We start from the raw sequence: 44,068 nt of genomic DNA, 5'->3' as shown, positions 1-44,068 counted from the left end.
GTGTGGTTCTCCGAGGCGATCATTTCCAGGCCGCGCTGCTGGCGAGCCAGCTCAGCGTCAATGCGCTGCGCCACCTCCGGGTCGAGATGCGCGAGGTCTGCGGTCAGGGAATCTGCCGCGAGTGTTGAAGCTTGTGCCATTGCCCATTCCTAAATGTATGAATTGCCGACAACTGATATATCAATCTGCGATTCACTGTATGGTGGAACTCACACCCCGGTCAATGGGTAACCGAAAATATTTCAGTACGCAGTAATCATGCCGAACAGAGCAGAGAAATCGGAGTCAGGATGACAATCACCACGCAGCTCCCCCTGGGCGCCGAATCGATGGCTGAGCGCGCCTACCAGGTCTTGCGCGACCGGCTCATCATGATGGACATCGCCCCCGGTGCCCCGATCAACGAAGCCCAGCTGGTCGCCGAGCTCGGCATCGGACGCACTCCCCTGCGCGAAGCGCTCAAGCGCCTGGAGGTCGACCACCTGGTGCAGTCCTACCCGCGCCGCGGCACCTTCGCTAGCCGCGTGGATATCACCGAACTGGCTGATATCACCGAAGTCCGGCAGGCCCTCGAGCCTTTGGCCGCGGCCAAAGCCGCCGTGCTCCAGGGAGGCAGCGCACGAGCTGCCATCCAGGCCACCTTGGCGGCGGTCCAGCAGCTCTCGGGCGAGAACCTGAGACGCACGCTCATGGAGAACGACCTCGAAGTGCACCGGTTGATTTACCAGGCTGCCGGCAACCACCATCTGGAGCAGACGCTGATCCGCCTGGATAATCTGGCCACTCGCATCTGGTGCATGGCACTGGATCGCCTGCCCAGCATCGATGAGCACATCGACGAGCACGTAGCATTGCTCCAGGCGATTCTCGATGGCCACGCGCAACGCGCGCAGGAGCTGGCGCTGGAGCATATCGTGCATTTCGAGAAGTCGGTGCGATCCGTTCTCTAGGTCCCTACACGCGGCGTGCGCACGTGTTGCGGCCTGCCCATGGCCAGCCAGCGGGCCAAATACACCCGCAGCAGCCGGCCGCCTTCATGCAGGTCGCCGCCGAGCAGCGCGAAGATCCTCGCCAGGCGCTTATGAAGACTCTGGCGCTCCAGATAGAGCTGATGGGCTGCATTCGTCGTATTGCATCCGGCATCCAGCCACACCAGCAGCGTGGCCAGCCGCACGTTGCCGCGCTGGTCCTCGTACTACAGCAAGTTCCCCAGCTGCTCTGTAATGAAATGATCCAGATCCTCCCGGTGCCCGAACTTCGCCGCCAGCCTCTCCAGCGCATGGTCCGACGCATCGCGCACCCTGCCCTGGTCCAGGGTGGACTCGGGAAATGATTCCAAGACCAGTGCCTCGGCCAGGGACCACTGCGCGCGCCAGATCCCCTCGGCCGAAGGGCCGGCGCAGCATTCAACCGACAGTCCCGCCAGGCCGCGGTGCAGGCTGGCGATCGCTTCCCGCCGGGCCCCGCGCGGATCACCCGAGGCGAGCGCGAGCAGCGCCTGGAACCGCCCGCTCTCCAGCTAGGTGCGGATTGAGGACAGCGCCAGGTGCAGCTGGCGCGGATCCTGGCCATGTCGTAGCTTTGGAATACCAGCATCATCACCGGCCCGTCGCTGCCGATCTGCGCCTGCCGCGCCAAGTCAGCCGCGAAGAGCCCGTCGGCGCCGATGGCAATGGCCTGCAGCAGCGACGTATTGGCCGCCTGCACCGCACTCGGCCGGTAATGCTGGGCATAGGCCAGGCCGACGATGCTGCCCAACTGTTCGGCCACCAGCTCCAGCCGCTCGGCGGACACCGACTCGGAGCCGAGGAGCACCAGTCGGGCTGCAGTATCGCTGCCGATGAACAGGTCCGTGGCCACTTCCAACGCTTCGGCCTGCGCCACGCCAGCCTCGGCCGCCGGACTGGATTCGGCAATCATCCGGCCGCCCAAATCCTACAGCACCACACACGATCCCAGTGCCTGCTCGATCATTTCCAGCAGCTTCCGCAAGTTGGGTCCAGCCGAGGCCATGTGCCTGGCCAGCAGCTGGGCAATCTCGTCGGCCTGCTGCAGGGGCGAGGCGTGCTCGGAGACGATGCGGCGGTTGGTTCTCTCGGCCAGTTCCACAAAGGGCACGGTGACTTCCAGCCGGAAAACCGGCAGCCCGATCTGCTGGGCATGCTCGATGAACCGCGCCGGAATCCTGGTTTCCGGAACCAGCGCCTCGAGCAACAAGGCCGCCACGCCGCGCCCGGACAGCGAATCCAGATAGGCCAGCTGCGCCTCGGGCTTCAGGTGGAAAACGGCTTCCCCCTGTCGTGAGCGGCAGCTCGTTGCAGTGCAGCAGGCCGGCAATGCCGAACTTCTGCACAACTTCATTGCCTCCATCTCGGCCCGGGTCGCCACCCGGGGCGGCATCATGGCAGTGCCCTACTTCATTTTCGAGCGCAAGCACAAGGACTTCTCCTACCTATTCCTCGATCCGAAGTCCTCGCTCCTGAAGTCGGTCAACTGGTCGGCGTTCATCGCCTTCGCCGCCGGCCTCATGACGATTTGGATGCGCATGTACGGCTCGGTCCCGGCGCTGCAGGGCCCGATCGCCAGCGCCGTGGGAGGCATCGACTTCTCCTGGCTGGGCGGTACGCTCACCAGCGCCGCGGTCTACTTCGCCCTGGGCTACCCGCGCTTCCGCGCCCGGATCAACGCCGGGGTCCCGCTGGGGCTCAAGATGGACCTGTCCGAGGGTGAATTCATCAAGGAGTTCGGCAGCGCCGAGGACTTGCGCAAGGAGCAGCGCGTGGCCGGCGAGCAGCTCCCGGCCAGCAGGCCGGCTGCCCGTCCCGAACCAGATGCCGCGCCGGATAAAGCCCCGGTCGACAGCTAACCTGCTGGAATAGAATAATCGCCTGGCGCCGCTTCCGGAATCCCGGAAGCGGCGCCAGGCACGTTGAAAGAAAGGACGACCCGATGACCCAGGAAATGATTGACAAGGCCGGCTACGAGGCGGCCCTGCAGGCTGCGCGCGCCGGCGCTGCCGAAGGCGGCGTGCCGATCGGCTCCAGCCTGGCCGGAGCGGAAGGAGTCATCGCGGCCGGGCACAACCGGCGGGTGCAGCAGGGCGACCCGACCGCGCATGCCGAGATCGACGCTCTGCGCGCGGCCGGGCGGCGCAGCAGCTACCGCGACCTGACGCTGTACACCACACTGGCCCCCTGCGCCCTATGCTCCGGGGCCATTGCCCTGTTCAAGATCCCGCGGGTAGTGGTTGGCGAGGACCACACCTTCGGCGGGGAGATCGGCTGGCTGCGCGAGCGCGGCGTGCAGGTCGAGGTCCTGCAGGACGAGCGCGCCCAGGCGCTGATGGAGCGCTTCATCTCCGAGCACCCCGAGATCTGGAACGAGGACATTGCCGAGGAGCCGGCTGGCAGCTGAGCGCTTGCCGCGGCCCGCGAAAGGAATTCAGCAGTTATTGGCAATTAACACTCTTGACTGTGAGATGCACCACTGGAATGATTCAGTGCAACAGTGTTGCACTCATCGCAACCAGAATTTTCCAGGATCTCGCAAGGCGATCACCCTTTCCCAACTCCTGCCATTGCCTAGGAGGCAACGATGCCCTCTGTGTTCATCGAAGAACTCGACGCCGAATCTTACGCCACAATGGTGGCCCGCGAAGGCTCGACCATCATCATCCCGACCGGTGCCACCGAGCAGCACGGCCCGCACATGCCACTAGGCGTGGACGCCATGCTGTCCAGGGCCATCGCCGGCATCGTGGCCGAGAAGATCGGAGCCTTGGTAGCACCGGTCTTCTCCTACGGATACAAGTCGCAGCCGCGTTCCGGCGGCGGCAACCACCGGGTCGGCACGACGAGCCTGGGCGCCGCGGCCCTGACTGGCATGGTCGACGACGTGGTCACGTCCTTAATCGCCCAGGGCTTCACGAACGTAGTCGTGCTCAACGGCCATTTCGAGAACTACCAGTTCATCTACGAGGGCCTTGACAACGCCGTCGCCCGCGCCCGCGCCACGGGGTCCGAATCCCGTGCCGTACTGCTGTCCTATTGGGACTTCGTCGACGAGGCAACGTTGGAAAAGGTATTCCCTGACGGCTTCCTGGGATGGGATATCGAGCACGGAGGGGTGCTTGAGACCTCGCTGATGCTCCTGTTGCATCCGCAGAAAGTGGACATGACCCGCGTGGTGGACCACCCGCCGGCCAAATTGACCCCGTACGACATCTTCCCCGAGGATCCCGCGCGCACCCCGCCTACCGGCTGCCTCTCCAGCGCCGCCGGCGCCAGCGCCGAAAAGGGCCAACTGCTGCTGGATGCGGTCACGGCTGCCGTAGCCGATTCGCTCCAGGGCGAGCTGCTCCTGGGATCCATCCAGGTGGAGGTCGAGTAGCATGTCCCTCAACGAAACCGAACGGAAGAACGCCCGGAAGGGCGAGGGCTCAAGCCAGGCGCCCGTCGAAGTGCCCCGTTTCATGGGACGCGTGATCCCGCCCTTGGATCGCCTGCTCATCCGGATTATCCCGCCCGCATTGATCGTCGCGGTGCTGCTCTGGGTACTGCTTTCCCCCGAGCAGGCATCGGCGGCCATCTCCGAGATGCGCACCTTTGTCACCGGGAAATTCACTTGGCTGTTCATCCTGTACTCGGTCTTCACCGTGGTGATGTGCCTCTGGCTGTCGATGAGCAAGGTCGGCAGAATCCGCCTGGGCGGGCCCAAGGCCAAGCCCGAGCACAGCAAGTTCGCCTGGTACTCCATGCTCTTCGCATGCGGCCAGGGCATCGGCCTGATCTTCTGGTCCGTCGCAGAACCGATCATGCTGCGCGACGAGAACCCTGTCATCCCATCCACCACGCCTGCCGGCGCAGCCGAAGGCGGGATCGTGTGGACCTACTTCCACTGGGGACTGACCGCCTGGGCCATGTACTGCGTGGTGGCGGTCTGCCTGGCCTATTCGCACCACAACCTGGGCAAGACGCTGACCTTCCGCGAAGCCACCGTGGACCTCCTGCCCCGCTGGTCGCGACGCGGTGCGGGCGTGGTCATCGAGCTGCTGGCCATCATCGCCACCGTGCTAGGCCTGGCGACCTCGTTCGGATTCGCCGCCTTGCAGTTCACTTCCGGGCTTTCCTCGTTCACCGGCCTGTCGTCCAGTCCTGCACTGTGGCTGGTCGTCATCGCGATCTTCGCCGGCATCACCTGCATCTCCGCCATCGTGGGCATCAGCAAGGGCATGGCGCGCATTTCCAGCCTGAACTCCATTCTGAGCATTGTGCTGGTCGGTGCGGTGCTGGTCTTCGGCCCGACGCTGTATATCGTCTCGATGCTCTCGCAGACCTTTGGCAGCTTCATGGCCAATTTCGTGAATATGAGCCTCTGGACCGATGCCAGCATCACCTCCAGCCCCCTGGCCAGCTGGCAGGACAGCTGGAATGGCTGGTGGACGGTATTCATCTGGTGCTGGGTCATCGCCTTTTCGCCGTTCGTGGCAGGGTTCATCGCGCGGATTTCGCGCGGCCGCACCATCCGCGAATTCGTCATCGGCGTGACCATCATCCCCACGCTCATCGTGATGATCTGGGTCGGAGTCATCGGGGCGAGCGCGATCTACTATGACGATGCGAGCAACCGGAGCATCAGCGATGCCGTGTCCGCGGACACCTCGGCCGGCCTGTTCGCGATGCTCGAGCACCTTCCGCTGGTCGGCACGATCCTGCTGGTGGTCTCCACCATCCTGGTCGCGACCTACTATGTCACCTCGCTGGATTCCGGGATCTATGCGCTCAGCGAGTTCGTCTCGGCGCCAAACAAGTCCGGACCGGTCTTCCGCGTGGTGCTGGTGCTGAGCATCGCCACCGTCGCCACGGTGCTGCTCACCCTGGGCGGCACGGCGGTGGTCGATACGGTCCAGACGGGCACCATCATCGGAGCCTTCCCGTTCTCCTTCGTGATCATCTTGATGATCATCAACCTGATTCGGCGATTGCTCAAGCGCGACAAGGCAATCAAGCAGCTGGAGAAGGACATCAACAATCCCGACCCGAACCTTGTTTTCGTCGCTGACCCCGACGGCGATGGTGCGATCCTCAAGGAGCTCCCAGGACAGGAACGGCACACCTAGGCAGTGGATCCGGCATCGGAACGAAGGCCGCGGAACTCGTCATATTGAGTTCCGCGGCCTTCGCATTTTCCGGTCACTTCCGGGATTCATGCAGATCATTCCAGATTTACCGCTCTGCAGAAAAAGTTTTCACAATCGCCCTTGACAGTGACGCGGGGCACACATAATCTAAATGCAACGGCGTTGCAGTGAGCGCAACACGTACTTCTTCTCCGGCGATTCCCATGAATCCTCGCAATCCATCTGATTGGGCCGGCCTCCCTTGACAGTTGATTTCCCACAAGGAGCCAAAACCATGACTACCGCCAATATCGCCACCAATGTTTCCGAACTGGCCCGACTGAAGACCCTGCACAACGGCGCCAAGGAGCAGCTGACCTTCTCGGATGCCGAGTTCGAGCGCCGCCTGGCCGGCCTGCGCCAGATCATGGCCGCGAAGTCGCTGGACGCGGTCATCCTGACCAGCTACCACGGCATCAAGTACTACTCGGACTTCCTGTACACCACCTTCGGCCGCAACTACGCGCTGGTGGTCACCGCCAGCAACTCCACCACCGTCACCGCGAACATCGATGCCGGCATGCCATGGCGCACCAGCTACGGCGACAACATCGTGTACACCGACTGGAAGCGCGACAACTTCTTCTACGGCCTGCAGGAAGCACTTAAGCGCGACGGCGTGAAGGCAACCCGGATCGGCGTGGAAGACGACTTCCTGCCGGGCCGCACCCGCCAGCAGATCGCCGACACCTTCGACGGCGCAACCCTGGTGGATGTCTCGCAGGACGCCATGCGACAGCGCATGATCAAGTCCGCCGAGGAAATCGAGGTCATCAAGCACGGTGCACGCATCGGCGACCTGGGCGGCGAAGCCATCAAGGCAGCGATCCGCGAAGGCATCAGCGAATACGAGGTCGCACTGATCGGCACCGAGGCCATGGTGCACGAGATCGCCAAGACCTTCCCGCACCGCGAAGTGCGCGACACCTGGGTCTGGTTCCAGTCCGGCATCAACACCGACGGCGCCCACAACTGGGCCACCACCCGCAAGCTTCAGCGCGGCGACATCCTGTCGCTGAACTGCTTCCCGATGACTTCCGGCTACTACACCGCACTGGAGCGCACCCTGTTCCTGGGCGAGCCGGATGCCCGCAGCCTGGAACTGTGGAACATCAACGTCGAGGTGCACAAGCGCGGCCTGGAGCTGATCAAGCCAGGTGCCGTCTGCAAGGACATCGCCGCCGAGCTGAACGAGATCTACATCGCCCACGGCCTGCTGCCGAACCGCACCTTCGGCTACGGCCACTCCTTCGGCGTGCTCTCGCACTACTACGGACGCGAAGCCGGTCTGGAGCTGCGCGAGGACATTGAGACTGTCCTGGAGCCAGGCATGGTTGTCTCGATGGAACCGATGATCACCGTCATGGACGGCGAGCCAGGTGCCGGCGGCTACCGCGAGCACGACATCCTGGTCATCGGCGAGGATAACACCGTTGAGAACATCACCAAGTTCGGTTTCGGTCCGGAGAACAACATCATCGACGCCTAAAGGCGAGCGATAACCGTGGGGCGGGGCCCGAACCCCGCCCCACGGTTGCCTTAACCAACTGATGCGCGGCATGCACGGGGGCTGCGCCAAGAACCGAGGACCACCTACCTGGTCCATAGGAACACTTCATCATTCCAGCGGCAAAGAAGCCAGGACTGGCCCAAGCCGCTACCCTCCAGAGGCGGTTTCACACCATGAACCATTCCAGCAACTCCCCACTGCAAGCCACTGACGCAACCGCGGCCGCGCCGGCCACCGGCACAGCTACGTCCCGTACCATTGATTCGAAGACGCGCCGCAAGGTGATCGCTGCCAGCTTCATTGGCAACTTCGTGGAATGGTTCGATTACGCGGCCTACGGCTATCTGGCTGTCACCATCGCCGCTGTATTCTTCCCCAGCGACGATCCGCAGGCAGGTCTGCTGATGACCTTCGGAGTCTTCGCCCTTTCCTTTCTGGTCCGCCCCGTGGGCGGGTTCATCTGGGGGCATCTGGGCGACAAGATCGGTCGGCGCGAGGCCCTGTCGTGGTCGATTCTGCTGATGACCGGCGCCACCTTCTGTATCGCGCTGCTTCCCGGGTACGCGTCCATCGGCTTCGGAGCACCGCTGCTGCTCCTGGCCTTGCGGCTGGTCCAGGGCTTCTCCGCCGCCGGTGAGTATGCCGGCGCCTCCGCTTTCCTGGTCGAGTATGCGCCCGCCAACCGGCGCGGCCTGTATGCCGCAGTCGTTCCGGCGAGCACCGCCACCGGCCTGCTCTTCGGTTCGCTGATGGCCGCCGGGCTAACCGGGTTGCTGTCGAGCGGGGACCTGGAGTCCTGGGGCTGGCGCATCCCGTTCCTGCTGGCGGCTCCCCTGGGGCTGATCGGCCGCTATATCCGCACCAAGCTGGAAGACTCGCCGGCCTTCGTTGAAGCATCCGAGTCCGGTGCACCCGAGAGCTCCCCCGTCGGGTCTTTGCTGAAGAACCATTGGCGCCAGCTGGTCCAGGCTGCTGGTGCGGTCTTGCTGAACGCCGTCGGCTTCTACGTCATCCTGTCCTACATGCCGACCTACCTGTCCGAGGAACTCGGACTGGACGCCACTCGTTCCTACCTGGCCACCACCGTTGCACTGCTGACCTATGTTGGTTTCATCTTCCTCACCGGCATGCTTTCGGATCGCTTCGGCCGCAGGCGGGTATTGATCAGCGCATCAGTCCTGTTCGTCCTCTTCACCGTGCCAGCCTTCATGGCCTTGGAATCGGGAAACTTCCTGGTCATCGTGCTGGTCCAGATTCTGCTCGGCGCAATGCTCACGCTGAACGATGGCACCCTTCCGAGCTACCTTGCCGAAATGTTCCCCACCAAGGTCCGCTACTCGGGCTTCGCGGTCTCGTTCAATCTCTCGAATGCGCTCTTTGGCGGAACCGCGCCATTCGTCGCAACCTTGCTGATTGCCACCAGCGGCAATGTCCTGGCTCCAGGTTGGTACTTGATGGCTGCAGCCGTTGTTTCGCTCGTGGCGGTAGCCTGCTCAGTGGAAACCAGCCGCAAACCGTTGGCATGAGCCGTAGGATAGTAGCAACTCAGGAGGGAAAATGACTGAAACCCGTAGCGAGACACGAGGTGCCTCGGTAATCGTCAACGTGCTCGATGTGCTTCGATGCTTCACCGTTGAGCATCCGGTAGTCGGCGTCACCGAAATCGCTGAACAGGTAGGCCTTCACAAGTCAAGCGTCTCGCGGATCCTTAACACGCTCGAGCAGGAACGCGTGGTGGATAGGGAAGAGGAAACCCGCAAGTACCGTTTGGGAGTAGGACTGATTGCCATCGCTGGCCCATTGCTGGCCAATCTGGACGTGCGGCAGGTGGCCTACCCGCTACTGGAAGACCTGCGCGAAGCGACCGGCGAGACCGCAGTGCTGAATATCTGGGACGGCAGCGAGTCGATTTCCGTGGAACAGCTGTCATCCACCCATCCGGTCAAGCACACCTCGGTCATGGGATCCCGGTACCGTTCGGGGCTGAGCGCCACCGTTCAGGTATTCCTCGCCAACGAGGAACCAACGCGCCGCGCGGAGCTGATCTCCAGCGGCGAGATCGATCTGGCCGGCATCCCCCCCGTTGAATACGAGGCACGCCTGGATCTGGTGTGCGAACGCGGCTATGCGGTCAACTACGGAGAGACCTCCGCAGAAGAAGTCGGGGTGGCCGCTGGAATTCTCGATCACCGGGGTGAGCTTGTCGCCTGCGCCATGACCGCCGCCCCGTACTACCGCATCGGCGCCGACGAACTGGAGCAGCTGTGCTCCAATACCCGGATCGCGGCACGGCGCATCAGCACGAGGCTCGGATACCACACGGAAGGATAGCCATGGACCCGTTCGAAGCACGTGATGCCTACGCCTTCGACTATCGGATGCACGAAGGCTCAGCCATGAAAGTCAGCCACCATTTCGCCGGGCACACCGGGATGCCGGTGGCCATCCAGACCTGGGTGATTGAACCAGGCGGCTTCGAGGGCTTCCACCGCCACGAGGGACAGGCGGCGTTGCAGGAGTTCTACCAGGTGCTCGAGGGCCAGGCGACGATGCGGGTGGGCGAGCGCGAATACGAGTTGGGCCCAGGCGACAGCATCTTGGCCGATGCAGGGGTGGACCACGACCTGCGCAATACCGGCACGGATGCCCTGCGAGTCCTAGTCGTTTGGGGGCCTCCGGGCGATGCCGACTTCTCGGCCTTCGGTTCGCACCAGCTAGCGCAACGGGCCCGGGCCGGCGGCGTGGCTTAGCTGGGAGTATGCCCAAGGCTCTTTTGCCGGGTGCATGCCCGGTGCTGAAGTGGTTCCATGAGTTACAACATCGGCTATTTCGTTGGTTCGCTCGCCTCGAACTCCATCAACCGCGTCGTGTCCAAGGCGTTGATTGCCTTGGCACCCGAAAACCTCAGCTTCACGGAAATCCAGATCGGCAACCTGCCCTTGTACAGTGCTGACTACGATGCCGACTACCCGGAAGCAGGGACCGCTCTGAAAAAGGCCATTGAAGCCTCGGACGGGCTGCTGTTCATCAGCCCGGAGTTCAACCGGTCGATTCCCGGTGCACTGAAGAATGCCATCGACTGGGGTTCCCGGCCCTGGGGCACCAATTCCTTCGCCCGCAAACCCACCGGCCTGCTCGGCGCCTCGCCCGGAGCCATCGGCACAGCGGTCATGCAGTCCAGCATGCGCAGCGTGCTCAGTTTCCTGGATGCCCCGCAGCTGAACTCCCCCGAGGTCTATCTGCAATACCGCCCCGAGGATTTCGGCGAGGACGGGAGCATCAGCAACCCTGACACGGAAAAGTTCCTTGCGCACTACATAGGCGAGTATGCGGCGTTCGTAGAGCGCGTGCTCGACTCAACCGCAGCGGGCCACATCGGCGACGAAGGTATGTAGTCGCCGCTAACGGCCGCTATGCCCGCGAATACTCGGCAAGGGAAACACCAGAGGCAAAGGACTGCATGCTTTCCAGCTTCCAGCTCTCCGGGGCATATCCGGTGTCCCCGAAGAGCCTGACTCCCGACCCAAACATCACCGGCTGGATTTTCAACGCCAGCCGGTCGATGTCTGTGCGCAGCCTGGCCGCCAGTTGCCCGCCGCCGCATAGCCAGATGCCCTCCCCTGGCTGGGCCTTGAGATCGCGGATGACCTCCCTCGGATCCGCGTTGGTGAACTGCACCGCTTCGCTCCCCTCGGGTGACGAGTGCTCTCTCGTGAAGACTATCTGCTTCAGATGCGCATAGGGGTTGGGCAGTGCCGGCAAGCCGACGGCGTAGGTATTCCAACCCATCAGCACCGTGTCGAAGGGGCACCCGTCGATGGGCAGTCCGGCTGCCTCCGCCAGTTGGGTCGGCGCCGTGCCGCGATAGCGCTCCCAGATGGGCGCTGCGTGCTCGCCCTCCACTGCAAAAGCATCGAATTCGCCGTTCGGACCGGCAATATATCCGTCCAGGCTCATTGCAACGAAGTAGGTCAGTTCCCGCATTCTTCTCCCTTGGCTCATGGCCGGAGGCCAGGTGAATTCTGGGCTAACCCTACAGCACTGGCGAGCGCGAGCTGGGGAGAATGCAAAAAACCGGGAAGCATCTTTTGGATGCTTCCCGGTTTTTTCATTTGGTGGAGGTAAGGGGATTCGAACCCCTGACCTTCTGCATGCCATGCAGACGCGCTACCAACTGCGCCATACCCCCAAATGAGGCGGTTTCAGCAGCTTGAACAACTCCTGAACCGAGATAAAACTCTACCGGAGCATTATCGAAAACACCAAATCGGGAACTCGAGACGCTGATCACATTCGGCTATTCACACGATGGCCTGGCAATGGAAGAATGTGGGCGGGACCTACCGGCCCCGCCACTTCCTTCGAAAGGCGCAATCCCATGACCATCGGACTGACCCCATACCTGCGTTTCGCCGGAGACGCCAAAGAAGCAATGGAGTTCTACCACCAGGTGCTAGGTGGCGAGCTTTCCATGATGACCTTCCGGGAAGGCGCGAATGAAGGCAATCCCGCCTTCGCCGACCTGATCATGCACTCCTCGCTATTCGTCGAGCGTGGCCTGCACCTCATGGCCTCGGACACCCCGCCTGGCATGGATGTCCGGGGCAACGGCGTGATGGCGCTTAGCAGCGACGGTACTTCAGGAGCCGACGCGGAAACCCTCACCAAGTGGTGGGAAGGGTTGGCCGAGGGGGGCCAGATCAATATGCCATTGGAGCAGGCTCCGTGGGGCGACTCCTTCGGCGAGCTGCGCGACAAGTTCGGCGTGATCTGGATGTTCAACATCACCGCGGTAGCGAGCTAGCCAAAGCAGCTAGTGGGTGCGTGCCTGCTCGCGGGCTTCCAAGGCTTCGCGGCCCACGAGCAGGCCCACCTTCTTGGCGCGGATCTGGGTGATCCACGCAATCAGCAAGCCCAATGCAGCGAGGCCGGCGCCGACCACCGACGGGGCGCGGAAGCCAAAGCCGGCAGCGATCACCGCGGCACCCAGCGCGGCGCCCAGCGCGTTGGCGACGTTCAGCGCCGAGTGGTTCAGCGAGGCGGCCAGCGACTGCGCATGCGGGGCCGAATCCATCAGCAGGGTCTGCAAGGCAGGGATCAGCAGGGAACCCACCGCGCCCATCACGAAGACCATGATCATCATCGGCACCACCCAGCTGGTCACGGCAGCGAAAATCAGCATGGTCGCGATCATGAAGACCGATGACAGCTTGATCGCGCCGAAGATCGACCAGTCGGCCAGCCTGCCACCGGCCAGCGAGCCGACAACCATGCCCACGCCATAGAGCGCCAAGGCCAGCGGTACCAGCTCGATCGGCAGGCCGGCCTCTTCGGTCAGCGTCGGCGAAATGTACGAGTACACCGCGAAGAAGCCACCGAACCCGACGATTCCGGTGAGCATCGCCAACCAGACCTGGGCGCTGCGCAAGGCGGTCAGCTCGCGGCGGATACTTGCCCCGGCATCGGTCTTGCGCCATGGCACGAACACGCTGATCAGCACGGCGGTCAACACGCCAATCACGGTGACGACCAGGAACATCGAACGCCAGCCGTATTCCTGGCCCAGGCGGGTCACCAGCGGGACACCGGCAACATTGGCCACCGAGAGCCCGAGCATCACCCAGGCGATGGCGCGTCCGCGCATTGTGGCAGGAACCAGGCTGCCGGCGAGCACACCAGCCAACCCGAAGTAGGCCCCGTGCGGCAGGCCCGCGAGGAAACGGGTCGCCAGCATGGTGTTGTAGTCAGGGGCGAAGAACGAGGAGAGATTGGCGAGCGTGAAGAAGAGCATCAGCAGCTGCACCGCACGCTTGCGCGGAATCTTGGCGGCCAGCGCGGTGAGCACCGGGGCGCCCACCACCACGCCAATTGCGTAGGCGCTGATCATCAGGCCCATCTGCGCATAGCTCACCTCAAGATCGGCAGCGCCTTCTTGGAGCAGGCCCATCATGGCGAACTCCGTAACGCCGATGCCGACGCCGCCCATGGCCAAGGCGAGGATTGCCAGCAGCAGTTTTCCGCCAGATAAGTAGGCAGTCATTCAAGTTCTCAATTCGTGGCAGGGTCTTGGGACGCGGCTCCCTCGGCGCTCTTACCCATCGTAGTGACTGCATCGGGCGAGACCGGCAATCCCCAAGCCGAAAATTACGATTCCCACAGTATTTTGTGCCACTCTATTAAGTCCTATGGCTCATTCATCGCATCAACGCCTGTCTGCCTCGCGAATTATCGCGAGGTTCTTCTTTGCCCTGCTCTGCCTCGCGCTGGCCGGGCTGATGGTGTTCCACCAGCAGATCCCCGATGTCATGGGCCTTGGATTGATCGTCGACAATCTGGCCCCGTGGATGGGACTCGGTATTCCAGTGCTCCTGCTGATGGCCTTGGTTGTGCGCGGGCGCATCAGCTTCATCGCGCTGCTCGTGCCCATGGTCGTCTGGGCGGTCCTCTTCGGACCGGCGTTCCTGCCCTCGGATCAGCGCGTCCCGGAAGCTTCGCTGCAGGTCGGCACGCAAAATGTCCACGAGTCCGCCGGTGTGCAAGCCGCCCGCGAGCTGGCCGCGCACGGAGCGCAGGTCATCACCCTGCAGGAAATCGGCGAGGGCCAAGAACCTGAGATCACCGCCGAGCTGGCCGAAACCCACCCCTACCGCTACATGGTCAGCACCGTCGGGGTGTGGAGCGCCTATCCGCTGAAAAACCCGGAACCCCTGGACCTGGGCCTGGGCTGGGACCGCGCGTTGCGGGTTGACGTGGCCAGCGGCAGCGGGGATGTGCGGTTATATGCGGTGCATGCGGCGTCGGCCAGGCCCACAGGGCACCACGAGCGGGACATGATGCTCAGTTCGCTGGCCGGCTACTTGGCCGAAGACGATTCTTCGAAGATCGTAGCGGCCGGCGATTTCAACGCCACCAGTTCCGACCGCCACTTCGCACCGGTCGCCAACCAGCTGGAGGAAGCCCACTACAGCGACTGGGGACTGGCCCTGACCTGGCCGCGGACGCTGTTCCCGATGCTCGGCATAGACCATGTGATGCTGCGCGGAGTCGAATCAGCCAGCTTGGAGCGGCTGGAGATCGCCGATTCCGACCACTACGCGCTAGCGGCCACCATCGATCTGGGAAACTAGACCGCTTCCAGCCCGGTCTGGCGCAGCGTGATGTTGATCCGCCCGCCGCCAAGGCCGAGGCCTGCCGGCGCGGTCCCGGCGTGGATCTTCGTCACCCCGTGATAGGCGAAGCGTGACGGTCCGTCGAAGACAAACAGGTCTCCCGAGGCCAGCCGGATCTCTTGCCATGGCCGGTTGCGGTTCTCCGTATTGCCCAAGCGGAACGTGGCCGAATCGCCAATGGACAATGAAACCACCGGTGCGTTGATCCGCTCTTCGGCGTCCTGGTGCATGCCCATCACCGCGTGCGCATCGTAGTAGTTCACGATGGCGGCATCAGGCTGGTATTCCTGCGCGCGCTGCGGATCCCCGGTAGCCTCGGCTACCGCCTGCTTGCCCAAGCGGACCAGCCACTCTTCCATGGGCGCCACGGTTTGGCCACCCAGGTCGCCAGCGGTCCTTGAATAGCTGCCCGGGCTCCAATGCCAGCCCAGGCACAGGCTTTGCACGCTCATCGGATGCCCGTTGATGCGTGTACGGTGCGGCGGAACCGGCCCGCTGCCCCACTCGAAGAAACGCCGCACGATCCACTGCTGCGCAGCCGCGTCCAGCCATCCCGGCAAGTGCCAGGCGCCTGGGCGCACCGCTCCCCCGGTGCGCGGCAATGCACTGTCATCGAAAAGCGACTCCATGCTTCCAGCGTGCCCGTTGCGGGCAGGGCTCGGCAAGTCTCCTGCGTATTCGCTCACTGAACTTTGCAGGATAAGCCGGCACGGTGCCTTGCAACAATATTGACGATAGTGACTTTGTGTTTCGTCTTGCCCCCGCAAAGATTTCGAAAAGGTTAACCTTTATTCGATTTATTGCGCTTGAAACAATTGCGATACCTCTGGGAAAACCTGGGCACCTAAGCTGAGTGCATCCACTAGTTCAAGGAGAACCCCATGTCACCCCGAGCAACTCAAGCAGAATCAAGGACACCATGATTGGCATCGACCTCGAACTGCGCGGATGCACGGTACTGATCGCTGGAAGTAGATCCGGGAGCAAGAATACCGCGAAACGCTTCGAAGCAGAGGGCGCCACGGTGCTCGCCGCCGAGGAGCCCTTCGAGGCAATACAGCTGCTGGAACAGGCAGGAATGCTGGTGATCTGCGATGCCGACCCGCTGCGCTTCACCTCCCTGGTGCAAGCAGCGTGCATCCCAGTGATCCGCCTGCGCCCCACACCCGAATCCGGAGCCATCACGCTGCTCGGCGGCGGGCCAGGAGCACTGGATCTGCTGACCCTGCGCGGGGTCCGGGCGCTCGCCGAAGCCGAGATTGTCTTCGCCGACCGGCTCGGCCCCGCAGCGCACCTGCCGGAGCTCGCGCCCCAAGCTGACATCATCGACGTCGGCAAACGCCCCGGGCACCACAAGCTCACCCAGCGCGACATCGAAGCCAAGATGATCGATGCCGCCCGCGGCGGATCACGAGTCGTGAGGCTCAAGGGCGGAGATCCCTTCGTCTTCGGCCGCGGCTTCGAGGAAGTCGCCGCCGCGACCGCAGCCGGCATCCCGGTCAGCGTCATCCCCGGGCTGAGCTCCTGCATCACCGTTCCGGCAGCGGCCGGCATCCCGGTGACCGCCCGCGGCGTGAACACCATGTTCACGGTCGTCTCGGCCCACGACCCGCTCAGCGATGCGCAGCTGGAGCACCTGTCCAAGCTAGGCGGCAGCATCGTGATCCTCATGGGCATGGGCACCGTCGAGCAGACCGCCGCTGGCTTGCGCCGGGTCGGCATGGACCCGCGCATGCCCTGCGCCATCATCGAATCCGGCACCACCGACATCCAGCGCACCAGCTGCACCCGGCTGGCCGAACTGGCCGACACCGCCCGCGGCCATGCAAACCCTGCGGTCATCGTCATCGGCGAGGTTGCCGGGCTGCCGGCCAGCCTGCTGGCACAGCAATTGGAGGTGGCCTGATGGGCACCCCCAAGCCCCTGGCCGGCTTCCGGCTGGCAGTGACCAGCGACCGGCGTTCGGCCGAACTCATCGAGGCCTTCGAGCGCCGCGGCGCAGAAGTCACCCATACCCCGCTGCTGCAGCTGGCACCGCTGGACGATGAGCAGCAGCTGATCGCGCAAACCCGCAAGCTGATCGAGCTGCGTCCGCAGGCAGTGGTCGTCACCACCGCCTACGGCTTGCGCCGCTGGGTCGAAACCTCCGAAGCCGCCGGCGTCGGCGACGAGCTGCTGGCCGTGCTCGGCCAGGCGCAGCTCTACGTCCGCGGCGCCAAGGCCCACGGCGCCGTCAAGGCACTGGGCCTGGAACCGGCGGCCGTCGCCGCGGACGGGCGCAGCGCCTCCATGCTCCAGCTGCTTGAAGGCAAGCTCGACGGGGCCACCGTCGCCTTGCAGCTGCATGCCGATTCCGATCACGGCCTGCCGCAAAGCCTGCGCGAGCTCGGCGCTCGCCGGGTGCTGGCGGTGGAGCCCTACCGCTGGCAGGACACCAGCAGCGACAGCGGGATCTCCGCCCTGGTCGAAGGGCTGTGCACTGCCCGCTTCGACGCGGTGACCTTCACCAGCGCGCCGAGCGTGCACGCGCTGTTCGCTGCCGCCAAGGCCCGCAACCGCCTGCCCGCGCTGCTGCGCTCCCTGGCCGATCGCGTCGTGGTGGCCACCGTTGGACCGGTGACCGCAGCCCCGCTGATCGATGCTGGCATCAGCCCGCTCGTGCCCGAGCGCTATCGCATGGGTGCCATGATCGGGCAGCTCGTGGAGCATCTGGATTCGCTGGGCACCTTGCAGGCGCAGACAATCCACGGCCAGGTGCAGCTGCGCGGTCGCACCCTGACGGTCCACGACGAGGACTGCGAACTGACTCCCGGGCAAGCCGAGCTGGTGCGGGCGCTGATCGAGGCTGGCGGCAGCGTGCTCTCCCGCGAGGAGCTGGGGGCGGCCCTGCCCGAAGCCAGTTCCAAGCATGCACTGGACATGACCCTGAGCCGCCTGCGCAAGGCGCTGCCGCAGCCGGAAATCATCGCCACGGTCATCAAACGCGGGTACCGGCTGAATGTTTGATCGCCCGAATGGGCTTTTTCCCGTCGGGTTACGTAGGATCGGAGTCATGGTTACTATTCAGGTTGCCGGTGAAGCTCTGGTCGACATTGTCGATGGCGTGGCGCATCCCGGCGGTTCTCCGATGAATGTTGCTGTTGGACTGGGCCGGCTGGGCCACGACGTCCTGCTCCAAACGGACATTGGCGATGACGAGCATGGCCGGCTGATCGCCGAGCATGTGGCGGCCTCTGGCGTTCAGCTCGCAGCCGGATCGCACACCGATGCGCAGACATCCAGCGCCACCGTGGTGCTCGACGAGTCCGGAGACGCCAACTACGAGTTCCAACTCAACTGCACCTTGCAGAGCATGGCATCAACCCAGGCCGCATTGTTCCACTCAGGCTCCGTGGCAGCGTTCCAGGGCCCCAGCGCCGCCCGGATCCATGAGGCATTCGAGGCGTCGCCTGCGGGCCAGATCCTGAGCTTCGATCCGAATCTGCGACCGGAACTGGTTGAGGACCGGGCGGAATCGGTCAAGCAGATCGAGAAGCTGGCCGGACTGGCCGATATCGTCAAGCTCAGCGACGAGGACGCCCTCTGGCTCTACCCGGGCTGGGATACCGACCGCATCCTGGCACACTTCCTGGATCGCGGGGCATCCCTGGCGGTCATCACCTTCGGTGCCCGCGGCGCGGAGGCCCGGACCAAGCACACCGAAGTCATGGTCCCCTCGATCTCGGTGCGCACCGAAGATACGGTTGGCGCGGGCGATGCGTTCATGGCCGGGCTGCTGCACGCCATCTTGGACAGCTCGCTGGCCCAGTCGCTGCGCGATGGCACGGAATTGGACAGCGTGGAGCTGGAGAAGATCATGCAGATCGCTTCGGTGTGCGCGGGAATCACCGTTTCGCGTGCCGGCGCCAACCCGCCAACGCTAGACGAGCTCAACCAGTTCCTCAGCACCACGACGCGCTAGCACCTTCCGGTTCTGGCAAATCACCGCTGGGATCTGCACCTGGAAAAGGCGCTGATCCCAGCGGCTTTTTATTTCATTCGTTGTGGATGAAGGTGTTTCGCTGGCGCATTCTCCCAGAGCGACTTGAATGCAGGGCGAAAACTGCAGATCAGGTTGCTAGAGTTCCCTAGCAGAGCATTGTGCCCAATTCACCGAGGAGGCCCCATGGGGAGCAAGGTTCCAGCCGCCGACAATACCTTGCGGATCCTCAGGCTGCTGGCCAGCCGGAAGACCCCTACCCCGGCGGCGATGATCGCCACACTGCTGGAGCTTCCCCGCTCCAGCGTCTACCAGCTGCTGAACGTAATGCTGGAACACGGATTCATCAGCCACTATCCAGAGGACAAGTCCTACGGTTTGGGGGTGTCCGCGTTCGAGCTGTCCAGCGCCTACACCCGCCAGGAGCCGCTGGCCCGGCTGGGTGCTCCGCTGATTGCCCAGCTGGTCGACAAGGTCGGCGAAAGCGCGCACCTGGCAGTGCTGCACGGTTCGGATGTGCTCTACATCGTCGAGGAACGCGCCAAGGGCCGCCCATCGCTGGTCACCGATGTGGGTGTCCGCCTGCCGTCGCATCTGACCGCCTCAGGCAGGGCCATTCTCGCAGCGCTGCCCAAATCGCAGGTGCGTGCGCTCTACCCCAGCGCCGCCACCTTCTCTGAGCGCGTGGCCGAATCATCAATCTCCAGCTACTCGCAATTGCGCCGCGAACTGGAGCAGAGCACGCAGCGCGGCTACGCAGTGGAGCGCGGGGATGTCACCCCGGATTTCCACTCGCTGGCGGTGGCAATCCGGGACTCCAATGATTGGCCGGTGGCTGCTGTGGCCGTCACCTTCCTGGCTGACCGGGTCCCCGAAGAGCAGCGGGAGGCCCTGCTCGTGCAGATCCGCGCCACCGCGGCGGCGATCACCTCGCGGGTGCAGGGCAAGCGTCCTGCCTAGTCCTGTGCTACTGGTTTGAGAATGCCGCGTCGAAGGACGATTCGGGGCGCTGGTACAGCAGGTTGCGGATGTAGACCACGGCCTGGCCCGCTCCATGCAAGCGGTCCATGCCCGCATCTTCCCACTCGATGGAGATTGGGCCGGTGTACCCATGGAAATCCAGGGCGCGGAACGCATCGTCCCAGTTGATGTCTCCATGGCCGGTGGAGACGAAATCCCAACGCCGGCGGGGATCGCCCCACGGCAGATGGGAGCCCAGGATGCCGTTGCGCCCGTTGGGCCGATGCATCCGGGTGTCCTTGCAATCCACATGGTAGATGCGATCGGCGAAGTCGGTGATGAATGCGACCGGATCGATGCCCTGCCAGAACATGTGGCTCGGGTCCCAGTTCAGCCCGAACGCCTCGCGTCGGCCGATGGCTTCCAACGTGCGCACGGTGGTCCAGTGGTCGTAGGCGATCTCGGACGGGTGCACCTCCAGCGCGAATTTCACGCCCTGCTCATCGAATTCGTCCATGATCGGATGCCAGCGCTTGGCGAAGTCCTCGTAGCCTGCGTCGATGACTTCGCCCGGAACCGGCGGGAACATCGCGACGTACTGCCAGATTTTCGAGCCGGTGAAGCCGACCACCACGTCGGCACCGAGTTTGCGTGCGACGCGTGCCGAGCGCTTCATGTCCTCGGCTGCCCGTTGGCGCACGCCTTCCCCCTCGCCGTCGCCCCAGACATAGTCGCGCAGGATTCCCCGGTGGCGGAAGTCTATGGGGTCATCGCAGACGGCCTGGCCGGCCAGGTGATTGGAGATCGCCCAGGCTTTCAGCCCGTACCTGTCCAGGATCTCCAGCCGTGATTGGAGGTAGGCCGGGTCCTCGTCGGCCCGCTTGAGATCCAGGTGGTCGCCGCTGGCCGCGATTTCCAAACCGTCATAGCCCCATTCGGCGGCGAGCCGGGCAACATCCTCGAAGGGCATATCGGCCCACTGCCCGGTGAAGAGCGTAACTGGATGCGCAGTGTTCATGGTTGGTTCTCCTCTAGTCATTGGTGGCGATCCATTCGCCGGTTGCCGCTGATTCCAGCACGGCTTCAGTCAGCCGGCAGGCTCGGGCGCCATCGGCAAAGGTCGGCAGCCCTTCGGGCGCTTCGCCGCGGATCGCTGCATAGGTGTCGGCCACGAACGCGGCGAAAGCGTCGAGGTAGCCCATCGGATGCCCGGCTGGCACCACCGACAAGCGTGCCGCATCGGGGCTCAGGCCGTCCGCCTGGCGCGAGAGCGTCGAGGACATGCCGGTGCCGCCGATCCACAGTTCGTCCGGCTTCTCCTGCTGGAATTCCACCGCCGACCGGTCTCCGGACAGCTCGATGGCCAGGGCGTTCTTCCGGCCGGCGTTGACCTGCGAAACCAGCAGCGTGCCGATGGCACCCGATGCCATCTGCACGACCAGGGCGGCGGCATCTTCGGTAGCGACTTCCACAGTGCCTCGCCGCTGGTGGGCCACCGAGGTGGCAGCGTTCAGCCGGACGATCCGCTCCCCGGCAATGAATTCCAGCAAATCCACCAGATGCGAACCGATATCCGCAAAGGCCCGAGAAGGACCGCCGGAGGCTGGGTCGACCCGCCAGCTCTTGTGGCTGGCAGCATGCATCCAATCCTGCAGGTACTGGCCCCGCACGGTCAGCAGCCTTCCCAGCTTGCCTTCGCGCACATGGGCGCGGGCCTGGCGCACCATCGGGTGGTAGCGGTAGACGAACGGCACCGACGCCACGGCGTCGGAACGGGAAGCCAGCAAGGCCAGCTGGCCGGCGTCCCGGGCGCTGGTGGCCAGCGGCTTCTCGCAGACCACGGACAGTCCAGCTGCCAGTGCGGCGGCTGCCTGTCCGGCGTGCAGGGCATTGGGCGAGGTGACATGGACGGCGTCGCACTGCTCGAGCAGCTCTTCCACGCTGCCGAACCCGGGAACGTCCAGGACCGCCGCTGCCCGTGCGGTGGACTGCTCGCCGTTGGACCGCACCCCGATGAGCTGGGCTCCTGCCCTGCGGATCGCGTCGGCGTGGGTCCGGGCCATGAACCCGCCGCCGATGACGCCGACTTTCAGTTCCTGCATGGCCGGTGCGGCCTGTTGGCTGATCAATTGAGGCATGTATTTCCTTGTCTGTTCTTACTTGACCGCGCCGGAAGACAGGCCCGCGACCAGGTGCCGTTGCGCAAAGAGGAATCCGGCAAGCACCGGGATCGAAACAACCACCGAAGCGGCCATCATCTGGTTCCAGTACACATCGGTCTGCGATGCGTAGGCTTGCAAACCGATGGACAGCGTCCTGGTGTCCTTGTTGGTGAGCACGCTTGCAAAGAGCACTTCGCTCCAGGAAGTGATGAAGCAGTACACCGACACCGCGATGATGCCGGGGCGCGCCACGGGGAGAACCACCTTGACCAGTGCACCGAGCCGGCCCAGTCCGTCAACCATGGCGGCTTCTTCCAATTCCTTGGGCATGGAGGCAAAGAACCCGGTGAGCATCCAGATGGAGAATGGCAGGGAGAACGTCATATAGGTGACGATCAGCCCCAGGTAGCTTCCGTTGAGCTGCAATCCCACGGCACGCTCAAGTTGGGTGAAGATCAGGAACAGCGGCAGAAGGAATAGGATTCCGGGGAACATCTGGGTGGAGAGCACGATCAGCCGGAAGGACCGCGCGCCACGGAAGTCGAAGCGCGAGAGCGCATAGGCGGCCAGGATAGCGATGGACACCGAGAGGATGGTCGCACTGATGGTGACGATCATCGAGTTGGCGAAGTACTTGCCCAGCGGGACCGTGGTCCAGATATCCAGGTACGGGGCCAGGGTGAATTCCGACGGGATCCATTCGAAAGCGCCGCGGACATCCTTGAGCGGCTTGATGGAGGTCGTGATCACCACGTAGAGCGGCAAGACGATAATCAGGGTGATGAAGGCCAATCCGAATACTCGCAGGATGCGGAAGCCGCGGGTCTCAATCATCGATGCTCTTTTCCTTCGGCATGACAAGTCGGATGTAGAACGCTGAGACGATCAGCAGCGCGATCAGCAGAACGACGCTCAAGGCGCCGCCCACCCCGAAGTTCCAGTTGTTGAAGGACTGCTGGTAGATCAACGGGGAAATCAGGGTTGCTTCTTCCGGCGACACCGGACCGAAAAGCAGGTAAGGGATATCGAACTGGTTGAAGACCCACAGTCCGAGCATCAGCAACAGCACCACGTTGGCGTGCTTGATCATCGGCAAGGTGATGCTGGTGAACTGCTTCCACAGGCTGGCCCCATCCAGGGATGCCGCCTCATAGACTTCGTTCGGGATGGATTGCACGGCGGCAAGCAGCATCAGGAAGGCGAAAGGCCAGAATTGCCAGACGGCGACAACCACCATCACGAAAAAGGAATTCCCGCCCAGCAGCCAGAACGGACCTTCGTCCAGGATCCCGAGGTCTTCGACGAGGAAGCGGTTGACCATGCCATCACGCTGGTTGAACATGAACGCCCAAGCGATAGTGGTGACATAGCTTGGCAGTGCGTAAGGCACGAGGAAGAGGGTGCGGAAGAATCCGTTGGCGCGGAATTTGGAGGCCAGCAGCACCGCTGCGAAAATGCCCAGGCTCCAGGCGATCGCCACGACCAGGACGGTGAAGAGGAAGGTCCGGCCCAGCGCATCGAAGAATTGCGAACCGATGGGACCGTTGGGGTCCAGCGCGGTGATGAAGTTCTGCAAGCCCACAAATGGGGCCTTGACCCAGTTGGCGATGGAGAACTGGGTTAGCGAGAGGAAAGCAATCCATACGCCGAGCAGCATCGGAACGATATGGATCAGCAGTTCCAGGAATGCCGCAGGAGCTGAGAGCGCATAGGGGAAGAACCGGTCGCGCTTGATTGAACTGCGCTTGATTGCCTTTGACGCGTCGCGGGGCTTGAGCGGTTCGCTGGTTTCAGGCGGTGCCTGGGTGATCGTCGGCATTTGGCCTCCTTTCATGTAAACGAATGCGAGTGTTGCAGCTGGCCGCGAGGGGCACGAAAAAGTCCGATCCCGCAGCCAGCGCAACGTGTCGGCCCGCTAGCTGGCTGGCATCTGCTGCTGCGCGTCTTCCAACGCCTTGCGGACATCCGCCTCGGTGATTTCCTCGCCCTGGGCGATGCGGGCGAACTGCTTGGCGATGGCCTCGCCGACAAGCGATTCCATCTGGCCCTCGGTGGGGAACAGCGGCATCGGGGCCGCGTTATTGGCCAGGATTTCCTTCTTGGCCTGCTGCTCATCAGTGCCGAAGGCCGGGTCGTCAAAGGCTTCCGTGACCGATGGCAGGGAGGTGTACTTGGCATTCAGCGTCTTCTGCTCATCGACGCTGAGCAAGTGGTTCACGAATTCGAGAGCGGCGTCCTTGTTATCCGAGTTCTCAAAGACGCTGACATTAATGCCTGCAACCAGCGACTGGGTGGCTTCCGGCCCGGTTGCCCCGGAATCCTTCAGCGGGATGGGCGCCATGGCATAGTCCTCGAAGCCAGCGGCCTTGAACGACTTCCCGGGGGCCTGGTCGAAGAACATGGCGGCGTTGCCGTCCATGATTTCCCCTGGGAGCACCGAACCGTCATTGATCTCGGCGTTGGACTTGGAGACCACGCCGTTCTCGCCCATCAGCTGGATCCAGTCGTTGACGCCACTGACGATGCCATCATTGGTGAAGTCCGGCTTGCCGTCTTTCGTATACAGCTCGCCCCCGTTCTGCATGCCCAGGATGAATGCAGCGTGGGCATTGTTGGCGGTACGTTGTCCGGCCAAGGCGAAGCCGTACTGGTCGATCTTGCCGTCGTCGTCGGTATCCTTGGTCAGCTTCTTGGCGGTGGCCAGGAATTCATCCCAGGTCTTCGGCGCCTGCTTAATGCCGGCCTCCTCGAACATCTTGGTGTTGTAGTACAAGCCGTAGGCCATGGAGTACAACGGCAACGAGGTGGGGGCCTGCCCCTCGGCGCCACCGGTAGCCAGGGCCGCGGGCACGAACTTTTCTGCGCCTCCCACGGCTTCAAGCGCCTCGCCTTCAAAGGGGACGAAGGCACCGCTGGCCTGCAAGGTGGTAGCCCAGGTGTTCCCGATGTTCAGCACATCAGGGCCTTCGCCGCTGGAGACGGCGGTGAGGGTGCGGTTGTACAGGTCTGCCCAGGGGACGACCTCCAGCTCGACCTCGATGCCGGTTTCCTCGGTGAACCGCTTGATGGATTCACCCAGGATCTCTTCATCCTGGGTGACGGAGCTTCCCTGGTTCGAAGCCCAGTAGGTGATGGTTCCGCCGGCTTCCGCCGACCCGGAGCCGGAAGCCGCGCCGGAGCAGCCGGCCAGGCCGCTGAGCGAGAGCGCAGCGATGGAGGTGATCGCGACGATGCGCCCTAGATTATTCGTGAAATGGGGTGAAGGCATGGTGGTTCCTTTTCAGATGCGGGTGGTGTTGCGAAGGGCAGGATTCAGGCAAGGATGCTGGGGGCCGAAGGGTCCCAGGCCGGGTCCAGCAACTCGATGGGCTCGACGGTCGAGGCCACCTCGACGAATGCTCCCGACTCGATGGCTTCTGCGACACTGACCATGATGTCCAGGACATGGAACGCCAATTCGCCTGGCACGCGTTCCTTGCGGCCCTCGCGGATGGCTTGGGCCAGTTCGGCAACGCCCGTGCCGCGCCCGTATCGGGATCCTTGGGCTACGACAACACTCGGTTCCTGGTCCGCCAAATGGAGGATGGTGTCCCCGGTGAATTCGTTGGGATCCGGAAGCTGCGCGGTGCCTTCTGTTCCCGAGATCTCCACGAATCCTGCACGCTTCAGCTTTGAGTCGAAGCTGAAGATGCACTGGGCACTGGCCCCGGATTCAAAGGAGAGCAACGCTGAGACGTGGGTTGGAACTTGGACCGGGAAACTGGTTCCAGCCTTCGGACCGGCACCGATGACGCGTTGCGCCCTGGCCTGGGAACCCAAGGCGGCGACCTTGGCGACCGGGCCGAAAACCCGCACCAGGGTGGTCAGGTAGTAGGGGCCGAGATCGAAGAGCGGTCCAGCGCCGTGGGCGAAGAGGAATTCGGGGCTGTGGTGCCAGGATTCTGGTCCCGGGCCTTGGAAGATAGCCAGTCCCGTGAGCGGGGTGCCGATGGCGCCGCTTTCGATCTGCCGCAGGCCGCTCTGGACGCCCGCACCCAAGATGGTGTCTGGAGCCACGGCAACCCGGACGCCTGCCGCCTTGGCTGCTGAAGCCAGCTGCCGCCCGGATTCGCGGTCCAGCGCGTAGGGCTTCTCGCCCCATACGTGCTTGCCGGCGGCTACCGCCTGCAACGCCACCTCGACATGGACCGCCGGGATGGTCAGGTTCACGACGATCTGGATGTCGTCGCGGGCCAGCAATTCCGCATAGGTTCCCGAGGCTTCAACAGACCATTTGCGCGCTTGGCTTGCTGCGCGTTGGGTATCGAGGTCGGCGATGAATCGTACCGCGAGATCCGGGAATGCGGTGAGATTCTCCAGATACTGGTCGCTGATCGTGCCGGCGCCGACAATGCCCACGCCCATAGGCTGGTTCTGGGATTCCATCTGCACTAGTTCCTTTCGGTTACCAGGTAGTCTCGGCTTTGGGTCACGGCCTGGAAGATATCACCGGCGAAGTCATCGAGTTCCACCACATGCAGCAGGCCGCTGGTGGCACCGATGATCTGGTCGATCGGCATGGAGCCACTCCCGACTGCGACCTGTTCCTTGTGATTCTTCGACTTCGGCCCGTCCTTGATATGCAGGGCCACGACGCGGGGAGCGAGTGATTCAAGCAGCTGGAGCACATCGGCGCCGCCCACGGCAGCCCAGTAGGTGTCCACTTCCAGCGCGACGTCCGGGTCCAGCAGGCTGGCGAGGTATTCCAGTGCTGTTGCGCCATTGATCTTGCTGGAGATTTCCCAGTCGTGGTTGTGGTACCCGACCTTGATGCCGTATTCGCCACCCAGCCTGGCGGCTGCGTTGAGCTTGTCCGCGATGGCGCGAATGGATTTGGCATCCTGCCACTGCTCGGCCGGGATGAACGGATCGATAACGGTGGTGATGCCGAGTTTTCCTGCGGCCACGAAGACCTCGTCGTAGTCCGAAGAGAGCAATGGCGCGTGGGCAGTGGGTGCGCTGAGCTGATTCTCGGCCAGCGCCTGGGCATACTCGTCGGAGCGAGCCACGAAGTTGTAGGGCTCAACCTGCGTGTAGCCGATGCCGGCTACCCGTTGAAGGGTCGCTTTAAGGTCATCTGCGATGTGCTCGCGCAGCGTGTACAGCTGGATTGATAGGTCGTGGGCAGGCAAAGGCGTCTCCTGGATGAAGTGGTGGGTGCGATCCGGATGATCATGACGTGCGTCACACACTGAGACTAGTTTTACTTATGTCGATAGTCAATAGAAGTATGTCGACATTCTTTTAAAGTGTTTCTCTGTCTCGTCCACTGCTGTGTTTTACTGGGTTCATGGCCAATCCTTCGAGCCCCCAAAGCCTGCAGTTCGCCCGTGGCGCCAGTGGTGCCGGCGAGGTCCTGCAACTGTTCATGGACGGCGCCCCGCACAGCCGCACCGACCTTGCCGCACTGACCGGCATGGCTCGTTCCACCCTTCAAGAACGTCTGGATGTGCTCATCCACCTCGGCCTGATCGGCGCGATCGCCGATGGCGCCTCCACCGGCGGTCGCCCTCCCCAACGGCTCTCATTGCTCCCCGACGCCCGATTGGTGCTGGCCATCGATTTGGGAGCCAGCCACCTGCGCGTTGCGCTTTCCGACCTTGCCTGCACTCCCCTGGTGCAATCCCAGACACCCATTTCCTTCGCCGATGGACCTGAAGAGATCTTGCAAACTGCCATGGATCTGGCCAAGGAATTACTGGTTTCCTTGGACCGCGACCGCGAAGACGTCATTGCCGTCGGCATGGGCGTGCCGGGACCGGTGAATTTCGAGACCGGCCGGCCGGCCAATCCGCCGATCATGCCCGGATGGGACGATTTCGACATCCCTGCCTGGTTCCAGCAGTATCTGGATGCCCTGGTTGTCGTGGATAATGACGTGAACCTGATGGCCATTGGCGAGAAAGATCAGCTGGAGTCCGGCAGCGAGGACTTCATCTTCGTCAAGCTGGCCACCGGCATCGGCTCCGGCATCATCTCCGGAGGACTGCTGCAGCGCGGGGCGCAAGGCACCGCCGGCGATATCGGGCACGTGCGCATTCGCCGCGGCGACGGCATCTTCTGCCACTGCGGCAATGAAGGCTGCCTGGAAGCCCTGGCCTCCGGGCCCATGATTGCCGCCGCGCTGCGCTCAGAAGGCATCGAGGCCAACAGCAACATGGATGTGGTTGGCCTGGTGAATTCGGGGAACATCCAGGCGATCCGCGCGGTACGCCAGGCCGGGCGCGATTTGGGCGAAGTTTTGGCTGCTAGCGTGAGCCTGCTGAACCCATCGCTGATCGTGGTGGGCGGACGGATCTCTGCCGCCGGAGAGCACCTGCTGGCAGGCATCCGCGAAGTGGTTTACCAGCGCGGAGCCCCGCTATCGACCCAGCATCTGCAGATCCGCACATCGCGCAGCTGGGAGGCTGGTGCCCTGCGTGGAGCCAGCATGATCGCCGTCAGCCAGGCGCTGAGTCCGCAGGAAATCGAGCGTAGCGCGCTGGCGCTGATCTGAGCCAGCTAGCAGCTGGACGCACCCGTAAATTCCTATGAATCTGAAATACCGGACAGCTCTGCCGATTCTCCGGTGTCCAACCCATGGCTCATGGCCAATGATGGAATCAGTTAGCTACGTTACATCGTAAGGAATTGCCATGAGCCACGAACCACGTGTCGTCCGCGCCCCGCGCGGCACCGAACTGACCGCCAAATCCTGGGCCACCGAGGCCCCACTGCGCATGCTGATGAACAACTTGGATCCGGAAGTCGCCGAACGACCCGAGGATCTCGTGGTCTACGGCGGAACCGGCAAGGCGGCCCGTTCCTGGGAAGCATTCGACGCCATTGTCGAGACGCTCAAGGACCTGGAAGAGAACGAAACGCTGCTGGTGCAGTCCGGCAAGCCCGTGGGCGTCTTCAAGACCAACAAGTGGGCGCCGCGGGTGCTGATTGCCAACTCCAACCTCGTGGGCGACTGGGCCGACTGGGAGCACTTCCGCAAGCTCGAAGCAGAAGGCCTGATGATGTATGGCCAGATGACCGCCGGCTCCTGGATCTACATTGGCACCCAGGGCATCTTGCAGGGCACCTACGAGACCTTCGCCGCGATCGCCAAGAAGCGCTTCAACGGCACGCTGGCCGGTACCTTGACCCTGACCGGCGGTTGCGGCGGAATGGGCGGCGCCCAGCCGCTTGCGGTAACCCTCAATGGCGGTGCCGTGCTGATTGTCGACGTCGATGAAACCCGCCTGCGCCGCCGTGCATCCAAGCGCTACCTCGACGAAGTCGAGCTGGATCTGGACAAGGCGCTGGAGAAGGTGCTGGCGGCCAAGTCCGAGGGACGTCCGCTGTCCGTTGGCTACGTCGGCAACGCCGCGGAGGTTTTCCCGGCACTGCTCAAGCGCCACGAAGCCGGTGAATTCGCCTTCGACATCGTCACCGACCAGACCAGCGCCCACGATCCGCTGAGCTACCTGCCGGTGGAATTCACCATGGAGCAGTGGCACGCCGAGGCCGAAGCGGATCCGGTGGGCTTCACCAAGAAGTCGCAGGCCGCAATGGCCGCGCATGTCGAGGCCATGGTCGGGTTCCAGGAGGCAGGCGCCGAGGTCTTCGACTACGGCAACTCGATCCGCGACGAGGCTCGCAAGGGCGGCTTCACCCGCGCCTTCGAATTCCCGGGCTTCGTCCCGGCCTACATCCGCCCGCTGTTCTGCGAGGGGCTGGGCCCATTCCGCTGGGTGGCGCTGTCCGGAGATCCGGAAGACATCAAGGTCACCGACCAGGCGCTGAAGGAATTGTTCCCGGAGAACGAGCACCTGCACCGCTGGCTTGATGCCGCCGAGAAGCATGTGGAATTCGAAGGCCTGCCGGCACGAATCTGCTGGCTGGGCTACGGCGAGCGCCACAAGGCGGGCTTGCTGTTCAATCAGCTGGTGGCCGAAGGCAAGGTGTCCGCACCGATCGTGATCGGACGCGACCACCTGGATTCAGGTTCGGTAGCATCGCCATACCGCGAAACCGAGGCCATGAAGGACGGCAGCGATGCCGTGGCCGACTGGCCGCTGCTGAACGCGCTGACCGCCACCAGCTCCGGTGCCTCGTGGGTATCGATCCATCATGGCGGCGGCGTCGGCATGGGCCGTTCCATCCACGCCGGCCAGGTTTCCTTGGCTGATGGCAGCGAACTGGCTGCCGCGAAGCTCGAAGCGCTGCTCACCAATGATCCGGGCATGGGCGTCATCCGCCACGTGGATGCCGGATACGAACGTGCCGCCGAGGTCGCCGCCGAGCGCGGAGTGCGCATTCCGATGGCAGCGCAGGAGAAGTAGCACCCTTTTGAATCAGCTTGAGGCGCCACCGAGGTGGCGCCTCAAGCTATTGTCATCTAATTGCTGGTCATCACTTCCGGCACTATGGCTTGCGGGTTTCGGCACTGATGAACCATGCCTGCTGCTCCAGATCCGCAATGTACTGGTGCAGGATGTCGGCCGTAGTTGGATCCGCCTCGTCTACCGGATCATGGACCTCGCGCATGACGCCCACGGTTGTCTGCAACGCCTTGACAACCATGTCCACTGCATTAGTCGTCAGGATTTCGGTGTTCACCGGTTGTTCCAACTTGGTGTACTTTGTGACCGTTGCCGCCAGTCCATCGGGAGTGGCATGCAATGCGCGCATCCGCTCGGCGATTTCGTCGGAACCGCGACGTGCGATATCAACGATTTCGTCAAGGTTCTGATGCAGGTCGCGGAAGTTGGGACCGACAACATTCCAGTGGATCTGCTTGCCTACCAACTGCAGATCCAGCAGCTGGACCAGCACGGTCTGCAAGGAATCGCGCAGCACCTCCGGTGCCACGAAGCCATTCTCTGCGTTCTCGCGATCGGTTTTCTTCGCTGGAGTATTCTTCGAATTAGCCAATGCTTCTCCTTACGTTGTCATGGACGCTTGGGGCAAGACCTTTCTCGGTGTCCCGCTTTTGACACTATCGACTTGGCACCCCGATTCCGAACGAGTGGATCTTTCTTTCGGGCAACGTCCAGCTTTCTCTTCTCTCGTGCCGAGATTCTCCTGCAATCCCAGCGCGAGCCATGCTGCCTGCCATTCGGATTCACGGAGTCTCTGCAAGTTGCATGGGGATTGCATTAACTGCAGGTTGCCAGCTGCTCAGAGCTTCCCGGAAAGCTTGAGCAGGCACCTTCAGGCACCTAGCCCTAGGCACGTCAGGAATCACCGATCCACGGAGGACGACATGTCTGAGCAGGATGCAAACGAGCAGTTCGGGAACTTCGACAACAACGAATCTGAAGGCTACGAGAGCCAGTCCAATTCAGATTTCGATTCAGGAAGCAATGGCGGATTTGAAAGACAGCCGTCAGAACAGCAGTCCTTTGGAAGCGGAAACGAATCCGGCCAGGAATCATACGGCGGCGAAAGCCAAGGAGAATCCTACGGTCACGGTGAAGAGTCCGGCCAAGAATCATTCGGAAAGGACGAGGGCCAGCCTTACGGCAGCGACCCGGGGCAGGAATCCCTGGGCGACAGCCGGTCTGGCCAGGCGTACGGCAACAATGAAAGCCAGTTTGGTTCCCAAGAACAGGAAAAGGGGTTCTAGGGAGCTTGCAGCTTGGCAGACACTCCTGCCACGCGGAATTGTGGCCCATTCTCCAGTTGGGCACTTGTAATCGCTTCACCGCTTGCACCGGGCAAGTGGTGAAGCGATTATTCTTTTTGCGACGCAGAATCGCCAGCAGATCTTCTCGCGTTTGGTCTCGGACCTGCCAATAACCATTAGAGAATATTCGTTCGTTCCTCTGCCACTCCCGTTGGTTATTAATTGCTGTTCGACGCAGAATGGATATAGGCACCGTGTATCCGAATGTGCTGGCCCGTTCGACTGACAGGATGTAAATGTTCTCGAAAATTGCCAATCGCTTCGCTGGCCCGCTGGCGGTTGGATTCCTTGCCGTAGCGCTGTCAGGTTGCGTGAGCATTGAATCCTCCAGCGAAGAGACCAAGGCTCCGGAGAATGCTGGTCCCATTGAAGGTACCGTCACCCCGAGCGCCAAGGCCTCGGAAGGCGCGGCTACCGGCACGCCTAATGTTCCGAAATCACCTGCGGACAGCACGTTCCAGTCCGTCTATGATTTCCTCGATGCGCAAGCGACCGAAGTCAGATGCACGGGCAGCATGGATATCGCCGACATGGGCCAAATGCTCAAGCTCGTCGGTGATTGTGAAAACGTCACCGTCTCTGGAGACGGAAACATGATCGTCGCTCCGCACATCACGAACCTCGAGCTAAGCGGCAACGGAAATATCGCAGCGGTCAAGAACATCAAGCAGGTAGCTTTTAGCGGCATCGGCAATTCGGCCGCATCCCTCAACGAGAACGCCAAGTTCACTGACAACGGTTCGTCGAACAAGTTCGGCGAGGACGCCTTCGAAGGCATCACCTTCTAGAACCCGGAATTTTCAACGGACCGCGATTGGCATGCCAATTGCGGTCCGTTCCCTTCTGCCTCCGTGGCACTGTCTGGCATTTCGGACAGATGACCCGATTATCGATGCCGTGCCATCCCGATCTGCCGAACAATGGAAATTAGAGACCTCATTGCAGCGCAAAGAACGGATTGAACATCATGACTGCTTCCCCACTCGTCACCCTGGACCTTACTGGAGCAACCGCCGATGACGTGATTGCGGTAGCCCGGCACAACGCGCAGATCCGCATCGCGCCCCAGGTCCTCGAAGAACTGGCCACGGTTCGCGCCCACATCGATGCCCTCGCCTCGGCCGACACCCCGGTCTATGGCATTTCCACCGGTTTCGGCGCCTTGGCTACCCGCCATATCGCGCCCGAGGACCGCGCGAAGCTGCAGCGTTCGCTGATCCGCTCGCACGCAGCCGGCATGGGGGAACCGGTGGAGCGCGAAGTGGTGCGTGCGCTGATGTTCCTGCGCGCCAAGACCCTGGCATCCGGCCGCACCGGCGTACGCCCGGTCGTGCTGGAGACCATGGTTGGACTGCTCAACGCTGGCATCACCCCGGTAGTGCGTGAATACGGTTCGCTGGGCTGCTCGGGCGACCTTGCCCCGCTCTCCCACTGTGCCCTGGTGCTGATGGGCGAAGGCGAAGCCACCGACCGCGAGGGCGTACAGCGCCCCGTGCCGGAACTCCTCGCAGAGGCAGGACTGGAACCTGTGGAACTGGCGGAGAAGGAAGGCCTGGCGCTGGTCAACGGCACGGACGGCATGCTCGGCCAGCTGCTGATGGCGTTGGCGGATCTCGAAGAGCTCGCAGACATTGCCGATGCCACCGCCGCCATGAGCGTCGAAGCCCAGATGGGCACCGACCAGGTCTTCCGCGCCGAACTGCACGAGCCGCTGCGCCCGCACCCGGGACAGGGCCGCAGCGCGGCGAACATGTACAACTTCCTTTCCGGTTCCCCCATTGTCGCCTCGCACCGCGAAGGCGATGGCCGGGTGCAGGATGCCTACTCGCTGCGCTGCTCCCCGCAGGTGACCGGCGCAGTGCGCGACACCATCGCCCACGCACGCCTGGTTGCCACCCGCGAACTGGCGGCGGCCATCGACAACCCAGTCGTGCTGCCTTCGGGCGAGGTCACCTCCAACGGCAACTTCCATGGCGCTCCGGTCGCCTATGTCCTGGACTTCTTGGCCATCGCGGTTGCCGATCTGGGCTCCATCGCCGAACGCCGAACCGACCGCATGCTCGACCCTGCCCGGTCCCGCGACCTGCCGGCTTTCCTTGCCGATGACCCGGGCGTGGACTCGGGCATGATGATCGCCCAGTACACCCAGGCGGGATTGGTTGCCGAGAATAAGCGCTTGGCCGTACCGGCGAGCGTGGATTCCATCCCGTCATCGGCAATGCAGGAGGACCATGTTTCCCTGGGCTGGCATGCGGCCCGCAAATTGCGCACCGCGGTAGGCAACCTGCGCCGCATCCTCGCCATTGAAATGCTGATTGCCGGCCGTGCGCTGGACCTGCGCAAGCCATTGCAGCCGGGGCCGGCCACCGGTGCCGTGCTGGAGCTGCTGCGCACCAAGGTCGCAGGTCCAGGCGAAGACCGTTTCCTCTCTGCCGAGCTGGAAGCGGCCTGCGAATTGCTGGCCACCGGCGAAGTGCATCGCGTGCTGGAAACCCATCTGGCGAAGTAGCTGTTCGAGGACAACTGTGTGGGGTGCCGGACATTGCTGGGGCTTCTGCGGGCAAGGGGCGTAAACTTGGATACCGGGAAACCACTTACCTCGCGTGAAAGAATCATCTAATGCAACGCACCATGTTCAAGTCCAAGATCCACCGGGCGACTGTCACCCAGGCTGACCTGCACTACGTAGGCTCGGTCACCGTTGACTCCGAGCTGCTCGAAGCCTCGGATATCCTGCCCGGTGAACTGGTCAGCATCGTCGACATCACCAACGGCGCACGTCTGGAAACCTACACCATTGCCGGCGAGCCTGGCAGCGGGGTTATCGGCATCAACGGCGCGGCCGCGCACCTGGTGCACCCAGGGGATCTGGTCATCCTGATCAGCTACGCGCAGATGGAAGATGCCGAGGCGCGCAGCTACGTGCCCAGCGTGGTGCATGTGGATGCCGATAACCGGATCATCCACCTGGGTGATGACCCTGCCGCGGCAGTGGCCGACGGGGTGCAGACCCCGCCGCACGCACTGCTGAACAGCAAGTAATCCAGCTTCACAAGGCCAGCCGGCGCGCAAGATATTGCGCAGTCCGGCTGGCCTTGTTGTGCGCCACCTGCGTCGGGGTCCCCTCGGCAACAATGCGCCCGCCGCCATCTCCGCCGGCAGGTCCCATGTCAATCACCCAGTCGCTGGCGGCCACCACATCCATCTGGTGCTCCACCACGATAACGGTGTTGCCTTGGTCGACGAGCTGCTGCAGCTGCGATACCAGCAGCTGCACGTCGGCAGGGTGCAAACCGGTGGTCGGTTCATCGAGCAGGTAGAGCGTGTGCCCACGGCGCTGCCGCTGCAGCTCAGTGGCCAGCTTGATGCGCTGGGCCTCGCCACCTGACATTTCGGTAGCTGGCTGGCCTAGCTGCAGGTAGCCGAGGCCGACTTCGCGCAGGGTAGCCAGCGCCCGCGCCGCCGCAGGAATCCCGGAGAGGAATTCCTCGGCTTCGCTCACATCCAGCTCAAGGATCTGGGCAATGTTCTTGCCCCGGTACTCGACCTCAAGGGTCTGCTCGTTGTACCGGGCTCCGTGGCATTCGGGGCATGGCCCATAGGTCCCGGGCAGGAAGAGCAACTCGATTTCCAGATAGCCTTCGCCTTGGCAGGTTTCGCAGCGTCCGCCGGCGACATTGAAGGAGAACCGGCCAGCACTGTAGCCGCGTTCCCTGGACAGCGGCAGTTCGGAAAACGCCTTGCGGACCGCATCGAACAGGCCCGTGTAGGTGGCGACATTGGATCTCGGGGTGCGTCCGATGGGTTTCTGGTCCATCAGCACCACCCGGCTGAGCTGCTGTGCCCCGGTCACCTCGGCGATCACCGCGCGTTCCGTTGCCACCTCAAGCTCTTCCGCTTCGGCCACTGGGCCGCCCGCAGCCTGGGCCAGGGCCCCGCAGACCAGGCTGGACTTTCCGGAGCCGGACACACCGGTGACCGAACAGAAGACTCCCAGCGGGAACGCCGCATCCACTCCCGCAAGGTTGTGCAGTTCCACTCCGCGAAGGCGCACCCATCCACCGGGTTCACGCTGCTCGCGCCGCGGCGCCGGCCCCGGATCCAGGAAACGCCGGGTCACGGATGCTTCGATTTCGGACAGGCCGGCGACTTCTCCGCTGTAGAGCACCTGCCCGCCGTTGCTGCCCGCACCCGGCCCGACGTCGACAATCCACTGCGCACGGCTGACCACATCCATGTTGTGCTCCACCACGAACACCGAGTTGCCTTCGGCCTTGAGCGCATCGAGCACCTCGATCAGCGGCTGCACATCGGCCGGGTGCAGCCCTGCGGATGGCTCATCGAGCACGTAGATGACGCCGAACAAGCCTGCGCGCAGCTGGGTGGCAATACGCAAGCGCTGCATCTCCCCCGGCGACAGCGTCGGCGTGCCACGGTCCAGGCTCAGGTAGCCCAGCCCGAGCTCCACCAGCACTTCGACCCTGCCCAGCAGGTCGGCGCTGATGGTGCTCACTACTTCGGCCTGCGCTTCAGTCCCGGCCTCGGCTGCGAAGGGGCGCAAGAGCCCCGCCAGCGAACTGAGCGGCTTGCGGTTGAATTGCGCAATATCCAGGCCGCCAAAGGTGACCTGCAGGGCGTCGGGGCGGAAGCCCGTCCCCGAGCATTCCGGGCAATCCTGCGAATGCATGAACGCCAGCGCCTTGGTGCGCAAGTTTTCGCTTTTAGATGTTGCGACCGTGTGCCGGACATAGCGTTCGGCGCTCCAGAACCGTCCCTTGTAGGGTTTGGCCACGCGGTCGCGTTCCGGGGTCACTTCCACTACGGGCTGTTCCTCGGTGAACAGCAGCCACTGCCGTGCCTCAGCGGGCAGCTGCTGGAACGGGACGTCGATGTCGTAGCCAAGGTGCGTGGTGATGTCCCGCAAGTTCTTTCCCTGCCAGGCCCCCGGCCAGGCGGCAATTGCCCCGTCCCTGATGCTCAGTGAGGGATCTGGAACCAGCGAGGCCTCGCTGACCGAATGCACCGTCCCCGCACCGTGGCAGTGCGTGCAGGCACCCGCTGCGGTGTTGGTGGAAAAGGCGTCCGAATCCAGGCGTGCTGCCCCGTCGGGGTAGTCGCCGGCGCGCGAGAACAGCATGCGCACCGAGTTGGACAGCGTGGTCAGGGTTCCGACCGTGGACCGCGAACTGGCGGAGCCACGCCGTTGCTGCAGGGCCACGGCCGGTGGAAGTCCGGAGATGAATTCCACCTTGGGCGTGTGCCCCTGGGCGATGAGCCTTCGGGCGTAGGGCGCCACGGACTCCAGGAACCGGCGCTGGGATTCGGCGAAGATCGTGCCGAAGGCCAGGGAGGATTTCCCGGAACCGGAAACCCCGGTGAAGGCGACAATGGCATCGCGCGGGATACGCACCTCGACATTGTCCAGGTTGTTCTCATTGGCGCCCCGCACATGGATGAATCCGTCGTGCTCGGCAGGGGCCCGGGAGGATGCAAAGCTGTTCATCTTCCCCACACTATGCGCCCGTGCACGCTCGGCTCAATTCGCCGGCCGCTGGCTCACCCTTCGGCCTGGCAGGCCGCATCCGGGCAGCCTTGCCAGATTTTCGAGAATAACCCAACGATGTCGATGCTGTGATCCAGCGGGTAGTACGCATCGACTTTGCCATGGATGCGCGTTGCCGCCTGCTCGACTGCCAAGTGGAAGAACCGGCAGACTTCCGAGTAGTGCCACACCTGGGCAATCAGGTCGACCAGCTGCTCGTGCGTCAGCGGCCTGCTTGGTTCGTATCCGGCTTCACCGAAGGCCCGGTACACGATGCTTTCCGTGAGTTCATGGCCTTTGCCGCAATCGCACCAGGCCAAGCCGCGGCTGGGCATCGACCACACGTCGAAACTGCTCCCAGCGGAGCTCTCGATTTCCATCTTGTCCTCCAATGTTCAAGTCTGGCTGGGCTCCCCAATGTACTGGCCGCGGCCTACAGTTTGGCTCGGTGGATTAAAAGCCTCTTGCCCGCAACGGCTTTGCTTGGCATAGTCATTTTGGGTCGGCAGGTTCAGCCAGCCGACGGATTGAGGCCAAGGAGAACAGTTATGACCGGGCGTTCCCACCCCGATACCAGCGATGGCGCACCGCACCGGCAATGGAATGAGCTGCTGCAGGAGATGCGCGTAATGCAAACCGGTGTGCAGATCCTTGCAGCTTTCCTCGTGGTGCTGCCGTTCCAGGCACGATTCGAGATGCTCAGCCGCACCGACGAAATCGTCTACATCATCCTGCTGGTCGCTGCCACCTTGCTGATTCTGCTGCTGATCACGCCCGTGGCAGTGCACCGCTATTTCTTCGGCCAGCGGCTGAAGCAGCAGACGGTCAACCTGGGACATGTCATCGTCAAGATCGTGGGCATTGGCGTGGGACTGCTGGTCTCGGGCTGCGTCTGGTTTGTGCTGCAAGTTCTTTTCGGCTGGCAGATCGGGGCGTGGGTCGGCGGGCCGCTGATCCTGGTGGCCTTGTTCCTGCTCTTGGCGCTGCCACGAATCCTGATCCCGGACCATGCACAGGACAAGTCAGGGACGTGAGTTTCCGCCGGCACGGGCCATTTTCTCGACCCGTCGCAAGACCAGGCGCATCGGGGCATGCCGGATGAACCGCGGCAGAATCCGCGTGGCCACCCTGGCAACAGCGATCACCCGGGCGTTGCGCTTCGCGGCCGTACCGGTGAGGCGATAGCCGAAGTCCTCGCGCACCGAGGCCGGCAGCTGCGCGATGGTCACATCCCGCATCAGCGGCATGCCCATCCGGATCCACCACGGAGCGTTGAGGGCTTCGAAAAGCTCGCGGGCCAGCGCCCGGGTCTGCTCGGTGACGTGCAGCGTGGCGAGGTTCTGCGCAAAGTATTCATCGAATCGGCTCAGGTTCCTGGGCCAGTAATCTCCCGGCATCTGCAAGGCATCGCCGAGCCGCGCGTACTGCGAGTAGAGCTCTTCCTGCTCGTTCTTGCTTTCTTCCAGGATCTGGCCGGCAATGGTCCGTGCCGAATCATAGAGCGTGGCCGCTACCCACAATTGCAGCTTGGGATCCAGCGCTGAATAGGCGGGCATGCCGTTCGAGCGCGTTCCGCGCACGGGCCGATGCGCCGCGTTGACGTAATCGATGATGGTTCGCTGCTGTGCTGCCGTGCCGTTGCTCAGCGCATAGATGTACCCGAGGGTATGGACCAGCCGGCTCAGCGGGTTGGCCGCGAAGCCCGAGTGCTCGGCAATAGCCCGTCCGATCTGCGGGTGGGCCAACTGGAGCAGAATGGCGCGGCCGGCTCCGAGCAGCAGCCCGGCTTCCGGCGCGATCCGGGAAAACAGCTCGCCATTTTCTCCGGACTGGTTCCTGTGCTCCATAATCCCATTCTAGGCAGCCGCTGGGACGCGAAAGCCGGCGCCCGCACTTGCGGCGGGCACCGGCTCACGGCTGGCTGATCAGAAAGCTACACCGCAGTGCAGGATCACGTTGGCGTACGGGGTCGCCTCGCCGGTGCGCACGATGACCTTGGCCTGGGGCAGCTGTGCCTTGAGCTCTTCATGGGAGATGAACTGGGGATCCAGGCCCTTGGTGCGGCACAGTTCCTGCACGGGGCCATTCTCTGCTTCAGATGCCAAGGTGCTGTTCTCGATCACCAGGTTGCGGGACAGGACATCGAGCACCTGCTCGAAGCTGAGCACCCCCTGGACCAGGGCCAGGTCGATGACCTGCGGGCCGTGTGGAAGCGGCAGTCCGCAGTCAGCGATCACCACGGTGTCAGTGTGCCCGCAGGTGGCCAAGGCGGCCAGCAGCGGAGCGTTGAGAATTTCGGATTTCAGCACAGAGGCTTCCTTAAGGTCTTGCTCGAATAAGGGGGCTTAGAGGTTCTGCAGGGAACGCGGGTAGGAAGCCTGGGCTCCGTGGGCCTGCACCGTCAGGGCCGCGAACTTGCCGGCGAATTCCGCTGCCTGCGCCAAGTCGTCCCCATTGGCCAGGCGGGCGGCCAGCGCACCGGTGAACGCGTCGCCGGCACCGGTGGTGTCCACGGCCTTGACCTTTACCGCGGGCAGCGCGCGAACCTGCGCTCCGCCGTTTTCCAAGGGGGCGCGGTCGGCGACCAGGCAGCCGTTGGCGCCGAGGGTGATCACCACGCTGTCGATGCCTTCGTCCACCAGCATCCCGGCGAGGCGCTCATAATGGTTTTCGAACTTCATCTTCCGGTTCGGGTTCAGCTGCTGCAGCACGGCCTCTGCCTCATGCTCGTTGACCACCAGCGGGTTGGCCTTGAGCAGGTACTCGCGGTCCAATTCGATCACCGGCGCCAGGTTGAGCACGATGCGGTCGGTGGCGGCATCCATGGCTGCCTTGATGCCCGAGGCAGGGATTTCCCCCTGCAGCACCAGGATGCCCTCGATGCTCCCGGCGGCCTGCACTGCCTCACCGGTGACCGTCGAGTTGGCTCCGGAGACCACGGCGATGGAGTTCTCCGCAGCGGAGTCCACCTGGATGATGGCGACGCCGGTCGGCTCGCTGGCGCGGGTGACGCGATCCAGCTTGACGCCGGCTTCCTCAAGCTGTCCCAAAGCGATGCCGGCGTGCGAGTCGTTGCCGACCGCGCCGATGAATTCGGTGGTGGCGCCGGCCAGGGCCGCGGCCAGCGCCTGGTTGGCACCCTTGCCGCCGGGCGAGAGCTGGTAGGAATCTGCCAGCACGGTTTCTCCCGGTCCGGGCAGGCGGGCCATCAACGCGGTGATGTCCACGTTGCTTGAGCCCACAATGGTGACCTGGATGTGCTGCTGCATGGTTATTCCCCTGGTTCTCGTTGCCCGGCGGCCGATGGGTGCCGGTGTCCTGCTTGATTCCTGCTATGAAAGCAGATTACTCGCCTGCGTACTCGGCGATGTTCTTCTCGTCGACGGTGTCAACGGCAACCTGCACGTTGGCTTCGACTTCCTCGCCCTTGATGGCCTTGGCCAGGATCTGCACCGACTGCTTGCCCAGCTCGGCAGGGTTCTGCGCGATGGTGGCAACCAGGGTGCCGTCCTCGACGGCCTTGAAGCCATCTTCGGTGCCGTCGAAGCCGACTACCTTGACGTCCTTGCCGGCCTTGTCGCCCAGCGCCTGGATGGCGCCCAAAGCCATTTCGTCGTTCATCGCCAGGATGCCGGTGGCATCCGGGTTGGCCTGCATCAGGTTGGTGACCACGTCCAATGCCTCGGCACGGTCGAAGTTGGCGGTCTGCGAGGAGACGACCTCGATGTCCTTGTACTCGGCCAGGCCCTTGTCGAAGCCTTCGCCGCGCTCGTTGGTTGCCGAAGCGCCGGGAACGCCTTCGAGCACGATGATCTTGCCCTGGCCGTCCAGCGACTCGGCCAGCGCCTTGGCTGCCTGCTCGCCGCCGGCCACGTTGTCCGACGCCACGAAGGAAGCGATCTTGGTGTCGCCTACGGCGCGGTCCACGGCAACGATTGGCAGGCCGGCCTCGACAACCGGGGCCAGGCCGGCTTCGGCGGTTTCGGTGTCCACGGCGTTGATGATCAGGCCGGCGGAACCGTTGGTTGCGGCGGTGGCCAGCTGGTTGGCCTGGGTTGCGGAGTCGTTCTGCGCGTCGACCACCGACAGGTCGATGCCCTGGGCTTCGGCCTCGGCTTCGGCGCCATCGCGCAGGTCGACGAAGAACGGGTTGTTCAGGGTGGACACTGCCAAGGTGGCCGAGCCGGCTTCGGCTTCGGTGCCGCGGTTGCAGGCGGCGGTGCCCAGCACCAGGGCCAGGCCGACGGTGACGGCTGCGGTCTTGCGCACGATGTTCTTCATGGGGGTTCTCCTTTGAACTGCTGTTGGATTATTGGGTTCGGGGTGGAAAATCTAGTGCTTGACGTTCTTGCGGCGCAGCACGTCGAAGCCGACGGCGATCGCGATCACGGCGCCGATGACTACCTGCTGCCAGAACGCGGAGACCGAGAGCAGGTTCAGGCCGTTGCGGATCACTGCCAGCACCAGCGCACCGATCAGCGTGCCGGAGATGCGGCCGACGCCGCCGGAGAGCGAGGCGCCGCCAATCACCACTGCGGCGATGGCATCCAGCTCGTAGCCAGAGGCCAGGGTCGGCTGGGCCGAGTCCAGGCGTCCGGCCAGGATCATGCCCGACAGCGCGGCGAACACGCCGGAAATCACGAATACGGTGACCAGCACGCGCTTGACCGGGATGCCGGAGAGCCGCGCGGCTTCGGTGTTGCCGCCCACTGCGAAGGCGTTCTTGCCGATGACGGTGCGGTTGAGCACGAAGGCTGCAAGCAGGCCGGAGACCACGAGGATCACGATCGGCATCGGGATCGGGCCGAGGTCATCGCCCAACCAGGATACCGAGGAGCTGGTGGAGATCGGACGGCCGTCGGAGATCACCAGGGTCAGCCCGCGCACCACGGTGAGCATCGCCAGCGAGGCGATGAAGGTGGGCAGCTTGCCGTAGGCGCTCATCGCGCCGGTGACCCAGCCGCACAGCGCGCCCACGGCCAGGCCGATCGGGATGGACAGCCCGTCGGGCAGCCCGGCGGTGGTGATCGCGTAGGAGGAGCCCATCGCCGAGAGCGCGGCCACAGAGCCGACGGACAGGTCGATGCCGGCAGCGACGATCACGAAGGTCATGCCGAAGGCCATCACTGCGATGGTGGAGACCTGGATGCCGATGTTCAGCAGGTTCGGCCCGGTCAAGAAGCGCGGGGTGGCGATGAACAGGGCCAGGCACAGGATGACCAGGCCCACCAAGGCTCCGTTATTGGCAAGGAATGCCTTGAAGTCGAACCCCTTCTTCGGGGCTGTAGCTACGCTGCTCATTACTTGGTTCCCATTTCTTCTTCGCGGTGCACATTGCTGACGGCCAGGGACATGATGGCGTCCTGGGTGGCTTCTTCGGTAGCCAGTTCCCCGGCGATGCGTCCCTGGCTCATGACCAGGACGCGGTCGGACATGCCCAGCACTTCGGGCAGTTCGCTGGAGGCCATCAAGACGCAGCCTCCGGAGGCGGTGATCTCATTGATCAGTTCATAGATTTCGACCTTCGCGCCCACGTCCACGCCGCGGGTCGGCTCGTCGAGCAGCAGCACCTTGGCTCCTGCGGTGAACCAGCGGCCGAAGACCGCCTTCTGCTGGTTGCCGCCCGAGAGCGAGCGGATGGGCTGGTCGATGCTGCCCATGCGGATGCGCAGGCGTTCGGCGACCTGCTGCGCGCGGGCTTTCTGGCCCTTGCGGTCGACCAAGCCGCTCTTGGCGGTGGAAGCCATCGTGGCGTAGCCGATGTTCTCGGCCACCGAGGCATCCAGCACCAGGCCCTGGGTCTTGCGGTCCTCGGGCACATGGCCGATGCCGGCGCGGGTGGCTGCCGCGACGTCGAAGCTGGCCAGCTTCTTGCCGTTCACCGCCACGCTGCCGCTGGAGTACTTGTCCGCTCCGGCGATCGCGCGGATCAGCTCGGTGCGCCCGGCACCCATCAGGCCGGCCAGGGCCACTACTTCGCCGGGGCGGACCTCCAGCGAGATGTCCTTGAGCATGCCGTCGGACAGGTTCTTCACGCTCAGCAGCGGCTGCTCTCCCGGCTCGGTGGCCACGCGCGGGAACTGGGCGTCGATGTCGCGGCCGACCATGAGCCTGACCAGTTCGTTCTCCTCGGTGCCGGCCGGGACGGTGGCGATGAACTTGCCATCGCGCAAAACGTTCACGAAGTCGCCGATTTCGGCGATCTCATCGAGGTGGTGGCTGATGAACACCATGCCGACTCCCTGCGCCTTCAACGTGTTGACCACCGAGAACAGGTGCGCAATTTCAGATTTGGTCAAGGCCGCGGTGGGCTCGTCGAGGATCAGCACGCGGGCGTCCAGGCTCAGGGCCTTGGCGATTTCCACCAGCTGCTGCTGGGCCAGGCCCAGCTCGCCCACCGGCGTATCCACATCCAGCTTCAGCCCGAGCTTGTCCATCGCGTCGCGGGCGATCTGGCGCATGGCGCGGCGGTTGATGATGCCGAACTTGCGCGGCACGCGGCCCAGGGTGATGTTCTCGGCAATGGTCATCGACGGCACCAGGTTCAGTTCCTGGTGGATGGTAGCGATGCCCAGGGCTTCGGAGGCCTTGGTGTTGGGGATCTTCACGGCCTTGCCGTCCATCAGGATCCGGCCGGCATCCGGCTCGTGCACGCCGGCGATCATCTTGATCAGCGTGGACTTGCCTGCGCCGTTCTCGCCGAGCAGCACGGAGACCTTGCCCGCGTGCACCTCGACGGTGACCTCGTCGATCACCTGTACCGGGCCGAAGGACTTGCAGACCTTGTCCAGGACCAGCAGAGCGTCATTACCCATTCTCGTTCCTTCCATCCTCACCTATGCGCCGGTGGCTGCTTGCGTTGGGGCCAGCG

46 protein-coding genes, 1 tRNA gene and 1 pseudogene (1 of these 48 running past the window's edge) are annotated in these 44,068 nt (G+C 63.5%); 23 read left to right on the top strand and 25 right to left on the bottom strand.

Annotated elements, in window-relative coordinates:
* Positions 1–140 (bottom strand): annotated as a pseudogene (locus BKX98_RS16905) (serine hydroxymethyltransferase); the annotation flags it as partial.
* 150 nt (positions 141–290) lie between these two features.
* Here BKX98_RS16905 and BKX98_RS15115 point away from each other — a divergent pair.
* A complete protein-coding gene (locus tag BKX98_RS15115; RefSeq protein WP_073707867.1) occupies positions 291–950 on the top strand; it encodes a GntR family transcriptional regulator in 660 nt (219 codons plus the stop codon).
* Here BKX98_RS15115 and BKX98_RS15110 read toward each other — a convergent pair.
* The 3 genes from BKX98_RS15110 to BKX98_RS17425 form a co-directional block, all read right to left on the bottom strand.
* Positions 947–1,174, bottom strand: a complete 228-nt coding sequence (locus BKX98_RS15110) for a helix-turn-helix domain-containing protein (RefSeq protein WP_073707866.1) — start codon at positions 1,172–1,174, stop codon at positions 947–949. The two genes, BKX98_RS15115 and BKX98_RS15110, sit on opposite strands and share 4 nt — an antisense overlap.
* A 21-nt stretch (positions 1,175–1,195) precedes the next feature.
* Positions 1,196–1,339, bottom strand: a complete 144-nt coding sequence (locus tag BKX98_RS17080) for a hypothetical protein (protein WP_158024710.1) — start codon at positions 1,337–1,339, stop codon at positions 1,196–1,198.
* Between the two features lie 596 nt (positions 1,340–1,935).
* Positions 1,936–2,361, bottom strand: a complete 426-nt coding sequence (locus tag BKX98_RS17425; protein ID WP_158024709.1) for a PucR family transcriptional regulator ligand-binding domain-containing protein — start codon at positions 2,359–2,361, stop codon at positions 1,936–1,938.
* Here BKX98_RS17425 and BKX98_RS15100 point away from each other — a divergent pair.
* The 9 genes from BKX98_RS15100 to BKX98_RS15060 all read left to right on the top strand — a co-directional run bounded on the left by BKX98_RS15100 (position 2,321) and on the right by BKX98_RS15060 (position 11,083).
* Complete coding sequence (locus BKX98_RS15100) at positions 2,321–2,866, top strand: hypothetical protein (RefSeq protein WP_073707864.1); 546 nt, start codon at positions 2,321–2,323, stop codon at positions 2,864–2,866. The two genes, BKX98_RS17425 and BKX98_RS15100, sit on opposite strands and share 41 nt — an antisense overlap.
* 83 nt (positions 2,867–2,949) lie before the next feature.
* Complete coding sequence (locus tag BKX98_RS15095; RefSeq protein WP_073707863.1) at positions 2,950–3,414, top strand: nucleoside deaminase; 465 nt, start codon at positions 2,950–2,952, stop codon at positions 3,412–3,414.
* A gap of 180 nt (positions 3,415–3,594) precedes the next feature.
* On the top strand, positions 3,595–4,389 hold the full coding sequence (locus BKX98_RS15090) for a creatininase (RefSeq protein WP_066141492.1): 795 nt from the start codon (positions 3,595–3,597) through the stop codon (positions 4,387–4,389).
* Between the two features lies 1 nt (position 4,390).
* Positions 4,391–6,118: a BCCT family transporter gene (locus BKX98_RS15085; RefSeq protein ID WP_073707862.1), complete on the top strand. Its 1,728-nt coding sequence runs from the start codon at positions 4,391–4,393 to the stop codon at positions 6,116–6,118.
* Between the two features lie 295 nt (positions 6,119–6,413).
* A complete protein-coding gene (locus BKX98_RS15080; protein ID WP_038991777.1) occupies positions 6,414–7,667 on the top strand; it encodes an aminopeptidase P family protein in 1,254 nt (417 codons plus the stop codon).
* Between the two features lie 194 nt (positions 7,668–7,861).
* Positions 7,862–9,214, top strand: a complete 1,353-nt coding sequence (locus BKX98_RS15075) for an MFS transporter (RefSeq protein ID WP_073707861.1) — start codon at positions 7,862–7,864, stop codon at positions 9,212–9,214.
* 31 nt (positions 9,215–9,245) lie between these two features.
* Positions 9,246–10,019: an IclR family transcriptional regulator gene (locus tag BKX98_RS15070; RefSeq protein WP_073707860.1), complete on the top strand. Its 774-nt coding sequence runs from the start codon at positions 9,246–9,248 to the stop codon at positions 10,017–10,019.
* A 2-nt stretch (positions 10,020–10,021) separates the two neighbouring features.
* Positions 10,022–10,438: a cupin domain-containing protein gene (locus BKX98_RS15065; RefSeq protein WP_073707859.1), complete on the top strand. Its 417-nt coding sequence runs from the start codon at positions 10,022–10,024 to the stop codon at positions 10,436–10,438.
* A 57-nt stretch (positions 10,439–10,495) separates the two neighbouring features.
* The gene (locus BKX98_RS15060; protein ID WP_073707858.1) at positions 10,496–11,083 is read left to right on the top strand and encodes an NADPH-dependent FMN reductase; all 588 of its coding nucleotides are present in this window, start codon (positions 10,496–10,498) and stop codon (positions 11,081–11,083) included.
* A gap of 16 nt (positions 11,084–11,099) precedes the next feature.
* On the opposite strand, the gene BKX98_RS15055 is transcribed toward BKX98_RS15060, so the two are convergent.
* Entirely contained in the window at positions 11,100–11,672 is a 573-nt protein-coding gene (locus tag BKX98_RS15055; RefSeq protein WP_073707857.1) for a dihydrofolate reductase family protein, read from the bottom strand.
* Positions 11,673–11,801: 129 nt separating this feature from the next.
* Positions 11,802–11,877, bottom strand: a tRNA-Ala gene (locus BKX98_RS15050).
* Positions 11,878–12,066: 189 nt separating this feature from the next.
* Between BKX98_RS15050 and BKX98_RS15045 the strand changes: the two genes are divergently transcribed.
* Positions 12,067–12,492, top strand: coding sequence for a VOC family protein (locus BKX98_RS15045; RefSeq protein ID WP_073707876.1), 426 nt, complete (start codon positions 12,067–12,069; stop codon positions 12,490–12,492).
* 9 nt (positions 12,493–12,501) lie between these two features.
* Here BKX98_RS15045 and BKX98_RS15040 read toward each other — a convergent pair whose 3' ends face one another.
* Positions 12,502–13,728: an MFS transporter gene (locus BKX98_RS15040; protein WP_073707856.1), complete on the bottom strand. Its 1,227-nt coding sequence runs from the start codon at positions 13,726–13,728 to the stop codon at positions 12,502–12,504.
* A gap of 145 nt (positions 13,729–13,873) precedes the next feature.
* On the opposite strand from BKX98_RS15040, the gene BKX98_RS15035 reads away from it, so the two are divergent.
* On the top strand, positions 13,874–14,815 hold the full coding sequence (locus BKX98_RS15035; protein ID WP_038993717.1) for an endonuclease/exonuclease/phosphatase family protein: 942 nt from the start codon (positions 13,874–13,876) through the stop codon (positions 14,813–14,815).
* Here the strand turns inward: BKX98_RS15035 and BKX98_RS15030 are convergent.
* Positions 14,812–15,486 carry an alpha-ketoglutarate-dependent dioxygenase AlkB gene (locus tag BKX98_RS15030; protein WP_073707855.1) on the bottom strand — a complete coding sequence of 225 codons (675 nt, stop codon included), beginning with the start codon at positions 15,484–15,486 and terminating at the stop codon, positions 14,812–14,814. The two genes, BKX98_RS15035 and BKX98_RS15030, sit on opposite strands and share 4 nt — an antisense overlap.
* Positions 15,487–15,776: 290 nt before the next feature.
* On the opposite strand from BKX98_RS15030, the gene cobA reads away from it, so the two are divergent.
* The 4 genes from cobA to BKX98_RS15010 all read left to right on the top strand — a co-directional run bounded on the left by cobA (position 15,777) and on the right by BKX98_RS15010 (position 19,796).
* Positions 15,777–16,763, top strand: coding sequence for a uroporphyrinogen-III C-methyltransferase (cobA, locus tag BKX98_RS15025; RefSeq protein WP_143181151.1), 987 nt, complete (start codon positions 15,777–15,779; stop codon positions 16,761–16,763).
* On the top strand, positions 16,763–17,863 hold the full coding sequence (locus BKX98_RS15020; protein WP_073707854.1) for a uroporphyrinogen-III synthase: 1,101 nt from the start codon (positions 16,763–16,765) through the stop codon (positions 17,861–17,863). The genes cobA and BKX98_RS15020 overlap by 1 nt, the downstream gene beginning before the upstream one ends.
* A gap of 46 nt (positions 17,864–17,909) precedes the next feature.
* Positions 17,910–18,818 (top strand): carbohydrate kinase, encoded by a 909-nt coding sequence (locus BKX98_RS15015; RefSeq protein WP_073707853.1) that lies wholly within the window; start codon positions 17,910–17,912, stop codon positions 18,816–18,818.
* Positions 18,819–19,022: 204 nt separating this feature from the next.
* Entirely contained in the window at positions 19,023–19,796 is a 774-nt protein-coding gene (locus BKX98_RS15010; RefSeq protein WP_073707852.1) for an IclR family transcriptional regulator, read from the top strand.
* Between the two features lie 7 nt (positions 19,797–19,803).
* Here the strand turns inward: BKX98_RS15010 and BKX98_RS15005 are convergent, their stop codons facing one another.
* From BKX98_RS15005 to BKX98_RS14975, 7 genes are all read right to left on the bottom strand, one after another.
* Positions 19,804–20,814 carry a sugar phosphate isomerase/epimerase gene (locus BKX98_RS15005; protein ID WP_143181150.1) on the bottom strand — a complete coding sequence of 337 codons (1,011 nt, stop codon included), beginning with the start codon at positions 20,812–20,814 and terminating at the stop codon, positions 19,804–19,806.
* A gap of 13 nt (positions 20,815–20,827) precedes the next feature.
* On the bottom strand, positions 20,828–21,934 hold the full coding sequence (locus BKX98_RS15000; protein WP_073707850.1) for a Gfo/Idh/MocA family protein: 1,107 nt from the start codon (positions 21,932–21,934) through the stop codon (positions 20,828–20,830).
* Positions 21,935–21,952: 18 nt separating this feature from the next.
* On the bottom strand, positions 21,953–22,792 hold the full coding sequence (locus BKX98_RS14995) for a carbohydrate ABC transporter permease (RefSeq protein ID WP_073707849.1): 840 nt from the start codon (positions 22,790–22,792) through the stop codon (positions 21,953–21,955).
* Positions 22,785–23,777: a carbohydrate ABC transporter permease gene (locus BKX98_RS14990; RefSeq protein ID WP_083586960.1), complete on the bottom strand. Its 993-nt coding sequence runs from the start codon at positions 23,775–23,777 to the stop codon at positions 22,785–22,787. The genes BKX98_RS14995 and BKX98_RS14990 overlap by 8 nt, the downstream gene beginning before the upstream one ends.
* A 96-nt stretch (positions 23,778–23,873) precedes the next feature.
* Positions 23,874–25,226, bottom strand: coding sequence for a sugar ABC transporter substrate-binding protein (locus tag BKX98_RS14985; protein ID WP_073707848.1), 1,353 nt, complete (start codon positions 25,224–25,226; stop codon positions 23,874–23,876).
* Positions 25,227–25,270: 44 nt separating this feature from the next.
* On the bottom strand, positions 25,271–26,383 hold the full coding sequence (locus BKX98_RS14980) for a Gfo/Idh/MocA family protein (RefSeq protein ID WP_073707873.1): 1,113 nt from the start codon (positions 26,381–26,383) through the stop codon (positions 25,271–25,273).
* Between the two features lie 5 nt (positions 26,384–26,388).
* The gene (locus BKX98_RS14975; protein ID WP_073707847.1) at positions 26,389–27,129 is read right to left on the bottom strand and encodes a sugar phosphate isomerase/epimerase; all 741 of its coding nucleotides are present in this window, start codon (positions 27,127–27,129) and stop codon (positions 26,389–26,391) included.
* 158 nt (positions 27,130–27,287) lie between these two features.
* Here BKX98_RS14975 and BKX98_RS14970 point away from each other — a divergent pair, with 158 nt between their 5' ends.
* Both BKX98_RS14970 and hutU read left to right on the top strand, forming a co-directional pair.
* Complete coding sequence (locus tag BKX98_RS14970; protein WP_073707846.1) at positions 27,288–28,493, top strand: ROK family transcriptional regulator; 1,206 nt, start codon at positions 27,288–27,290, stop codon at positions 28,491–28,493.
* Positions 28,494–28,632: 139 nt separating this feature from the next.
* Positions 28,633–30,309, top strand: coding sequence for a urocanate hydratase (gene hutU / locus BKX98_RS14965; RefSeq protein WP_038990917.1), 1,677 nt, complete (start codon positions 28,633–28,635; stop codon positions 30,307–30,309).
* Between the two features lie 82 nt (positions 30,310–30,391).
* Here the strand turns inward: hutU and BKX98_RS14960 are convergent, their stop codons facing one another.
* Entirely contained in the window at positions 30,392–30,901 is a 510-nt protein-coding gene (locus BKX98_RS14960) for a Dps family protein (protein ID WP_038990915.1), read from the bottom strand.
* A 331-nt stretch (positions 30,902–31,232) separates the two neighbouring features.
* On the opposite strand from BKX98_RS14960, the gene BKX98_RS14955 reads away from it, so the two are divergent.
* The 4 genes from BKX98_RS14955 to panD all read left to right on the top strand — a co-directional run bounded on the left by BKX98_RS14955 (position 31,233) and on the right by panD (position 34,697).
* Positions 31,233–31,595: a hypothetical protein gene (locus BKX98_RS14955; protein ID WP_073707845.1), complete on the top strand. Its 363-nt coding sequence runs from the start codon at positions 31,233–31,235 to the stop codon at positions 31,593–31,595.
* A gap of 296 nt (positions 31,596–31,891) precedes the next feature.
* Entirely contained in the window at positions 31,892–32,443 is a 552-nt protein-coding gene (locus BKX98_RS14950) for a DUF3060 domain-containing protein (protein WP_038990911.1), read from the top strand.
* A gap of 179 nt (positions 32,444–32,622) precedes the next feature.
* A complete protein-coding gene (gene hutH / locus BKX98_RS14945; protein WP_073707844.1) occupies positions 32,623–34,164 on the top strand; it encodes a histidine ammonia-lyase in 1,542 nt (513 codons plus the stop codon).
* A 110-nt stretch (positions 34,165–34,274) separates the two neighbouring features.
* A complete protein-coding gene (gene panD / locus BKX98_RS14940; RefSeq protein WP_073707843.1) occupies positions 34,275–34,697 on the top strand; it encodes an aspartate 1-decarboxylase in 423 nt (140 codons plus the stop codon).
* A 7-nt stretch (positions 34,698–34,704) separates the two neighbouring features.
* Here panD and BKX98_RS14935 read toward each other — a convergent pair whose 3' ends face one another.
* Together BKX98_RS14935 and BKX98_RS14930 are read right to left on the bottom strand one after the other, a co-directional pair.
* Positions 34,705–37,158, bottom strand: a complete 2,454-nt coding sequence (locus BKX98_RS14935) for an excinuclease ABC subunit UvrA (RefSeq protein ID WP_073707842.1) — start codon at positions 37,156–37,158, stop codon at positions 34,705–34,707.
* A gap of 53 nt (positions 37,159–37,211) precedes the next feature.
* Positions 37,212–37,577: a hypothetical protein gene (locus BKX98_RS14930; RefSeq protein WP_143181149.1), complete on the bottom strand. Its 366-nt coding sequence runs from the start codon at positions 37,575–37,577 to the stop codon at positions 37,212–37,214.
* A 168-nt stretch (positions 37,578–37,745) separates the two neighbouring features.
* On the opposite strand from BKX98_RS14930, the gene BKX98_RS14925 reads away from it, so the two are divergent.
* A complete protein-coding gene (locus BKX98_RS14925; RefSeq protein ID WP_038990906.1) occupies positions 37,746–38,231 on the top strand; it encodes a DUF6328 family protein in 486 nt (161 codons plus the stop codon).
* Here the strand turns inward: BKX98_RS14925 and BKX98_RS14920 are convergent.
* From BKX98_RS14920 to BKX98_RS14890, 7 genes are all read right to left on the bottom strand, one after another.
* Positions 38,220–39,044, bottom strand: a complete 825-nt coding sequence (locus BKX98_RS14920; RefSeq protein WP_073707840.1) for an oxygenase MpaB family protein — start codon at positions 39,042–39,044, stop codon at positions 38,220–38,222. The two genes, BKX98_RS14925 and BKX98_RS14920, sit on opposite strands and share 12 nt — an antisense overlap.
* A gap of 78 nt (positions 39,045–39,122) precedes the next feature.
* Positions 39,123–39,506, bottom strand: coding sequence for a D-ribose pyranase (gene rbsD, locus BKX98_RS14915; RefSeq protein WP_038990905.1), 384 nt, complete (start codon positions 39,504–39,506; stop codon positions 39,123–39,125).
* A gap of 36 nt (positions 39,507–39,542) precedes the next feature.
* Positions 39,543–40,466, bottom strand: coding sequence for a ribokinase (locus tag BKX98_RS14910; protein ID WP_073707839.1), 924 nt, complete (start codon positions 40,464–40,466; stop codon positions 39,543–39,545).
* A 76-nt stretch (positions 40,467–40,542) separates the two neighbouring features.
* The gene (locus BKX98_RS14905) at positions 40,543–41,478 is read right to left on the bottom strand and encodes a substrate-binding domain-containing protein (protein ID WP_073707838.1); all 936 of its coding nucleotides are present in this window, start codon (positions 41,476–41,478) and stop codon (positions 40,543–40,545) included.
* A gap of 51 nt (positions 41,479–41,529) precedes the next feature.
* Positions 41,530–42,498: an ABC transporter permease gene (locus tag BKX98_RS14900; RefSeq protein WP_038990903.1), complete on the bottom strand. Its 969-nt coding sequence runs from the start codon at positions 42,496–42,498 to the stop codon at positions 41,530–41,532.
* Complete coding sequence (locus BKX98_RS14895; RefSeq protein WP_083586958.1) at positions 42,498–44,012, bottom strand: sugar ABC transporter ATP-binding protein; 1,515 nt, start codon at positions 44,010–44,012, stop codon at positions 42,498–42,500. The genes BKX98_RS14900 and BKX98_RS14895 overlap by 1 nt, the downstream gene beginning before the upstream one ends.
* Before the next feature lie 21 nt (positions 44,013–44,033).
* Positions 44,034–44,068, bottom strand: the 3' portion of a protein-coding gene (locus BKX98_RS14890) for a LacI family DNA-binding transcriptional regulator (RefSeq protein WP_066141561.1). 1,000 nt of this gene lie beyond the right edge of the window; the window shows 35 of its 1,035 coding nt (coding positions 1,001–1,035); its start codon lies beyond the right edge, outside the window; its stop codon occupies positions 44,034–44,036.

The sequence above is a fragment of the Glutamicibacter sp. 0426 genome, from assembly GCF_001906485.1.
GTDB classification, from domain to species: Bacteria; Actinomycetota; Actinomycetes; order Actinomycetales; family Micrococcaceae; genus Glutamicibacter; species Glutamicibacter nicotianae.
Note: the sequence above shows the minus strand (reverse complement) of the source record. Positions and strands in the feature narration are given on the sequence as shown.

Coding starts and splice junctions, on each gene's coding strand:
- BKX98_RS15055 (WP_073707857.1), bottom strand. CDS start 11,672: ATGCGGGAACTGACCTACTTCGTTGCAATGAGCCTGGACGGATATATT.
- cobA (WP_143181151.1), top strand. CDS start 15,777: ATGATTGGCATCGACCTCGAACTGCGCGGATGCACGGTACTGATCGCT.
- BKX98_RS15005 (WP_143181150.1), bottom strand. CDS start 20,814: ATGAACACTGCGCATCCAGTTACGCTCTTCACCGGGCAGTGGGCCGAT.
- BKX98_RS14895 (WP_083586958.1), bottom strand. CDS start 44,012: ATGGGTAATGACGCTCTGCTGGTCCTGGACAAGGTCTGCAAGTCCTTC.
- BKX98_RS14905 (WP_073707838.1), bottom strand. CDS start 41,478: ATGAAGAACATCGTGCGCAAGACCGCAGCCGTCACCGTCGGCCTGGCC.
- BKX98_RS15045 (WP_073707876.1), top strand. CDS start 12,067: ATGACCATCGGACTGACCCCATACCTGCGTTTCGCCGGAGACGCCAAA.
- BKX98_RS15040 (WP_073707856.1), bottom strand. CDS start 13,728: ATGACTGCCTACTTATCTGGCGGAAAACTGCTGCTGGCAATCCTCGCC.
- hutH (WP_073707844.1), top strand. CDS start 32,623: ATGACTGCTTCCCCACTCGTCACCCTGGACCTTACTGGAGCAACCGCC.
- BKX98_RS14950 (WP_038990911.1), top strand. CDS start 31,892: ATGTTCTCGAAAATTGCCAATCGCTTCGCTGGCCCGCTGGCGGTTGGA.
- BKX98_RS14930 (WP_143181149.1), bottom strand. CDS start 37,577: ATGGAAATCGAGAGCTCCGCTGGGAGCAGTTTCGACGTGTGGTCGATG.
- BKX98_RS14925 (WP_038990906.1), top strand. CDS start 37,746: ATGACCGGGCGTTCCCACCCCGATACCAGCGATGGCGCACCGCACCGG.
- BKX98_RS17425 (WP_158024709.1), bottom strand. CDS start 2,361: ATGAAGTTGTGCAGAAGTTCGGCATTGCCGGCCTGCTGCACTGCAACG.
- BKX98_RS15020 (WP_073707854.1), top strand. CDS start 16,763: ATGGGCACCCCCAAGCCCCTGGCCGGCTTCCGGCTGGCAGTGACCAGC.
- BKX98_RS15035 (WP_038993717.1), top strand. CDS start 13,874: ATGGCTCATTCATCGCATCAACGCCTGTCTGCCTCGCGAATTATCGCG.
- BKX98_RS15060 (WP_073707858.1), top strand. CDS start 10,496: ATGAGTTACAACATCGGCTATTTCGTTGGTTCGCTCGCCTCGAACTCC.
- BKX98_RS14990 (WP_083586960.1), bottom strand. CDS start 23,777: ATGCCGACGATCACCCAGGCACCGCCTGAAACCAGCGAACCGCTCAAG.
- hutU (WP_038990917.1), top strand. CDS start 28,633: ATGAGCCACGAACCACGTGTCGTCCGCGCCCCGCGCGGCACCGAACTG.
- BKX98_RS14985 (WP_073707848.1), bottom strand. CDS start 25,226: ATGCCTTCACCCCATTTCACGAATAATCTAGGGCGCATCGTCGCGATC.
- BKX98_RS15070 (WP_073707860.1), top strand. CDS start 9,246: ATGACTGAAACCCGTAGCGAGACACGAGGTGCCTCGGTAATCGTCAAC.
- BKX98_RS14955 (WP_073707845.1), top strand. CDS start 31,233: ATGTCTGAGCAGGATGCAAACGAGCAGTTCGGGAACTTCGACAACAAC.
- BKX98_RS14980 (WP_073707873.1), bottom strand. CDS start 26,383: ATGGAATCCCAGAACCAGCCTATGGGCGTGGGCATTGTCGGCGCCGGC.
- BKX98_RS15085 (WP_073707862.1), top strand. CDS start 4,391: ATGTCCCTCAACGAAACCGAACGGAAGAACGCCCGGAAGGGCGAGGGC.
- BKX98_RS14995 (WP_073707849.1), bottom strand. CDS start 22,792: ATGATTGAGACCCGCGGCTTCCGCATCCTGCGAGTATTCGGATTGGCC.
- BKX98_RS14970 (WP_073707846.1), top strand. CDS start 27,288: ATGGCCAATCCTTCGAGCCCCCAAAGCCTGCAGTTCGCCCGTGGCGCC.
- BKX98_RS15080 (WP_038991777.1), top strand. CDS start 6,414: ATGACTACCGCCAATATCGCCACCAATGTTTCCGAACTGGCCCGACTG.
- BKX98_RS15015 (WP_073707853.1), top strand. CDS start 17,910: ATGGTTACTATTCAGGTTGCCGGTGAAGCTCTGGTCGACATTGTCGAT.
- BKX98_RS15115 (WP_073707867.1), top strand. CDS start 291: ATGACAATCACCACGCAGCTCCCCCTGGGCGCCGAATCGATGGCTGAG.
- BKX98_RS15095 (WP_073707863.1), top strand. CDS start 2,950: ATGACCCAGGAAATGATTGACAAGGCCGGCTACGAGGCGGCCCTGCAG.
- BKX98_RS15075 (WP_073707861.1), top strand. CDS start 7,862: ATGAACCATTCCAGCAACTCCCCACTGCAAGCCACTGACGCAACCGCG.
- BKX98_RS15065 (WP_073707859.1), top strand. CDS start 10,022: ATGGACCCGTTCGAAGCACGTGATGCCTACGCCTTCGACTATCGGATG.
- BKX98_RS15030 (WP_073707855.1), bottom strand. CDS start 15,486: ATGGAGTCGCTTTTCGATGACAGTGCATTGCCGCGCACCGGGGGAGCG.
- BKX98_RS14900 (WP_038990903.1), bottom strand. CDS start 42,498: ATGAGCAGCGTAGCTACAGCCCCGAAGAAGGGGTTCGACTTCAAGGCA.
- BKX98_RS14935 (WP_073707842.1), bottom strand. CDS start 37,158: ATGAACAGCTTTGCATCCTCCCGGGCCCCTGCCGAGCACGACGGATTC.
- BKX98_RS15090 (WP_066141492.1), top strand. CDS start 3,595: ATGCCCTCTGTGTTCATCGAAGAACTCGACGCCGAATCTTACGCCACA.
- BKX98_RS14910 (WP_073707839.1), bottom strand. CDS start 40,466: ATGCAGCAGCACATCCAGGTCACCATTGTGGGCTCAAGCAACGTGGAC.
- BKX98_RS15010 (WP_073707852.1), top strand. CDS start 19,023: ATGGGGAGCAAGGTTCCAGCCGCCGACAATACCTTGCGGATCCTCAGG.
- BKX98_RS14920 (WP_073707840.1), bottom strand. CDS start 39,044: ATGGAGCACAGGAACCAGTCCGGAGAAAATGGCGAGCTGTTTTCCCGG.
- panD (WP_073707843.1), top strand. CDS start 34,275: ATGCAACGCACCATGTTCAAGTCCAAGATCCACCGGGCGACTGTCACC.
- BKX98_RS15000 (WP_073707850.1), bottom strand. CDS start 21,934: ATGCCTCAATTGATCAGCCAACAGGCCGCACCGGCCATGCAGGAACTG.